Raw genomic sequence first — 55,657 nt, 5'->3', positions numbered from 1 at the left:
GGCCCGGCCCCAGCTCATGCCGCCGCCGTCAGCGGTGCGCGAGATGGCGCAGGGCACGCCGTGCGGCGTGGGCGCCGCACATGCCGTGGGCTCCGGGGCCGGGCGGGGTCGCCGCCGAGCAGATGAAGTGGCCGGGCAGTCCGACGTCGTACGGGTTCAGCGTGAGGCGGGGCCCGAAGAGAAGCTGGGAGAGGTGCTTGGAACCCGTCATGATGTTGCCGCCGACGTAGTTGGGGTTGTACGCGGCGAACGCGGGCGTGGTGCGTACGGCGGTGCCCACGACCCGGTCCCGGAAGCCGGGGGCGAATCGCTCTATCTGCGCGATGACGGCCTCGGTGGCGTCCCCGGTGTAGCCGTGGGGGACGTGCGCGTAGGTCCACACCGGGTGCACGTTTCCCACCGAACGCTGTGGGTCCGCCAGGTACTGCTGGCCGACCAGGACGAACGGCCGTTCGGGCATCCGTCCGGCATGGATCTGGCGCTCGGTCTCGGCGATCTCGGCGAGGGTGCCGCCGAGGTGCACGGTGCCGGCCCGGCGCGCCGCCTCGGCCGTCCACGGCACGCCGTCCTCCACGGCGAAGTCGACCTTGAACGCCCCGGGTCCGTACCTGAACCGCCGGTAGGCCCGAGCCACGTGGGCGGGCAGTCGGTCCCCGAGGATCTCTGCGACGGCCGTGGGCGTCAGGTCGTAGATGACGATGTCGGCCGGCGGCAGCTGACGATGACTCCGCACGCGGGCGCCCGTCTGGATCGTGCCGCCGAGATCGAGCAGCAGCGCCGCCATCGCCTGGGTGATCGACTGTGAGCCGCCGGCGGCCACGGCCCACCCGTGCCGGTGTCCGGCGGTGAGGATGCCCAGACCGATCGAGGAGCTGAACGGCCGGTGAAGCGGGTGGAAGGCGTGGGCGGCCACCCCGGCGAACAAGGCTCGTGCCTGCTCGCCGGCGAACGCCTTGGCCAGCACGGTGGCCGGCAGTACCGCGGGCAGGCCGAACCGTGCCAGCAGCAGCGGGTGTCTTGGGATCCTGAGCAGTGGTCCGAGGATGTCCTGCGCGAGTTCGTCGTAGGCCTCGACCGGGCGGGCGAACAGCCGTGTCCAGCGCCGGCTGTCGGGCCCCAGGCCCGCCGCGGTCTCGGTGACGGAGCGGCGCAGTACACCGGCGGTGCCGTCGTCGAGCGGGTGCGCGCAGTCGATCTCGGGGAGTTTCCACCGCAGTCCGTAGCGGCCGAGGTCCAGGCTCTGCAGGAACGTCGAGCCGACCGCCATCGGGTGGATGGCGGAGCAGTGGTCGTGCAGGAGGCCGGGGAGGATCGCCTCACCGGAGCGAGTGCCGCCGCCGATCTCGGCGGCGGCCTCCAGCAGCGTGACCGATACCCCCTCCCGGGCGAGGGTGATGGCGGCGGCGAGCCCGTTGGGCCCGCCGCCGACCACGACGGCGGTGGTCACGCCGGTGCCTCCTCGCCGGTCTCCGTCCGGGGGCCGAGGTGGTGCACGGGGTGGTCGGAGGGGTGCCGCCAGGTCACGGTCACCGGCACCGGTCCGTTCGGGAGCCAGGGTTGTTCCTCGGTCAGGTCCCGCACGTCCCACCGGCCGCGCTCGACCACGCCGAGGGCGGCGTCCATCACGAAGTACTCCTGTGTCCGGCGGTGGAGGGGCTGGGACTCCACCCACACCACCACGAACTCGCCCGGCTCGAACCTCAGCCGCCGCTGGACGGCCTCGATCAGCTGGTCGTCGTGAAGGTGTCCGTCACCGAAGTTCCATCCGACGATCAGGTTGGCCCCGATCTCGCCCTCGCGCACCGTATAGGTCTCGATGTCGTCACCGAGGTAGGTGTGCAACACCGACAGCAGGCCCTTGCCCTGGCTGTGCATCGACCGCCAGGCGATGAACATCTGCATGGTCAGCTCGGCGACCGGGGCCGGGTAACCCAGGGCCTGCAACTGCCGGTTGTGGGTCGGGACCGGGATCGGCAGCTCGTTGAGGCGCTCCTCCACACCCGGCGCCATCGCCCAGAGGGCCGAGGCCCAGTTGCCGGCGTACTGCCGCATCGAGGGCAGGAAGGAGACCAGGTCGGGACGGAGGTTCCCGAGGACGGGGAAGAACAGCAGGGCGCCGGCGATCACCGGGAGCATCCAGCCCTGCGAGAAGTCGAGGACGCCGTAGCCCTCGCCGTTGGGGTACCCGGCGAACAGGAAGATCGCGATGTAGCCGAACAGCACGTTCCACTCCAGCGGCACCGCGAGGGGGAACGTCGAGGTGATGAACAGGTGGAAGAGCACCATGCAGCCGACCGCGACCAGGGTCAGCTCGCGGTCGGTGCTCAGCAGCAGGATGAGAGGTACGACGAACTCGGCGGTCGTGCCCAGCACATGCGCCATGAACCGGGCGAAGCCGGAGGGACGCAGGTCCTCGGGGGCGTTTCGGTAGTGCTTCAGCCGTACGGACTTGGGCATGAACGGCGCGTTGGACACCATCGGCGGAACCACGAACGCGAAGTGGCGGGTGAACTTGGACACCGCGGCCCCCACCCACACCACGACGATGACCAGTTTCGCGGCGATGATCATGTCCGTGAAGCCGAGTCCGGCGCAGACGATCATCACGGGCACGTACTGCTCACCACGGGCGGCCAGGAAGATCACCTTGTCGCGCAGGCCCAGCAGGACGGTCAGGACGGCCGGGACGAGGAACAGCACGGGCCGGACCAGGCCGCCGGTCGCCTCCGGGCGGGCGGCGCTCAGCGCGGCACTGTCGGCACCGGGTAGCACGATCGCCACCGCGAGAGATGCCAGGATCGCCGCGTACAGCAGGGCGTCGACGACGCCGCGCTCGTCACCCCCGGTGAACGGCACCGCCCTCGGCCACGGTGGCAGCCGGATCGTGCCGGGACGCAGCCAGTAGCGCGCACCGCCGTACATCGGCTTGAAGTGCCCGGTGAGCGGGCCCCACGCGCCACCCACACCGACGATCTCCAGCAACGCCACCCACAACACGAGCTTCTGATAGACGATCGGCTCGTCCCACCAGTGCCGGACGTCGAACAGGCCGCCCACGTTCGAGGTCCAGGTGATGAGCAGCAGACCGCCAAGGGCGGAGAGCCCGAGGAGTTTCACCAGGTAGATGACGTGCAGCAGCCTGGGGCTGCCGAAGCCGTTCTCGGCCCAGAAGGTGCTGAGCACCTTGACCCGCTCGAAGAACGGGCGCTGGTTGAACTCCTCGGGTTCGACCGCGGGCAGGACGGGGCTGTTGAAGGGCACGGTTCACGCTCCCGTGGTGATGCGGTGCTGCCGTCGCAGCGCCGGCTTGTCGATCTTGCCTATGGGGTTCTTGGGCAGTGCCTCGAGCACGCGGACGCCGACGGGCACCTTGAACCGGGTCAGTTGGTCCTGGCAGCGCTTCAGGACGTCGACGACGTCGAGGTCCGCCCCCGGGTAGCGGGACAGGTAGGCGAACGGGACCTCGCCGAACTTCTCGTCCGGCGCACCGATCACAGCGGCCTCCATCACCCCAGGATGGGCGAGGAGAACCGTCTCGATCTCCTTGGGGTAGATGTTCTCGCCGCCCCGGATGATCATGTCCTTGATCCGGTCGACGATCCGCAAGTAGCCGTCCTCGTCCAGGACGCCGACGTCGCCGGTGTGCAGCCAGCCGTCCCGCAGGGTGTCGGCGGTCGCATCGGGGCGGTTGAGGTAGCCCCGCATCACGTTGGGCCCCTGGACGACGACCTCGCCGCGCTCCCCCCTGGGCAGGATCCGGCCGTCCGGAGCCATGATCTCCACGCGCTGTCCGGGGAGGGCGGGGCCGACGGTGCCGGCCTTCCGCACGCCGTCCCAGCGGTTGCTGGTCGCCGCGCACGTGCACTCGGTGAGTCCGTATCCCTCGGCGAGCACGAAGCCGAACCGCTCCTCGGCCGACCGCAGCAACTCCTTCGAGGCCGGGGCGGCACCGCACACCGCGAACCGGACCGAGGAGAAGTCCGCCTCGCGCGGCTGGGCCAGGAGCATCGCGTAGATGGTCGGCACGCCCGAGAAGTACGTCGGACGCAGGCGCTCCACGGCGTCAAGGAACCCCTCGACGGTGAACCTTTGCAGCACGCTCAACTGCCCGCCGCTGCGCATCGGGGCGAGGAAGCTCACACAGATCGCGTTCACGTGGAACAGCGGCAGGAACAGCAGACAGTGGTCTGCGGAGGTCAGCCGCATGGTGTCGGCCATCATCGAGCTCATCGCCTCGAGGTTGGCGTGATCGAGCATCACACCCTTGGGGCGGCCGGTGGTGCCGCTGGTGTAGACGAGCAGGGCGAGCTCGTCGGACCGAGTGGCCGCCGGCGGCAGGATCCCCTTCGGCTCGCGGCGCAGCGCGTCGACCGCCAGCGCCGGCCTGCCGCCGTCGGGCGCGTCGGGGCCGGCGTTGACCACGAGGGCGGCATCCGCGTCCTGGATCTGGTAGTCAGCCTCGTTCACCGTGAACATCGGGTTGACCGGGGTCGCCGCCGCTCCGATGCGCCAGGCGGCGACCATCGCGACCAGGAGCTCCACGCGGTTCGGCAGCATGATCCCGACCACGGATCCGCGACCGACACCGTGCTCGGCGAACTGCTCGGCCGCCGCTTCGACCCACGCCGCGAACTCCGCGTACGTCAGCCGATGCCGCTCGTCGCGGATGCACGGTCGTTCGTCGTGAAGGGCGCTCCCGCGCCAGGGGAGGTACTCCATGCCCGCCATGGACGTCCTTTCGTTGCGGGTGTGCTCGCCCCGGGACGGTAGAAACTGACCGTGACGCCCGTCACTGTCTCCGGGGGCCAAGAAAGTCGCGGCACTTCGTACCGCCGAGCCGCAAGGAGCGGGGATGGGACCCTTGCCAGAACGGAGAACCATCGCTGACAGTTGTCCCTCTGGCACAGGACCATGTGAGGGAGAGCCGGATGGCGCAGTGGGGCGAGGACCCGGAACTGGCCGACATGGCTGTCGTGAGCTCGTCGCTCAAGAGCCGGGTGACCGAGCTCACCGCCTCCATGACCGCACTCCTCACCGAACAGATCCCCGACCTCCCTCAGGACCCCGTCACCCGGCGAATGCTGGCCGAGAGCGTCGAGAGCAACCTCCGCCTGGCGGCCGAGGTCTACGGCGGCGAGATCGGCGTGGGCGACATCAGGGCTCCGCGGGGCGCGCGGGAGTACGCGCGCCGACTGGCGCAGTACGAGGTCGCCTCGACCGCTCTGATCCGGGCCTACCGGCTCGGCCAGCACGTCCACGTGACCTGGGCGGTCGACGAACTCGTCCGCGCCTTCCCGGATCCCGTCCGGGCGCTCGCGGCGGTGCAGACGCTGCTCAGCGTGATCTTCCGCTACATAGACTTGATCTCGGAGCAGGTCATCGAGGACTACCAGGTCGAGCGGGAGCGCTGGCTCGCGCACCGCAGCACCGTGCGCACGCAGATACTCGAACGTCTCCTCGCAGCAGAGTCCGTGGATGCGGCGGCAGCCGAGAGCACGCTGGGCCTCAGGCTGCGCCAGCACCACATCGCGGCCGTGCTGTGGACCGCGGGCGAGCACGACTCCCCGAGCGACCTGCGCATGCTGGAATCCGCGGCGGGACGCCTGGGCGAGGCGGTGGGTGCCACGGGCGCGCCGCTCGTGTGGCCCAAGGACCGGTCCACCGCCTGGACGTGGTTCCCCGTCGGTCGACGGGCCGAGCCACCGGACCCCGCCCGCGCCGAGGCTGCTCTCGACGGCACGGCGCCCAGGATCCTGGGAGGACTCGGCGCGCCGGGCTTCGGCGTGGCGGGCTTCCGCCAGTCCCACGAGGACGCGCTCCAGGCAGCCCAGGTCGCGACGATCGGTGACGGCCGCCCACGCCGTCTCACCTGCTACACGGAACCCGGCGTGCGGACCGCTGCACTCCTCGCGGCAGACCTCGCGGGGACCCGCCGACTGGTGTCCTCGTCACTGGGAGGCCTCGACGCCGGGACGGACTCGGCGGCACGGCTCCGCGAGACCCTGCTGGTCTTCCTGAACGAACGCCGCAGCCATGTCGCCGCCGCACAGCGACTGCACCTGCACAAGAACACGGTGAAGTACCGGGTGGCAAAGGCCGTGGAGCAGCGGGGCCGCCCCCTCGACGAGGACCAACTCGACCTCCAACTGGCCCTCATCGCCTGCCGCTGGCTGGGCCAAGCGGTCCTGCCCGCTTCCGAGACCGGCTGAGTCCGTTCACGGCACGGGCACCCGGGCGGCGCGATCCCTGGCACCGTCTTCGGCGACTCGCGACCACGGGATCACGCCGGTCCTCTGCACGGCGCCTGAGCGGCCTCTCCCACGCGGGTGGCGTAGTCCTGGAGTATGGGTCCAGGGGATCTGCCCATGATCACCGAACACGGGCGGCACCGCGGCAGGGGCCTGGGCATCTTCCGATGGGTGGTCGAGTGGGCCACGCCGGCGTGGCATGAGGTCGTCCCAGGCTTGGGAGTGCACTTGCTGCGGTGGGATCCCCGGCACTCCGCCGACCAGGACCTGTCCGGTCGGTCTTGCCGAGTCAGGCCGGCAAGGCTCCACCACAGTTGAACGTGTTCAAATTTCCTGTCACGATACGTCTTGCCGCCTGGAATGTGCTGGACGAGAGGATCACGGTCATGACGAGCTCGCTCCTCACGCCGCGAGGCCGTGTCCGCATGCGCAGGGCCGCCAGGGGAACAGTCGCGGGGAGCAGGGCCCCGACGCGGATTCTCGACTGGCAGCATCCGAACGTTGCCGCATTGCTCCGACGCATCGGCATCCCGGCGGACTCTACGGGGACTTCAAATCCCGACCACCGGATAGCGGCCCTGCGCCAGGCTCACCGATGGATTGCCGCAGTCGTGCAGCCGGTGTACTCGGTCCAGGACGAGCGGCCCGTGTCGGAGGTGCTTCGCCGCCGCCGCGGCTCGTGCAGTCAACGCCTGGCGGTACTGGAAGCCGTGGCGCGGGCATCCGGGGTGGCCACGCGGGTGCGTGGCCTGCTGGTGGACGGGCGGTTCTGGTATCCGCGCTTCCCTCGCTTCCATCGGATCGTCCCCCACCAAGTTGTGCTCGCATGGCCGGAGTTCCGCCTTGACGGGCTGTCACCGACCGAACACCTCACCGCGCCCTGGTTGACAGTCTCGGAACTCTTCGGTGGTCTCGACGAGCTGAGCGAAGGCAGCAGTGGCGGCTTCACCAACGCCGGCGCGGAGACGCTCTTCGAGGCGTTGTCCAGGACAGCGATCGACTGGGACGGCGCGACGGTCTGCCCGGCCGCCGGCGCCGCGTGCGATCTCTCGGCCTACGTTCTGGCGGACCTCGGCCATTTCGACTCGCGTGACGAACTTTTCGCCCGGCACGGCCAAACTCTCTGCGGGATGGCGAGACTTCTCGCCGAGCCCATCCTGGGTCGCCGTTCGGCGGGCGCCTAGGACATGGCGAATGGCCATCATGTACGTAGCCAGATGACCAGGGCTGCAACGGTGGCGGTGCGCGAAAGACACAGCCGCGTCAGTCGCAGCGGGGGCGCGAGGGCCCCCGGGACTGCTTGAGCTCATTGACCGCCCGCTCGACGGTGTTGCGCTTCCTTACCGTCCCTCGTCGAAGTCGGGTGCCCGCCTGCCGAGGGAGCCCTCGCGTGGACGGGCGGCCTGGCTGTCGGCTTTCTCCGGATTTCGGGGAGCGGCGTAGCCGCGTTCCTGGCCATGAAATAACAGCAACTGGCTCAGGTTCCTCGCCGGGCCGCTGTTCGCGCGTGCGGCGCACCCCCGCCGTACCCCCGACTTTCACACGGGCGCCATCAGGCCCTTCCCTGACGTTTGTTGCTCTTGGAACACTCGCTGCGCGCACATTCCGTCATGTGGGCGGTATCGCGAACGTCAGGACGAGAGGACCCGCAAACCCATGCCCGAAGTCAATCGGCGCCGATTCCTCCAACTCGCGGGCGCCACGACGGCGTTCACCGCGCTGTCCAGCAGCATCCAGCGCGCCGCCGCACTGCCCGCGTACCATCGCACCGGTACGGTCCGGGACGTCGAGCACATCGTCGTCCTCATGCAGGAGAACCGATCCTTCGACCACTACTTCGGCACCCTCCGAGGCGTCCGCGGCTTCGGCGACCCCCGCTCCGTGACGCAGAACGGCCGCTCGGTCTGGAAGCAGTCCGACGGCATCAAGGACATCCTGCCCTTCCACCCGGACGCCGACGACCTGGGCCTCGCGTTCCTCCAGGACCTGCCGCACGGCTGGCAGGACACGCACGCCGCGTTCAACGGCGGCAAGTACGACAAGTGGGTGCCGGCCAAGGGCACCACGACCATGGCGCACCTGACCCGCGAGGACATACCGTTCCACTACGCGCTGGCGGACGCCTTCACCATCTGCGACGCCTACCACTGCTCGTTCATGGGCTCGACCGACCCGAACCGCTACTACATGTGGAGCGGTTACGTCGGCAACGACGGCCAGGGCGGCGGCCCGGTCCTCGGCAACGACGAGAAGGGCTACGGCTGGACGACGTACCCCGAGCGGCTGGAGAAGGCCGGGGTCTCCTGGAAGATCTACCAGGACGTCGGCGACGGTCTGGACGCCGCCGGCGGCTGGGGCTGGATCGACGACGCCTACCGCGGCAACTACGGCGACAACTCCCTGCTCTACTTCAACCAGTACCGCGACGCCAAGCCCGGCGACCCGCTGTACGACAAGGCCCGCACCGGCACCGACGCACGCAAGGGCGAGGGCTTCTTCGACCAGCTGAAGGCCGACGTCAAGGCCGGCAAGCTGCCGCAGGTCTCCTGGATCGTCGCCCCCGAGGCCTTCACCGAGCACCCCAACTGGCCCGCCAACTACGGCGCCTGGTACGTCTCCCAGGTCCTGGACGCGCTCACCTCCAACCCCGAGGTCTGGGGCAAGACCGCGCTGTTCATCACCTACGACGAGAACGACGGCTTCTTCGACCACGTCATCCCGCCGTACCCGCCCGCCTCCGGCGCCCAGGGCAAGTCGACCGTGGACGTCTCCCTCGACCTGTACAAGGGCGACGCGAGCCGTGTCGCCGGCCCCTACGGGCTCGGCCAGCGCGTGCCGATGCTGGTCGTCTCCCCGTGGAGCAAGGGCGGTTACGTCTGCTCCGAGACCTTCGACCACACCTCGATCGTCCGGTTCATCGAGCGCCGCTTCGGTGTGCAGGAGCCGAACATCTCCCCCTGGCGCCGCGCCGTCGTCGGCGACCTGACGGCCGCCTTCGACTTCTCCCGCAAGGACACCAAGCCGGTCGCGCTGCCGTCCACGGCCGCGTACGAGCCGCCGGACCACAACCGGCACCCCGACTACGTGCCCAAGCCGCCCGCCCACCCCGCCCTGCCCAAGCAGGAGCGCGGCAGCCGGCCCACCCGCCCGCTGAAGTACGCCCCGGTGGTCGACGGCTCCGCGGACACCGCGGCCGGCACCCTCACGCTCACGTTCGCCTCGGGGGCGCATGCGGGCGCCGCCTTCCTGGTGACCTCCGGCAACCGCACCGACGGCTCCTGGACCTACACCACCGCGGCCGGCAAGTCCCTGACCGACACCTGGAACTCGGCCTACTCCGGCGGTGTGCACGACCTCGCCGTGCACGGCCCCAACGGCTTCCTGCGCGTCTTCAAGGGCAAGGGCAAGGCCGCGGGACCGGAGGCGACCGCGCGGCACGCGGGCGACGACCTGGAACTCACCTTCACCAACAAGGGTTCCGGCATCGTGAAGCTGAAGGTGGCCAACGGCTACGGCGGCGCTCCGGCCACCGTGACCGTACGGCCCGGCGCGACCGTCAAGCACACCGTGGACCTCAGGGCGAGCAAGCGCTGGTACGACGTGACGGTGACCAGCGAGGCCGACCCGGCCTTCCTGCGCGGCTTCGCCGGCCATGTCGAGAACGGTCACCCCGGCGTCAGCGACCCGGCGATCGCCTCGGAGTGAACGGGCGATGAACACCGCTCCGTGCGGACTGGTCAGGTACCAGTCACATCAAGGTAGTGTGCCCCGGTGACCACGCAATCGAACACTCCGGCAGGCTGGTACCCGGATCCGCACGGAGCGCCGCAGACGCTCCGCTACTGGGACGGCGCGCAGTGGACCCAGCACACCAACCCGGCGGGGCAGCCCGCCGGTCAGGTGCCGCATCAGCAGGCCGCTCCCCAGCAGCAGGCTGTCCCGCAGCAGTACGGCGCCCCGCAGGCGCCGGCCGTCGACCCCAAGGTGCAGCGCCAGGTGCAGCAGCAGGCCGGGGTCGCGGCCGGCGGCCCCGGCGGCGGCACCCTCTTCACCGAGCCCGTCCTGGTCGTGAACCAGAAGGCCAAGCTGATCGAGCTGACCAACGAGTACAAGGTCATGGATCAGCACGGCCGGGACATCGGCTCGGTCACCGAGGTCGGGCAGGGCGCGCTGAAGAAGATCCTGCGCTTCGTCTCGAGCCTCGACCAGTTCATGACCCACAAGCTGGAGATCCGCGACGCCTACGGCCAGCCGCAGTTGCTGCTGACCCGGCCCGCGAAGTTCTTCAAGTCCCGCGTCATCGTGTCGCGTCCGGACGGCTCGCAGGTCGGCGAGATCGTCCAGCAGAACATGATCGGGAAGATCAACTTCGCGATGAACGCGAACGGCCAGCAGGTCGGCGCGATCAAGGCGGAGAACTGGCGGGCGTGGAACTTCGCGATCGTCGACCACGCGGACAACGAGGTCGCCCGGATCACCAAGACCTGGGAGGGCCTCGCCAAGACGCTCTTCACGACCGCGGACAACTACGTCCTGCAGATCCACTACCAGCTGCCCGAGCCGCTGCTGAGCCTCGTGGTGGCGACGGCCCTGACCGTCGACACCGCCCTCAAGCAGGACTCGCGGGGCTGGAACTGAACAGGCCCCGACGGGGGAGAACGAGACACGAAGAGCACGGCGACGGCGGCCGGCGCGCGCGGAGTACGTGCGCACCGGCCGCCGTCGCGTGTCGTCGTCGGATGTCCGGGGCGCGGCCGCGCCGACATGTCTAGGCGGCGAACGCGTCGACGCCCGTCAGTTCCGCCGACAGCGCCCACAGCCGAGCCGCCTGCTCCGGGTCGGTCGCCCAGTCCTTGACACCGGCACGCTCCTCGCCCTCCGGCGCGGGCTCGGCGACGTCGCAGTCCTCCAGATAGACGCCACCGAGCCCGTCCAGCTGGGGCGAGGTGGCCGCCCACACCTGGGTGGCCGCACCCTGCTGCGGGGTCTTGAAGCCCTCGGGATCGAGCACGTTGCCGTCCTCGTCGATCCAGCCGCGCTCGATCATCTCCTCCTTGGGCAGATGCCGTTGGAGCGGGGTGATGATGCCGCCGGGGTGCAGGGCGAAGGCGCGGACGCCTGCGTCACGGCCGAGCTTGTCGAGCTGGACCGCGAACAGGACGTTGGCGGTCTTGGCCTGGCCGTACGCCTCCCACTTGTCGTAGCCCCGCCGCCAGTGGATGTCGTCCCAGCGGATGCCGGAGAAGTGGTGGCCGCGCGAGGAGACGGAGACCACTCGGGCACCGCCCGGCGCGATCGCGGGCCACAGCCGGTTGACCAGGGCGAAGTGACCGAGGTGGTTGGTGGCGAACTGGGCCTCCCAGCCGGGCCCCACGCGGGTCTCCGGGCACGCCATGATCCCGGCGCTGTCGATCAGCATGTCGATGGTCCGTCCGGAGGCGAGGAAGCGCTCGGCGAAGCCGCGCACGCTCTCCAGGTCGCCGAGGTCCAGCTCGTCCAGTTCGACGCCGGGGATGTCGGCCACGGCCTGCTCGGCGGTGGCCGGGCGGCGGGCGGGCACGACCACGTGGGCGCCGGCCTTCACCAGCGAGCGGGTGGTCTCCAGGCCGATGCCCGAGTAACCGCCGGTGACGAGGGCGAGCTTTCCGGTCAGGTCGATGCCCCGCAGGACGTCGTCGGCGGTGCTGGTGGCGCCGAAACCCGAGCCGATCTTGTGCTGTGCAGTACTCATGCCCGGAACGCTACGAATTGGAGTGCTCTCGAAGTCAAGCGGCCGAGCGGCATGTCCGGGCAGGCGCACTCATGCCCCGGGCCGGCCGGCGAGGCCCGTGCCCTCTCAGAGTGCCGTGAGGTGTCCGGGCTGTTCCGGCTGCCGTGGCATCAGGGCCGGTTCGGCGGTCGCCGTGTCCGGCTCCAGGGCCAGCACCGCCGCCACGGGATGGTCGTCGTCCGCGGGCACCGGCTGGACGGTCACCCGGGTGAGCAGGACCACGCCCCAGGAGGCCAGGCCCGCTCCGGCGAGGGCCAGCAGGACGCCGGCGGGGCCACCCTGGAGACCCTGGCCGAGCAGGGTGAGGCCGATGACCGCGGCGGCCACCGGATTGGCGAGGGTGACCACGGCCAGCGGCGCGCCGAGGCCGCCGCGGTAGGCGGTCTGCGAGAGCAGCAGCCCGCCGACGGCGAACGCGGCGACGAGCACGGCGACCACGATGACCTCGGTGCTCAGTACCGGGCCGGTGCGGTCCGTGGCCGCCACGGTCACCGTCTGGGTCAGCGCCGAGGCGACACCGGAGGCGAAACCGGACGCCGTCGCATGCCTCAGGCCGGGCCGGGCGCCGGGCCAGGACAGCATGCCGATCGCGGCGGCGGTCGTACCCGCGACCGCCAGTGCCTCGGTCAGCGACAGCACCCGCGCGGGCGCCGGACCGGATGCGGTGACGAGCAGCGCGGCGAGCCCGAGCAGCGTCAGCGCCGTACCGCGCCATTCCACCGCGCTGACCCGGCGCCCGGCCGCCCGCGCGCCGAGCGGTACGGCCGCGACCAGAGTGAGCGCGCCCAGCGGCTGGACCAGGGTGAGCGGTCCGTATTTGAGGGCGACGACGTGCAGCAGGGCGGCGCCCGCGTTCAGTCCGACCGCCGACCACCAGGCGCCGGTGCCGAGCAGTCGCAGCAGGCCGGTACCGGCGCTGCGGGAGGCGAGGCGTTCCTGGGCGACGGCGGCCAGCGCGTAGGCGACGGCCGAGACGAGGGAGAGGGCGATGGCGATCAGGGCGGCGGCGCTCATCGGCCCGCTCCCGCCAGGACGGGCTCGCGCGCCGCGAGCCGGCCGGCCCCGCGCCCCACCGGGCCGGCCGTCCGGTGCGGCGGGTGGATCACGGCGAGGGTGATGCCGAGCATGGCCGTCGCGACGACCGCGTCGAGCCAGTAGTGGTTCGCCGTGCCCACGATCACCAGCAGGGTGATCAGCGGGTGCAGCAGCCACAGCCAGCGCCACCGGGACCGGGTGGCCGCGATCAGGCCGATCGCCACCATCAGTGCCCAGCCGAAGTGCAGCGACGGCATCGCCGCGAACTGGTTGGACAGATGGTCGCTGGACGGCGGGCCGTACACGGACGGGCCGTAGAGGCGGGCGGTGTCCACCAGGCCGTCGCCGGTCAGCATGCGCGGTGGGGCCAGCGGGAACGTGAACGGCAGCACCAGCGCGGCCGCGGTGACGACCGCGAGGATCCGGCGGGCCCACACGTAGTGCGCGGGCCGCCTGAGATAGAGCCACACCAGGAAGGCCAGCGTCGCCGGGAAGTGGACGGTGGCGTAGTAGGTGTTCGCGAGGTGGACGAGGGTGTCGCCGTGCAGCAGTGCGGACTGCACGGCGTTCTCGTGGGGCAGACGCAGCGCCCGCTCCAGGTCCCACACGCGGTGGGCGTTGTGGAGTGCGTTCGCGGTGTGTCCGGTGGCCAGTTGCCGGCCGAGCTTGTAGACGAGGAAGAGCCCCGCGACGAGCAGGAACTCGCGCAGCAGCGGCGGCCGGGCTATCGCGTCCGGCGGCTCCGCTTCTGCCTCTGCAGGCTCGGTTCGGGCATTCATCCCCCGGCCCCTTCGCTGACGGTGGTGCGTGTGGTGGTGCGGGCGAGCCCCCGCCTGCGGGGCCGGAGCTCATCGATACGTGATCGTACCGATACGTCAGTGTACCGATACGGCCGAGTACCGGTACACTTGCGTCTCGGTTGATGTGCGCCACACTGGAGACACCGCCCGGAGCGCGGGTTCAAGCCGTGCTTCGGCGGGCCGTGCAGGAATGACCTCAGGTCACGAGTGAGGGGAAACACCGCATGACGTCGCAGGCCGCGGACGGACCGGAGACGGTCGTCGCCTCGCGCCGCTCCAAGATCACGCCCGAGCGTGAGCGGGAGTTCTTCGACGCCGTGCTGGAGCAGATCCGCGAATGCGGTTACGAGTCCGTCACCATGGAGGGCGTCGCCGCCAGCACCCGGTGCAGCAAGTCCACGCTCTACCGGCAGTGGAAGACCAAGCCGCAGTTCGTCGCGGCCGCGCTGCGCGCCAGCCGCCGGGTGCGGTTCGCCGGCATCGACACCGGATCGCTCGCCGAGGACCTGCGCCAGGCGGCGCGGGCCGCGGGGGACTGGTCCGCCAAGGACACCAGGCTGCTGCAGGCGCTCGGGCCCGCGGTGACGGCCGACCACGAGCTGGCCCAGGCGCTGCGCGAGGCGCTGGTGTACCCGGAGATCGCCGCGCTGCAGGAGATGCTCGCGCGCGGCGTGGCCCGGGGTGAGGTCCGGGCGGGCCATCCGGCGCTGGAGTACATCCCCGCCATGATGTTCGGCGTGCTGCGCATCCGGCCGGTGCTCTGCGGCCAGTACGCCGACGGCAACTATCTCACCGGGTTCGTGGAAGCCACCGTGCTGCCTGCGCTCGGGCTGACCTGAGACCCAGGCCGCCGTTCACGGGATGACTGAACGGCGACCTGACCGCGCCGCACCGTGGGGACGGGGGCGGCGCGCACCCCCCGGCGGGTGGGGCTCCTCTTGAGCGGAGGGGAGCCCCGCCCGGCCGCAATCATCTCCCGTCGGCCGTGGACCGCATCACGGTCCGGCGGCCGCGGATCAGACGTCCTGGCCGTTCCCACCGCCCGACGAGACCTTGATCCCCTTGAGGATCTCGTCGATCACCGAGGTCTTCTCTCCGACGTCGATGCCGAAGCGCACCACCACGATCTGCTTGGCGTCGTCGGGCGAGGGGAAGGCGACCGACTCGACGAGGCCGTCGGCGCCCTTGCTGGTGACCGCCTTCCAGCGCACCATGTACCCCTTCTGCCCGGCCACCGTCACCGCGCCGGAGCCCAGCACCTGGTGCGAGGTGATGCTGCCGTAGGTGGTGCCGCCGTAGGACTGCTTGGCGTTGGCCGCGATGTCGGCCTTCGCGACCTTCTCGGCCGTGTCGCCCTTGATGCCCAGCGCCTGGGCCGGAGCCGAGTAGGCGCCGCCCGGGGTGCAGGTCTGGGTGGAGTTGCCGGGGCACTTGTAGGAGTCGTCGGAGGTCACCTCCGCGCCGACGCTGATCGTCTGCCCGGTCCAGCCGTCGGGCACCGGCAGGCTGATGCCGTTGACCGGGTCCGGCACCGTGCCGCCGCCCTTGACCTTGGGTGCCTCGGACTGGTTCGGCGAGGGTGAGGCGCCGCCGGACCCGCCCGGACCGCCGGACCCGCCCGAGCCCCCGGAGCCGTCCGAGCCCCCGGATCCGCCCTGGCCGCCGAAGCCGCCGCCCGGCCCGCCCTGACCGCCGTCCTGTCCGCCCGCCGCACTCTGGCCGGACCCGGCCCGGTCGGCGCTGCCGCCGTCGGGGTCCTTGGCGAGGGCCCAGACACCGACCGCGATGCTCGCCAGAACCGCGGCCGCCGCCACGACGGCTATCCCCGTGCGCACACCGCGCCGGGGCTGCCCGGCCGGCGGCGGGGCGGGGTAACCCGGATACGCCGGATACCCCGGCTGCGCGCCATAGGCGGGGGGAGCGGCCGGAGCGGCCGGGTGCGGACCGCCGGCCGGCGGCGGCTGCGTCGGGGGACCCCACGTGGCGGCCGTCCCGGCGGGGCGGGTCTGGTCCGTCCAGGCCTTGCCGTCCCACCAGCGTTCGGTGGGCGGACCGTCGTTCGTCTGCCCGGGGTCGGGGTACCACCCGGGGGGAGTCACCTGCGTCATGACCCCACCGTATGAGGCGACAGTGAAAGTGTGATGAGAGGATCCGCCGCCAATCGACCGGACCGGACATTTCACCGCCGAGAATTTTCCCGTGCCCTGTTCCGACTCCCGGTCGCAGCCGTCCTGCGGCCCCGGTTCCGCCGCCTCCACCACCAACGGCACCGGCCCGCGCAGCAACCGCCGCTCCGATCGCCCGTGGCCTGCCGGCGCGCCGTCCGCGTCGTCCGCCGTACGTCCGCCGCCGAACGCCCGGACCGCCGCGTCCAGCCGAACGGTTGACGCTCCGTCCGCCGCCTGACCGGCTGTTCGGGCGGGGTGCGCGTCGCCTGTGCATACCCGCTTTCACCCGCCGGGGCAACAGCTGCCCCGAGCGGCCACCACGCACCCCACCGGACGGCTACGCTCAGGGTCTGTACGTCATTCGGGCGACCTGGGGAGGGAACGGGATGACGGAGGGACGGCCGCCGACGGCCGCCTCGGCTTCCCTGTGGGAGCGGGACGCCGAGATCGCCACCGTCGCACAGGCACTCGACCTCCTGTGCGCCGACCAGTCCTCCGCAGGGAGTCTGCTGGTCTTCCGAGGCGAGGCGGGATTCGGCAAGACCGCGCTGCTGGCCGAGACACGGCGCATCGCCGAACGCCGAGGCTGCGCCGTGTGGTCCGCGCGCGGCGCGGAGACCCTGAAGTCCGTCCCGTTCAACGTGGTACGGCAGCTGCTCCAGCCCGCCCTGCTGTCGTTGCTGCCCGAGGAGGCCCGCGAGTACCTCGGCGACTGGTACGACATCGCCGGACCCGCCCTCGGCATAGCCGATCCGCAGGAGGGCACCGCCGACCCGCAGTACGTGTGCGACGGTCTGGTCGCCGCGGTGCGCCGGCTCGCCCGCCGCGAATGGCCGCTCGTGCTGCTGATCGACGACGCGCACTGGGCCGACCAGGAGACGCTGCGCTGGCTCGCCGCGTTCGCCGAGCGCCTGGACGACCTCTCCGTGCTCGTCGTGGTCGCCCGCCGCCCCGGCGAGGTGAGTGGCGACAGCGCCCGCCACCTCGACGCGGTGGCCGCCGCCGCGGCCCGCCCCGTCAACAACCTCAGCGCCCTCACGCCCGACGCGGCGGCGGGGCTCACCCGTGCCACCCTCGGCCGTCACGCGGACGACGCGTTCTGCCGCGAGGTCTGGGCCGTCACCGCGGGCAACCCCTACGAGACCACCGAACTCCTCGCCAAGGTGCAGGACAGCGAACTGCAGCCGGTCGAGGCCTGGGCCGGCGAACTGCGCGCCCTCAACCGCGCCGCCCGCGGCGGCGGACTGGTCGACCGGCTCAAGGGGCTCGGCCTGGAGGCGACCCAGTTCGCCTGGGCGGCCGCCATCCTCGGCACCGGCATCACCGTCGGCATGGTCGCCCGCCTCGCCACCATGGACGAGTCCGTCGCCCGGCACTGCGCCGAACTGCTCTGCTCCGCCCGCATCCTCACCGAACCCGAGCCCGTCGGGACACAGGGCGCCGGCACCGAACGCGAGGAGGGCGAGCTGGAGTTCGTCCACCCGCTCATCGCCAGCGCCGTCTACAACTCCATCCCGTCCGGGGTGTGCACCGCCATGCACGGCGTCGCCGCCCAGCTCATCACCGAGCTGGGCCGCGGCGCCGCCCAGACCGCCCGGCACCTGCTGAAGGTGCACCCGGACGGCGACGAGGAACTCGTCGAGCAGCTGCGCGAGGCCGCCCGCGAACACCTCGCCGTCGGAGCGCCGGACGCGGCCCACACCTGTCTGGAACGCGCCCTGCAGGAGCCGCCGCTCCCCGAGGTCCACGCCCACGTCCTGTACGAACTGGGCTGCGCCACCCTGCTCACCGCGCCCGCCGTCACCATCGAGCACCTCCAGCACGCGCTCGGCATGCCCGGCCTCGACGGCGAACGGCGGGTGGACGCCGTGGTCCGGCTCTCCCAGGCCCTGCTCCACAACGACCAGCTGGAGGAGGCCGTCCGCACGGTCGAGGCCGAGGCCGCCCGCCACGAACCCGGCCCCGTGCAGCTGCGGCTGCAGGCCGTGCAGTTCATGTGGGAGGGCATCCACGGCGAGACCGTCTCCCCGGCCCGCTCCCGGCGCCTCGCCGAACTCGCGAACACCTGCACCGGCCGCGACAACGCCGAACGCGCCCTGCTCATCCTGCGCGGCTTCGACGCCATGACCCACGGCGAGAGCGCCGAGGAGGTGCTCGAACTGTGCGACCGCGCCCTCGTCAACGGCCGTCTCGCCCCCGGCCTCGGCTGGACCGACCCCGAGTGGGGCATCGAGCTGCTGATGATGCTGGGCAGCGCCTACGCCTACACCGACCGGCTCGACCGCGCCGAGAGCCTCTTCGCCGAGGCCCTGCGCGTCTACACCGGCGCCGGCTGGCGCGGCGGCCACCTCTCCCTCGCCAACGCCTTCCTCGGCCTCGCCTACCGCAGGCAGGGCCGGCTGCGCGACGCCGAGTCCACCCTGCGCGAGGCCCTGGTCCTCGCCGAACGCGTCGGCCGCCGGCTGCCGCTGTACTGGTCGGCGACCTGCGGCCTGGTCGACACGCTGCTCGCCCGCGGCCGGGTCGGCGAGGCCTGGTCGATCGCCAAGCAGTACGGCTTCGCGCCGCCCTACCCCTCCACGATCGTGTTGCCCGACATCCGCTGCGTACGGGGCCGGCTGCTGCTCGCCGTCGGCCGCACCGAGGAGGGCGTCCACGAGCTGGAGGCCGCCGAGAAGACCGCCGCCTCGCGCGGCGGCCACAACCCGGTCCTCTCGCCCTGGTCCATCGACCTCGCCAAGGCCCTCGCCGAACAGCACCCGGACCGTGCCGCGCAGCTCGCCGCCGACGCCCGCCGGCAGGCCGAGCGCTTCGGCACGGACACCGCCATCGGCGAGGCCCTGCGCTGCGCCGCCGCCCTGGAGACCGGCGGGCGCGCGGTCCAGCTCGCCGCCCAGGCCGTCACCTACCTGGAGGCCTCACCCTGCCAGTACGAACACGCGGCGGCCCGCGTCGAGTACGGCATCGCCGCCCGGTCCGTCGCGGAACTGAACCGGGGCTTGGACCTCGCCCGGGCCTGCGGCGCGGAAGGACTCGTGGCCCAGGCGAGGGAGGTGCTGGAGACGGGACGGGGATTGCGCTAGCGCCCCGCCGCGGACCTCACACCGTGAGCAGCTGCTCCGTGACCGCCGCCAGCCGCTTGCGTACCTCCGGGTCGTAGGTCTCCTCGTGCGCCCGGGCCCGCCGCGTGCCGTCGAAGTAGCCACCGCTGCCCGACTCCTCGGTGGCCAGGGCCAGGACGCCCGGTGCGCCGTCGGCGACCGAGTTCCACGGGGCGATCTCGCTCTCGCGGACCATCGCCGTGTCCATGAAGGTGGCCGGGTGCAGGACGTTCACCGACACCCCGCTGTCCGCGAGTTCCTCGGCGAGCGTGAAGGTGTGCGCGGCGAGCGCGAACTTGCTGCGGCAGTACGCCGACATGCCGGTGTAGCCGCGGGTGAGTTCCGGGTCGGAGAAGGCGAGGGGTTCCTGGCCGGCCGAGCCGACGTTCACGATCCGGGCCGGCGCGTTGGCCCGCAGGACCGGCAGCAGCGACCGGGTGAGGACGACGGGCGCGAGGTAGTTCACGGCGAGCCGCAGCTCGTGGCCGTCGGCGCTCAGCTCCCGCCCGGAGCCGGGCGCGCCGCCGCCCACCCCCGCGTTGTTGATCAGCACGTCGAGGCCGGGGTGCGCCTCGGCGACCCGGGCGCCGAGCTCACGCACCTCGGCGAGGCGGGCGAGGTCGGCGACGAACCCCTCGGCCTCGCCCTCGGTGCGCAGTTCCGCGACCAGCCGCTCGGTGCGGTCCCGGTCCCGGCCGTGGGCGAGGACGACATGGCCGGAGCGGACCAGTTCGAAGGCCACGTACCGGCCGAGTCCGGAGGTGGCGCCGGTGATCAGAATGGTGGACATGCTGCCACCCTAGGCACGGCCCGGCGCCGCGAGGGAGGTGCTGCTGAAGCTACGACCGGCAGGGTCACCCTCGGCCCTCGGCCCGCCCCTCCTCCTCGTCCACCTCGGCGAGGACCCGCTGGGCCGTCGCGAAGGCGGAGTTGGCGGCCGGCACCCCGCAGTAGACGGCGGTCTGCAGCAGCACCGCGCCGATCTCCTCGGACGTCAGCCCGTTGCGGCGCGCCGCCCGGACGTGCATGGCCAGTTCGTCGTAGTGGCCGTGCGCGACCAGCGCAGTCAGCGTGATCATGCTGCGCTCGCGCCGGGACAGCGTCGGATCGGTCCAGATCTCGCCCCAGGCGTAGCGGGAGATGAAGTCCTGGAACCGGGCGGTGAACGGGGTCTGCCGGGCCTGCGCCCGGTCCACGTGCGCGTCGCCCAGCACCTCCCGGCGCACCGCCATGCCGCTCGCCGGAGGCCCGTCGAGCTGGGTGCGCAGCGCCGTCAGCACGGCCCGCGGGCACTCGGCGGGCGCCAGATGGGAGGCGCCGGGCAGCTCGACCAGCGTCGAGCCGGGCACCGCGTCGGCGATCTCCCGCAGATGCGCGGGCGGTGTCGCGGGATCCTGCCTGCCCGCCACGAGGAGTGTCGGTACGGCGATGTCGCCGAGCCGGTCGCGCAGGTCGAACGCGGCGAGCGCGTCGCAGCAGGCGGCGTACGCCTCCGGATCGGCCTCCCGGTGGTCCCGGACCAGCCCCGGCACGCTGAAGCCGGGGGTGAACCAGCGCGCGTCGGCGCTCTCCACCAGCCATTCCATGCCCTCGCCGCGCACCCGCTGAGCCCGCTCGCGCCAGGCCGTGGCGCCGCCGAAGTGGGCGGAGGAGCACAGCACGGCCAGCGAGGTCAGCCGGTCGGGGTGGTGCACGGCCAGGTGGAGGCCGACGGCGCCGCCGAGGGAGACGCCGGCATAGGCGAACCGGTCGATGCCGAGCGCGTCGGCGAGGGCCAGCACCAGCGCGGCCAGGTCGCCGACGGTCGCGCCCGGCCCGATCAACTCGGGCGCCGATCCGCCGTGGCCGGGCAGGTCCCAGCGCACCACGCGATGGGCGGCCGACAGCTCCGGCGCGACCGCGTCCCACAGGGCGTACGAGGTGCCGAGCGACGGCCCCAGCAGCAGCGGGGGCGCCGAGGCGGAGCCTTCCGCCAGGTGGTTGAGGAGTTTCTCGGTCAACGTCGCTCCAGTGCACGGTCGGTGAGGGCACCGGCGAAACCGGTGTAGTCGGCGGGGGCGCACAGGTCGTCCAGGTCGAGGTCCTTCAACTCGACCTGCTCGCTCAGGAGTTCGCGCAGCGAACGGTCCTCGGCGTGGGCACGGCGCGCCAGTTCGGTCAGCAGCTCCTTGGCCCGCGCACGACCGAGAACGGGGCCGAGAGCGGCGGACAGCCGCTCGGACACGATCAGACCCCGGGTGAGACCGAGGTTCCGGCGCATCGCGGCGGGGTGCACACGCAGGCCCTCGGCCAGCTCGGCCGCGTGGGATGCCGAGCCGCCCGCCAGCCGGAGCAGGTCGCGCAGCGGCTCCCACTCGGCATGCCAGGCGCCGGCCGGCCGCTCGTCCTCGGCGGCGACGGAGCCGTACAGCGTGGCCGCGAGCTGGGGGGCACGGCGGGCGGCGGCCAGGAGGAGCGTCGAGTGCACCGGGTTCGCCTTGTGCGGCATGGCCGACGAACCGCCGCCGCTGCCCTCGCTCACCTCGCCGATCTCGGTGCGCGTCAGCGTCAGTACATCCACGGCGAGCTTGCCCAGGGCGCCCGTGGTGAAGGCCAGGCACCCCGCCAGGTCGGCGATCGGCGTGCGCAGCGTGTGCCAGGGCAGCGCCGGTGCCGCAAGCCCCGCTTCGCGGGCGTACGCCGCCGTCAGCGCGGCGGCGTCCTGGGCGCCGTACGCCTGGAAGGCCGCCAGCGTACCGGCCGCGCCGCCGAGTTGGGCGGGGAGCGAGTCCCGTACCCGGGTGACGCGGTCCGTTGCGTCCAGGACCAGCGAGCGCCAGCCGGCCGCCTTCAGCCCGAACGTGGTCGGTACGGCGTGCTGGGTCAGCGTCCGTCCCGGCATCGCCGTGTCCCGGTGCTCGGCGGCGAGCCGGGCCAGCGCCCGCTCGGTGCGGCCCAGGTCGGCCAGGACCGGGCCGAGGGCGCGCACGGCGACCAGCATCGTCGCCGTGTCCATGATGTCCTGGCTGGTGGCGCCCCTGTGGACGTAGGGGCCGTACTGCTCGCCGACCTCTCTGGTCAGGTCGGCGACCAGCGGGATGACCGGGTTGCCGCCGGCTGGGGTCCGAGCCGCCAGGGAGCGGATGTCGAACCGGTCCGGGACGGCAGCCTCGGTCACCGCCGCCGCGGCCTCGGCCGGGGCGAGGCCCAGGGCGGCCTGCGCGCGGGTCAGCGCCGCCTCGGCGTCGAGCAGCGCCCGCAGATACGCGTGGTCACCGGTCGCGGACGCGGCGCCCGACTGCCCCCACTCGGGTGCGAGCAGGCCGGTGTCGGCGTACGGAGGGGACGCAGGTGTCACTGGAACTCCAGGAAGACCGTCTCGCCTTCGCCCTGAAGGCGGATGTCGAAACGGTAGGTGCCCGGGCTCTCCTCGGCGGCGATCAGTGTGTCGCGCCGGTCGCCCACCCGGGTGAGCAGCGGGTCGGCGGCGAGTGCCGCGGCGTCGTCGGGCAGGTAGATACGGGTGAACAGGTGGACCAGCAGGCCGCGCGCGAAGACGCAGACGCTGAGGTACGGGGCGCTCTGCCCGCGGGCGCCGGGGCGGAGCGTACGGGCGTACCAGTGGCCGTCGGCGTCGGTCTGGATGCGGCCCCAGCCGGTGAACTCCACGCCGTTGCGGCCGAGGTATCCGCCGGTGGCCGGGTCGCGCCGGATGGAACCGTCCACCCGCGGCACCGTGCCGTCGGGGCGCGGCCCCCACAGTTCGACCAGGGCGTCCGGCAGCGGCTTGCCCTCGCCGTCGAGGACGTAGCCGTGCACGGTGATCGTGTCCGGGTGGCCGAGCGGGGCGATCTCCTCGCCGCCGCGGAAGGGCAGGGCGTAGCCGTAGAACGGGCCGACCGTGTGGGACGGCGTGGGCAGCACCTGCTCCGGGCTGCTCGTGTCGATCTTCGTCATGGCGGTCAGCGTCCTTCCTCGATCCAGGTGGCGGCCGGGCCGTCCAGCACGATGTCCCAGTGGTAGCCGAGCGAGAACTCCGGCACCGACAGGCCGTGGTCGTAGGTGGCGACCAGCCGCTGCCGGGCCGCGTCGTCCGTCACCGACTGCAGGATCGGGTCGTACGGGAACAGCGGGTCGTTCGGGAAGTACATCTGCGTCACCAGCCGCTGGGTGAACGCCGTGCCGAACACCGAGAAGTGGATGTGGGCCGGACGCCAGGCGTTCACATGGTTGCGCCACGGATAGGGGCCGGGCTGGATGGTGGTGAAGTGGTAGCGGCCCTCGGCGTCGGTGAGGGTGCGGCCGAAACCGGTGAAGTTCGGGTCGAGCGGTGCGTCGTGCTGTTCGCGCTGGTGGGCGTAGCGGCCCGCCGAGTTGGCCTGCCAGATCTCGACGAGCTGGCCGCGCACCGGGCGCCCGGCGCTGTCCAGCAGCCGCCCGGAGACGGTGATCCGCTCGCCTATGGGCTCGCCCCGGTGGTGCCGGGTGAGGTCGTTGTCGATCCCGGTGATGTCGCGCTCGCCGAAGGCGGGGGAGTGCAGCTCCACCAGTTCCGGGTCCTGGGCGGTGTCGATGGCGACCAGGGGCTGCTTGGGGTGGCGGAGCACCGAGGAGCGGTAGGGCGCGTAGTCGCGGCGCGGGTGGTGCTCGACGGGGGCGCCGTCGGCGACGCGCTTCTCGTACGCGGCGTGCTCGGTGGCGATTTCGAGGTCGATGTCGGCCTGGGTGAGAGTCATGGGACGTCCTAGGGGGTCAGCGTTCGAGGACGAGGGCGAGGCCCTGGCCCACGCCGATGCAGAGGGTGGCCACGCCGGTGCCGGTGCCGCGGCGGGCGAGTTGGTGGGCGACGGTGCCGGCGAGCCGGGCGCCGGAGGCGCCGAGCGGGTGGCCGAGCGCGATGGCGCCGCCCTGGGGGTTGAGGATCGCCGGGTCGAGGCCGGGCCATTCGGCGAGGCAGCCGAGGACCTGGGCGGCGAAGGCCTCGTTCAGCTCCAGCACCGACAGGTCGGCGAATGCCTTGCCGGCCTTGGCGAGCGCCCGGTTGACGGCCTCGACGGGGGCGAGGCCGAAGTAGTGCGGGTCGGTGGCGGAGACTCCGGTGGTGGAGATCCGGGCGAGCGGTTCGCGGCCGGTCGCCTTCAGGCCCGCCTCGTCGGTGAGGAGCAGGGCGGCGGCGCCGTCGTTGAGCGGGGAGGCGTTGCCGGCGGTCACTGTGCCGTTCTCGGTGCGGAAGGACGGTTTCAGCTTCGTCATCGCGGCGAGGGAGGCGTCGGGGCGTACGCACTCGTCGGCGGCGAAGGGGACCGGCTCGCCCCTGCGCTGCGGGACGGGCACGGGCGCCGACTCGGCGTCGAACAGGCCCTGTTCCTGGGCGGCGGCGGCCTTGTGGTGGCTGTGCAGGGCGAACTCGTCCTGCTGCTCGCGGCTGATCTTGTGTTTGTCGGCGATCAGTTCTGCGCTCTCGCCGAGCGGGACGGTCCACTGCGGATCCATCGCCGGGTTGACCATGCGCCAGCCCAGGGTGGTGGAGTACAGCTCGGCGTGTCCGGCCGGGAAGGGGCGGTCGGACTTGGGCAGGACGTAGGGGGCGCGGGTCATGGACTCCACGCCGCCCGCGAGGGCGATGTGGGCGTCGCCGACGGCGATGGCGCGGGCCGCCTGGATCACGGCCTCCAGGCCGGAGGCGCACAGCCGGTTGACGGTCACGCCCGGCACGCTGGTGGGCAGCCCGGCCAGCAGCGCGGCCATGCGGGCCACGTTGCGGTTCTCCTCGCCGGCGCCGTTGGCGTTGCCGAAGTAGACGTCCTCGATCCGGGCCGGGTCCAGCTCCGGTGTGCGGGCGAGGAGGGCGCGGATCGCGTGGGCGGCGAGGTCGTCGGGGCGTACGGAGGCCAGGCCGCCGTTGTAACGCCCGATGGGGGTGCGGACGGCGTCGACGAGGTACACCGTATTGAGCCTGTTGACGGCGTTCACAGCAGATTCTCCGGGATGGTGAGTTCGGCGTCGGTCCGGGCGACGACGTCGTCGACGGTGACGCCGGGGGCGGCCTCCACGAGGGCCAGGCCCCCCTCGGTGACGTCCAGCACCGCAAGGTCGGTGATGACTCGGTTCACACAGGACGTGCCGGTGAGCGGCAGCGTGCACTCCTTGAGGATCTTCGGGGATCCGTCCTTCGCGGTGTGGGTCATCACCACGATCACCTGACGGGCGCCGTGCACCAGGTCCATCGCGCCGCCGATCCCGGTGACCAGCTTGCCCGGCACCGCCCAGTTGGCCAGGTCACCGCCGGCGGAGACCTGCATCGCGCCCAGCACGGCCACGTCGATGTGCCCGCCGCGGATCATCGCGAAGGACAGCGCCGAGTCGAAGAAGGACGCGCCCGGCAGGACCGTCACGGTCTCCTTGCCCGCGTTGATCAGGTCCGGGTCGACCTGGTCCTCGGTCGGGTAGGGGCCGGTGCCCAGGATGCCGTTCTCCGACTCCAGGACGACCTCGACGCCCGCAGGGAGGTGGTTCGGGATCAGCGTCGGCAGGCCGATGCCCAGGTTGACGTACTGGCCGTCGCGCAGCTCCCGCGCCGCCCGCGCGGCGATCTCCTCGCGTGTCCAGGCCATCAGCTGCTCACCGTCCGCTGCTCGATCCGCTTGTCCGCCGCCTGCTGCGGGGTGAGGGCCAGCACCCGCTGCACGAAGACGCCGGGCAGGTGGACGGCGTCCGGTTCGATCTCGCCGGGTTCGACCAGCTCCTCCACCTCGGCGATCGTGACCTTCCCCGCCATGGCCGCGAGGGGGTTGAAGTTCCGGGAGGACTTGTTGAAGACCAGGTTTCCGTGCCGGTCGCCCTTCGCGGCCCTAACCAGCGCGAAGTCGGTGCGGATGGCGCGCTCCAGGACGTACTCGGTGCCGTCGAAGGCCCGCACCTCCTTCGGCGGCGAGGCCAGCGCGACGCCGCCGGAGCCGTCGTAGCGCCAGGGCAGCCCGCCCTCGGCGACCTGGGTGCCGACCCCGGCCGGGGTGTAGAAGGCGGGGATGCCCGCGCCGCCCGCGCGCAGCCGCTCGGCCAGCGTGCCCTGCGGAATCAGCTCCAGCTCCAGCTCACCGCCGAGGTACTGGCGGGCGAACTCCTTGTTGCCGCCGATGTAGGAGCCGGTCACCCGGCTGATCCGCCCGGCGGCCAGCAGCACCGCGAGTCCGGACTCCATGGCCCCGCAGTTGTTGGAGACGACCGAGAGGGCGCCGACCCCGCGCTCGTACAGCGCCTGGATCAGCACGTTCGGCACACCGCTCAGCCCGAATCCGCCGACCGCGAGGGACGCGCCGTCCGGCACATCGGCCACCGCCTCCAGGGCCGTGGCGACCACCTTGTCCATCCGTGAAGCCTCATCTCTTCGCCATTAATCAGCGCACTGAGTATTTCAGCGAGGTGTTCTCACACGCTGCCACCGGAGACGATGTCCGTCAAGGCGTGGAGTATTTGCACTTCGCGCAGGAGACAGGAGGTCCGGTCGCCGAGTATTGTTCAGTGCACCAACGAAGTGATCAGGGAGCGCACATGGGCGCGGTGGACCTCACCACCCATCCCGGGCATCTGGCCCGGCGGCTGCAGCAGGCGCATTACCTGCTGTGGAACACGATGGTCTCCGAGGAGATCACCTCGCCGCAGTTCGCGGTCATGAACGCGCTCGTCGCCGAGCCGGGCCTCGACCAGCGGACCGTGGGCGAGCGGGTGGGCCTGGACCGCTCGACCATCGCAGAGGTCATCAGCCGGCTCGGCCGCCGAGAGCTGCTGACCAAGGTGCGCGACCCCGAGGACGGCCGGCGTTTCCTGCTCCGGCTGACCGACGACGGCCTGCGCGTCCACCGCAAGCTGACCGTGCGCACCGCCCGGATGAACCAGGTCTTCCTGGCGCCGCTGTCCGCGGAGGAACAGACCGTGTTCTTCGACCTGATCCGCCGGGTCGCGGACGCGGCCGAGGGCCTGCGCAACCCGGGCGAGCCGCTGGCCACGCGGGGCTGACCGGTCGGGTACGGCGGTTCGCCGACCGGTCCGCCGCGGCGGTTCAGGGCGCCGGCGCGAACACCACCCACACCTGGCCGTCGGCGAAGTCCATCCGGCTGCCGTCCGCCGCCGTGAACGTGGTGCCGTCCGTCGCCGCCGGCCGTGACCAGGAGGCGTCGAAGGACCGGCCGTCGCGCAGCACCTGCGCCTTCCCCGAGCCGACCGTCTCGGTGTACGGCGTGTGGTTGCCGAGCACGTCGTGGTAGCGGGAGCTCCGGATCCTCACGTACTGCACGACGACCGTCGCCGGCGCCACCCGCGCGCCGTCCGTCGTCACCGTGGGCGTGCCGTCCATCGCGACCAGCCAGCGGTGCCGCTCGGCGGACCAGGTGAAGGTGAAGCGGGCGGCCGGGTAGCGGACCGTGCGCGAAGTGGTCGGGGTGCCGCCGGACGGAGCCGGGCCGTAGCGGAAACCGGTCGTCAGCGCCGCCTTGCCCGGGGCGGACCGCAGCAGCTCGGCGGGGTGCAGATAAAGGTTGTGCGGGGCGGCCTTGGCAGTGCCCCGGAAGTAGGCGGCGGGAGCCTCGTCGGGGGACTCCGCCCGCAGCGGCGCCTTGCCGATCAGCGGCAGCAGCTTGTGCTGGGCGCCGGAGAAGGCGAGCGTCGGCCGGTGGAACTGGCGCAGCAGCTCCAGATCGGACTCACGGGCGCTGCGCACCGGTCCGACGGTCCGCGGGAACCGGGTCGCGTACACCGCCATCAACCGGCTCAGACCGCCCTCCACCTGCTCGGCGTACACCACGTCCGCCGCGTCGAGCCCGGTCTGCGGGCGGGCCGCGGACACGTTGTCGATCTTCACGGCGAGTGGGGAACCGGCCGCGGTGACCGAGGGCGTCGGAGTCGGAGCCTGCGACGTGGGTGTCGGCGTGTGCCGCCGCGCGCGGTCGTCCTCCCGGCCGTGGTGCGTGCAGCCGGCCGTGAGCGAGACGGTCACCGAGACCGCCAGCGCGGCCACCGTCAGCGTCGCGCGTCGTCTGCGCGCTCTGTGTCCTGTGCCCACCCTGACCACCCCTGTTTGTTTTTCCGATTGTGCGCTCATCGGGTCATCGCTGGCCATATCCGAACGCTTGCGGTTATGCGAGGTCCGTGGGCGGCTCCGGCTCCGTCGCGAGGGGTTCGGCGCTGGTGGGCGCGGGTACCCGGGCGCCACCGCCAAACGCCCACGCGATCGAGGGAGCGGGATCCCATGAAGGCAGTCACCTGGCAGGGGCGGCGGGACGTCCGGGTCGAGGACGTTCCCGACCCGCGGATCGAAGAGCCCACCGACGCCGTCATCCGCATCACGTCCACCGGGCTGTGCGGCTCGGACCTGCACCTGTACGAAGTGCTCACACCGTTCATGACACCGGGCGACATCCTCGGGCACGAGCCGATGGGCATCGTCGAGGAGGTCGGCGCCGGAGTGCCCGATCTGAAGGCGGGGGACCGGGTCGTGGTGCCGTTCCAGATCGCCTGCGGCACCTGCTGGATGTGCCTGACCGGGCTGCCGACCCAGTGCGAGACCACCCAGGTCACCGGCGAGGGAATGGGCGCCGCCCTGTTCGGCTACACCCGCCTGTACGGTGCCGTGCCCGGCGCGCAGGCCGAGTACCTGCGCGTGCCGCAGGCGCAGTTCGGGCCGATGAAGGTGCCCGAGGGCCCGCCGGACGACCGCTTCGTCTATCTCTCCGACGTACTGCCCACCGCCTGGCAGGCTGTCGAGTACGCCGCCGTCCCGCCCGGCGGCACCCTCGCCGTCCTCGGCCTCGGCCCGATCGGCGACATGGCCTGCCGGATCGCCAAGGCACGCGGCGCGGAGCGGGTGTTCGGCGTCGACCTGGTGCCGGAACGGCTCGCGCGCGCCGGCCGGGACGGCGTGGAGACCTACGACCTGCGGGCCTTCGACGACGAGAAGGCGCTGGTCCACGCGATCCACGACGCGACCGGCGGCCGGGGCCCGGACGCCGTGATCGACGCCGTCGGCACCGAGGCCCACGGCAGTGCCGCCGCCAAGCTCGCCCAGACGGCCACCGGGCTGCTGCCCCGCAAGATCAGCGCGCCCCTCGCGGAACGCTTCAGCGTCGACCGGCTCGGCGCCCTTCGCATGGCGATCGACCTGGTACGGCGCGGCGGCACCATCTCGCTGAGCGGCGTGTACGGCGGCATGGCCGATCCGATGCCGATGCTCACCCTGTTCGACAAGCAGATCCAGCTGCGCATGGGCCAGGCCAACGTCCGCCGCTGGGCCGAGGAGATCATGCCGTATCTGACCGACGAGGACCCGCTCGGCGTCGACGACTTCGCCACCCACCGGCTGCCGCTCGCCGAGGCACCGCACGCCTACGACATGTTCCAGCACAAGCAGGACGGCGCCATCAAGATCCTCATGCAGCCGTAGGACTCCGATCCGGGGCCCCTGCCCGGCTCAGCCCCGGTCCTTCTCGCCTAGGATCTCCGCGAGGTCGTAGCGCACCGGCTCCTCCAGCTGGGTGTAGGTGCAGCTCTGCGGCGTGCGGTCCGGACGCCAGCGGCGGAAGCGGGCGGTGTGCCGGAAGCGCTGCCCGTTCTCCATGTGATCGTAGGCCACCTCGGCGACCCGCTCCGGCCGCAGCGGCACCCAGGACAGGTCCTTCTTGCCCGACCAGCGGCTCGGCGCGCCCGGCAGCCGGGACGTCTCATGGGCGGCCTCGTCCGACCAGGCCGCCCACGGGTGCCCGGCCACGTCCTCCATCCGCAGCGGCTCCAGCTCCTCGACCAGTTCGGCCCGCTTCTTCATGGGGAAGGCCGCCGACACGCCCACGTGCTGGAGCTGCCCCCGGTCGTCGTACAGGCCGAGCAGCAGCGAGCCCACCACCGGGCCGGTCTTGTGGAACCGGTACCCGGCCACGACGACATCCGCCGTCCGCTCGTGCTTGACCTTGAACATGACCCGCTCGTCCTGCCGGTAGCGCAGATCGAGCGGTTTGGCGACCACTCCGTCGAGGCCGGCGCCCTCGTAGTGCTCGAACCACCGCTGCGCCACCTCGACGTCGGTCGTCGCGGGCGCCACGTGCACCGGCGGTGTCGCCTCGGCGAGCGCCTGTTCCAGCAGGGCCCTGCGGTCGGTCAGCGGGACGTCGAGCAGGGAGTGGTCGTCCAGGGCGAGCAGGTCGAAGGCGACGAAGGACGCCGGTGTCCTCTCCGCCAGCATCCGCACCCGTGAGTCGGCCGGATGGATCCGCTCGGTCAGCGCGTCGAAGTCCAGATGGCCCTCCCGCGCGATCACGATCTCCCCGTCCAGCACGCACCGCCCCGGCACCCGCTCCTTCAGCGCCGCCACCAGCTCGGGAAAATACCTGGTCAACGGCTTCCCGGTACGGCTGCCCAACTCGACCTCGGCCCCGTCCCGGAACACGATCGAACGGAACCCGTCCCACTTCGCCTCGTAGTGCATCCCCGGCGGAATCTTCGCCACCGACTTGGCGAGCATGGGCTTCACAGGCGGCATGACGGGAAGATCCATGGATCCGATTCTGCTCGCACACGCCGCGTGCCGCCCGGTATGCGAGCCGTGCGGGGTGCGCCTACCGTGGCCGCATGGGTGATGCGGTGGAACTGGAGGTGGACGGCCGGACCGTACGGCTGTCCAGCCCGGGCAAGGTCTTCTTCCCCGAGCGGGGTTTCACCAAGCTGGACCTCGCGCGGTACTACGTCGCCGTCGGCCCCGGCATCCTGCGCGCGCTGCGCAACCGTCCCACCACCCTGGAGCGCTACCCGGACGGCGTGGGCGGCGAGTGGTTCTTCCAGAAACGGGCCCCGAAGGGCATGCCCGACTGGATCCCGACCGCCCACATCACCTTCCCCAGCGGCCGCAGCGCCGACGAGATGTGCCCCACGGAGCAGGCCGCCGTCGTGTGGGCCGCCCAGTACGGCACGCTCACCTTCCACCCGTGGCCGGTGCGCGCCACGGACGTCGACCACCCCGACGAGCTCCGCATCGACCTCGACCCGCAGCCCGGCACCGACTACGACGATGCGGCCCGCGCCGCCCAGGAACTGCGCGCCGTCCTCGACGAGTTCGGCGGCCTGCGCGGCTGGCCGAAGACCTCCGGCGGCCGCGGCCTGCATGTCTTCGTCCCGATCGAGCCACGCTGGACCTTCACGCAGGTGCGCCGCGCCGCGATCGCCGTCGGCCGGGAGATGGAACGCCGGATGCCCGACCAGGTGACGATCAAGTGGTGGAAGGAGGAACGGGGCCGCCGTATTTTCCTGGACTACAACCAGACGGCCAGGGACCGCACCATCGCCTCCGCCTACTCCGTACGCCCCCACCCGAAGGCCACCGTCTCGGCACCCCTGCTCTGGGAGGAGGTCGGCGTGGCCCACCCCGCCGACTTCGACCTCGCCACCATGCCGGCCCGGTTCGCCGAAGTCGGCGACGTGCACGCCGACATGGACGACCACGCTTATTCCCTGGACGCCCTGCTGGAGCTGGCCCGCCGCGACGAGCACGACCACGGTCTGGGCGATCTGCCGTATCCGCCGGAGTACCCGAAGATGCCCGGCGAACCCAAACGCGTCCAGCCGAGCCGGGCCCGGCGGGAGCAGACGTCCTGAGGTGTGGGAAGCAACGCCGCAGCGGATGCTCCCCCGGCGGGGGCGGTGTTGGAGTGGCCCCGGCGCGAGGACGACTGGCGCGCGTATCAGGGGGAGGGCAGGCGCCGCCGACGGGCCGTCTCGGCCGGACGGGCGGCCGTGCCGGGACGCCGGGCCGGGGGCGACCCGTCCCGGGCCCTGCTGCTCGCCCACGCGGACGGCCGTGCCGGACGGCACTTCACGAGCCTCGGCGCCGACGCCCGGCACACCGCGCGAGCGAGCACGGCCGCGCCTGAATCGCGGCGCCGACGGGGTCTGCACCGCGCGGTTATCCTGACCGGCAGCCGCCGATGAGGAGTCCCGAAGTGACCGAGGCAGTGTCGCGTCCCACGCTGGAGGCCGTGGCCGCGCGGGCCGGGGTGTCCCGGGCCACCGTGTCGCGGGTGGTCAACGGCGGCGACGGGGTGCGCGAACCTCTGGCCGAGCGCGTCCGGCAGGCCGTGGCGGAACTGGGTTACGTCCCCAACCAAGCGGCGCGCAGCCTCGTCACCAGGCGGCACGACGCCGTCGCGGTCGTCATCGCCGAGCCCGAGACCCGGGTCTTCGCCGACCCCTTCTTCGCGCTGCAGCTGCGCGGCATCAGCAAGGAACTCACCGCGCACGACAACCAGTTGGTGCTGCTGCTCACCGAGGGCCGTGACGATCACGCGCGCGTGGCCCGGTATCTCTCCGGAGGCCATGTCGACGGCGCGCTCGTCTTCTCCCTGCACCTCGACGACCCGCTGCCGGGCCTCATCCACGACGCCGGCGTGCCCACCGTGTTCGGCGGACGGCCCGGCTGGGGCGACAACGGCCGGGCGGCCGGCCCCGCTCGCTCCCCGGCGAAGGACCCGGGTGTGGTGTACGTCGACTGCGACAACCGGGGCGGGGCACGCGCGGCCGTACGGCATCTCGTGGACCTCGGCCGCGGCCGCATCGCGCATCTCACCGGCCCGCTGGACCAGACGTCGGCGGTGGACCGGCTCGACGGCTACCGGGACGTCATGGGCGAGGCGCCGGGCGGCAACGACCCCCGGCTGGTGGTGGAGAGCGACTTCACCCCGGCCGGCGGCGAACGCGCCATGCGCGAACTCCTCGACCGCTGCCCGGAGGTGGACGCCGTGTTCGCCGCCAACGACCTGACCGCGCTCGGCGCCCTGCGCGTGCTGCGCGCGAGTGGCCGCCGGGTGCCCGAGGACGTGGCCGTGATCGGCTTCGACGACATGCTGCCCGTCGCCGAGGAGGCCGACCCGCCGCTGACGACGGTCCGTCAGGACATCGAGGAAATGGGCCGCCTGATGGCCCGCCTGCTGCTGCGCGGACTGTCCGACGGCCGCGACCGGACGGACGGCCGCGACCGGACCGGAACCACTGCGGACGCAGCGACGCCCGCCGGCGGCGTGGTCCTCCCGACCACGCTGATACGGCGGGCGTCCGCCTAACCGCCCCGCACGCGCAAGGCGGCCCCGGTCCGGTCGGCCGACCGGATTCAGCCCTGTGGCGCCTCGCTCTTGATCACCGCGAAGCGGGCGCCGTACGGGTCGGTGAGCCTGGCCATGCGGCCGACGCCCTCCATGGTCGTCGCCGGCACACGCACCGTTCCGCCGAGCTGCTGCACCTTCTCCACGACCGCGTCGGTGTCCTCGACCTCGAAGTACGGCAGCCAGTACGGGCCGCCCTGGGCCTCGGTCGGGTCGTCGGCCAGCGGCACGATCCCGCCGAACATCGCATCTTCGCCGCCTTCGGCGGGATTGACGCACGTGTACGTCCCGCCCGGGAAGGGTGCGGCGGAGGTCTCGAGATCCAGCACCTGGTGGTAGAAGGCGGCGGCCGCCGCGATGTCCGGGGTGTACAGCTCGACCCAGCACAGCGAGCCCGGCTCGCTCGCCATGTCGACGCCCTTGGTCCGGCCAGGCTGCCAGATCCCGAACGGCACGCCCGCCTGGTCGGCGAGGACGGCCATGTGTCCCTCGCCCATGACGTCCATCGGCTGGAACAGCACGGTGCCGTGGGCCTGTTCGGCGGCCTTGGCGGTGGCCTGTGCGTCCGCGCTCTGGAAGTACACCGTCCAGGACGGCGGGCCCTGTTCGGGGCCGGACTGCATGCCGCCCGCGACGGTCCTGCCGCCGAGCTGGAAGAAGCCGTAGCCTCCGGCGTCCGGTCCCGCCGACTGGAACTGCCAGCCGAAGAGACCGCCGTAGAAGGAGGTGGCGCCGTCGATGTCGGGGGTGCTGATGTCGAGCCAGTTCGGGGCGCCGTTGACGAAACGGGTGGTGAGCATCTTCGCCCTCCTCGAAAGGGGTCCCGTCCTCTGCACTGCCGAGTCTGGCACCCCCCACTGACAATCGCCGCCGTAGCGCCGCGACGCGCCGGACGGATCCCGTTCCCACGCCGGGCGGCCAGGCGCGTTCTCCGGGTTTTCGCCGCGCCCCGCGCGCCGCCGTGCACCGGTGCGGTCCCGGGGAGCATCATCGGAGGCGGCCGGAGGCCCTGCCGGCGGCGTTGATCCGGCGTTGATCGAACGTTTTTCGCCACGCGGCACGATCCAGGGCATGCACTTCGAGACGATCACCCCTGCCGACGACGCCTGGCAGGCGCAGGCCCTGTGCGCGCAGACCGGGCCGGACTTCTTCTTCCCCGAGCCCGGCAGCTCGGTGCGCGAGGCGAAGCGCATCTGCGCCATGTGCGAGCTGCGCCCGGCCTGCCTGGACTACGCGCTGGCCAACGACGAGCGCTTCGGCGTCTGGGGCGGGCTGTCCGAGAAGGAGCGCCTCGCCCTGCGCCGCACGTCCCACTGACGTCGTGTGCCGACGCCCCCGTCACCGGTCCTTCTGGAAGGGCCGGCCGGGCGAGCGTCGGGCACCGGCGTGCGTCAGGCCCCGGCCCGCGCCGCCATCCGGGCCTTGCGGGCGGCCAGCTTCTCGTCGAACTTGAGGGCCTCCGCGTCCAGGCCCCCCATGAACAGGCCGAGTTCCTCCTGCGCCTGACGTCCCTCGGGGCCGAGGCCGTCGATCTCCATGACCCTCAGGAAGCGCAGGACGGGCTGCAGCACGTCGTCGTGGTGGATGCGCAGGTTGTAGACCTCGCCGATGGCCATCTGCGCGGCGGCCCGCTCGAAGCCGGGGATGCCGTGGCCGGGCATGCGGAAGTTCACCACGACGTCGCGGACCGCCTGCATGGTCGGATCGGGGGCCAGTTCGAAGGCGGCCTTCAGCAGGTTGCGGTAGAAGACCATGTGCAGGTTCTCGTCGGTCGCGATACGGGCCAGCATGCGGTCGCAGACCGGATCGCCGGACTGGTGGCCGGTGTTGCGGTGCGAGATCCGGGTGGCCAGCTCCTGGAAGGCGACGTAGGCGACCGAGTGCAGCATCGAGTGCCGGTTGTCGGACTCGAAGCCCTCGCTCATATGGGCCATACGGAAACGTTCCAGCTTGTCCGGGTCCACCGCGCGCGAGGCGAGGAGGTAGTCGCGCATCACGATGCCGTGCCGGCCCTCCTCGGCCGTCCAGCGGTGCACCCAGGTGCCCCAGGCGCCGTCGCGGCCGAAGAGCGTGGCGATCTCGTGGTGGTAGCTCGGCAGGTTGTCCTCGGTGAGCAGGTTGACCACGAGGGCGATGCGGCCGATCTCGGTCACCTTGGACTGGTCCTTGTCCCAGGCCTCCCCGTCCTCGAACAGGCCGGGGAAGTTGCGGCCGTCGCTCCAGGGCACGTACTCGTGCGGCATCCAGTCCTTGGCGACCTTCAGATGCCGGTTCAGTTCCGTCTCGACCACTTCCTCCAGCGCGAAGAGCAGCCGCGCGTCGGTCCATGCGGACGGGCTGCCGAGGTGAGGGGAAGTGATCGTCACGGGAACTCCAGGGGGACGCCGAACAACGGGGGAGGGAAAGGGGACGGTCCGGCGAGCGGTGCCGGAAACCTACGTGATCGTAGGCTACGAATCCGTAGGTTACGAAGCCGTAGGTTAAGGCCGTTGTAAAGATCGCCGATCAGTACGGCCGGACGGATGACTTCCCCGCGTGTCCCCGCGCCTTCCCCGGCCGCTCCCCAACATGCCGACGGCCCCGGGAGCTGCGGATCCCGGAGCCGTCGCGCTGTGGAGACCGCCCGTCAGGCGTACAGCTCCCGCAGCCGCACCGAGAGGCACGTCACACAACCCTCGAGCTTCTCGAACTCGCTGATGTCCACCGTGACCACCTCGTGGCCGAGCTCGGTCAGCAGTTCCGCGGTCTTCGGTGCGCTCGCCGCCATCAGCAGCTTGTGGCCGCCGAGCAGCACCACGTGCGAGCCGGACTCCTCCGGCACCGACAGGAAGCCGGGGAAGAGCGACGGCCGGTCGACCTTCGGTATGTGCCCGATCACCGTGCCGTCGGGCAGCGCGGTCACCGCGGACTTCAGGTGCAGCACCTTGCTCACGGGAACGGCCACCACGCGCGCGCCCAGCGGCTCGAACGCGGCCCGCACCTGCTGCACACCGGCCGTGTTGGTACGTCCGCCGCGGCCGACGTACACCGTGTCGCCGACCTTCAGGACGTCACCGCCGTCCAGCGTGCCCGGCTCCCAGATCCAGTTGACCGAGCAGCCGAGGCGGGCCACCGCCTCCTCCACACCGGCGGTCTCGGCGCGCCGGGACTCCGCGCCGGGCCGGGTGATCAACGCCACGTTCTTGTACATGACGACGGTGTCCTCGACGAACACCGAGTCGGGGCAGTCGTCCGCCGGGTCGACCTCGATCGTCTCCCAGCCGTGCGTGCGCAGGGCCTCGACGTAGGCCTCCCACTGCTCGACGGCGAGCCCGACATCGACCTTCTCCCGCTCGATGTGCGTCACCAGGCCTTCGGCGAGGCGGGGGCTTGGGCGGCGGACGAGGGCCTTCTTGCTGGGCACGAGGGGCCTTTCGAATCGATGGTGCGGTTCTCCGGTGCCGGTGAGACGGCACCGGTCCGCCATCATGCAATCCGTCCCGGCCACGACAAAACCCTCGTTGTCAGGCTGTGGCCCTCCTGAGACGTCAGGTCCTACGCCGAGACCCCGATGTCGTCCGGCGAGATCTCCTTGAGCACCCCCTCCTCCATCAGCAGCCAGCGGGTGATGCCGATCGACTCGAGGAACGGCAGGTCGTGGCTCGCCACGAGCAGCGCGCCCTGGTACGAGTCCAGAGCCGAGGTCAGCTGCCGCACGCTCGCGATGTCCAGGTTGTTGGTCGGCTCGTCGAGCAGCAGCAGCTGGGGTGCGGGCTCGGCCAGCATCAGCGCGGCCAGGGCCGCCCGGAACCGCTCGCCGCCCGACAGGGTGCCCGCCTTCTGGTCGGCCCGCCCGCCCCGGAACAGGAAGCGGGCGAGCCGCGCCCGGATCCGGTTGTTCGTGGCGTCAGGCGCGAAGCGGGCCACGTTCTCGGCGACCGTCAGCGCGTCGTCCAGCACGTCCAGCCGCTGGGGCAGGAAACGCAGCGGGACGTGCGCCAACGCCTCGCCGGTCACCGGCGCCAGCTCCCCGGCGACGGTGCGCAGCAGCGTCGTCTTGCCGGCGCCGTTGCGGCCGACCAGCGCGATGCGCTCCGGGCCGCGCAGATCCAGAATGCCCTCCACGCGCGCGTGGTAGGCCGTTTCCAGGTTCCGCAGGGTGAGCACCTGCCGGCCGGGCGGAACGGCCGTGTACGGCAGGTCGACGCGGATCTCGTCGTCGTCCCGTACCGCCTCCACCGCCTCGTCCAGGCGCTCCCTGGCCTCGGCGAGCCGCTCCTCGTGCATGATGCGGTGCTTGCCCGCCGACTCCTGGGCGGCGCGTCTGCGGGCGCCCATGACGATCTTCGGCTCGCGCTTGGAGTCCCACATCTTCTGCCCGTACCGCTTGCGGCGGGCCAGCTTGACCTGGGCGTCGGCCAGTTCGCGCTTCTGCTTGCGCACATCGGCCTCGGCGACGCGCACCATCCGCTCGGCCGCCTCCTGCTCGACGGCCAGGGCCTCCTCGTACGCCGAGAAGTTGCCGCCGTACCAGGTGACCTCCCCGGAGCGCAGTTCCGCGATCCGGTCGACCAGGTCGAGCAGTTCCCGGTCGTGGCTCACCACGACCAGGACGCCCGGCCACGCGGAGACGGCCTGGTACAGCCGTCGGCGCGCGTACAGGTCGAGGTTGTTGGTGGGTTCGTCCAGCAGCAGCGCGTCCGGGCGGCGCAGCAGCAGCGCGGCCAGCCGCAGCAGCACCGACTCGCCGCCGGAGACCTCGCCGACCGTGCGGTCCAGGCCGATGTGGCCGAGACCGAGTTCGCCGAGCGTGACGAGGGCGCGCTCCTCGACGTCCCAGTCGTCGCCGAGCGTCTCGAAGTGCTCCTCGGCGGCGTCGCCCGCCTCGATGGCGTGCAGCGCGGCCCGCCGTTCGGCGATGCCGAGGGCCTGGTCGACGCGGAGCGCGGTGTCGAGGGTGACGTTCTGCGGGAGGTAGCCGACCTCGCCGGACACCTTGACGGTGCCGTCGGCCGGGGTGAGTTCACCGGCCAGCAGCTTCAACAGGGTGGTCTTCCCCGATCCATTGACGCCGACGAGACCGGTCCGGCCGGGCCCGAAGGCGATGTCGAGGCCGTCGAAGACGGCGGTGCCGTCGGCCCAGGTGAAGGAGAGGGACGTACAGGTGAGGGAAGATGACATGAGGGCCTCGCGAGGGGTTTCGTGCGGTCGGTGGGCGCATGTCGAGACACCGCGAGGCGGAAACCGAAAGGTCGTGAGGCACGAGGAGGCCACGAAAAAGGCCTGTGCCGGGGGACGGCTCGGACGCCGAGGTCGTACGCCGCGCACACCTCAACCGGTGCGACGCGATGCCTCAGGACCTCAGACGAGCAACGTCCTTCTCCAATCGACGACAACAGGACCGATGTCCACCGTAGGAGGGGGCCTGATGGCTGTCAACGCGATTAATGGCGGCCCCGTCGGTTGATGGCCGCCCCATCCGTGCGGCGGCCGCCGACGGGGCGTGCCCACGCTCATGTCGGATTCCTGCCAGCCCACGGCCCGCGCCGAATGCTTGGCTGGGCCCATGACGCATCAGCACCCGCTTCGCGAGACCGCCCTCGCCTTCCACGCCCTGCACGTGCCCGGCCGGCCGCTCGTGCTGCCCAACGCCTGGGACGCGGTCAGCGCCGCCGTCGTGGCCCGGGCCGGCGCCGCGGCCGTCGCGACCACCAGCGCCGGGCTGGCCTGGTCGCTCGGCGCCGCCGACGGCGACCGGCTCGACCGCGACCACGCCATCGAGGCCGTGGCCCGCATCGCCGCCGTCGTACGAGTCCCGGTCAGCGCGGACATCGAGTCCGGTTACGCCACGGACCCGGCCGGGGTCGCCGACACCGTACGGGCGGTGCTCGCCGCGGGCGCGGTCGGCATCAACATCGAGGACGCCTCGCACGAGGAGGGCGGCGAGCCACTGCGGCCCATTGCCCAGCAGGCGCAGCGGATCGCCGCGGCGCGTGCGGCCGCCGATGAGGCGGGCGTGCCGCTGTTCGTCAACGCGCGCATCGACACGTTCCTGCGCGGCGCCGGGGGAGTGGAGGCGACCCTGGAGCGGGCCGCGGCCTTCCGCGCCGCGGGCGCCGACGGGATCTTCGTCCCCGGCGCCGTCGACCCGGGGACGGTGAAGGCGCTGGTCGCGGGCATCGACGGCCCGGTCAACGTGATGGTCTTCCCCGGCGCGCCCTCCGTCGCCGAGCTGGCCGACCTCGGCGTCGCCCGGATCAGCGCGGGCTCCGGACTCGCCCAGACCGCCCACGCCCTGGTCCGCCGCGCCGCGCGGGAGCTGCTGGAGGCGGGGACGTACGGGGCGCTGGCCGACGGTTACGACTACGGGGAGCTCAACACCCTGCTCATGCGCCCGGCGGGCTGACCGCGCGCGGAACGGCACTCTCGGCTGCACGCGTGCGTGGCGCTCGGCCTCGCGCGCCAACCGCTCAGCAGGCGTCCCGCATCAGTTCGGCCAGGTCGTGGTCCAGGTCGAGCTGGAGGTGTTCGAGGCCGACGGGGACGAGCTCGCCGGTCGACTCCAGGAAGCGCCGGATCTCCCCCGAGCGCACGTGCACGATCGCGGTGCCCTCGGGGGCGTGGAACTCCAGCACCGTGCGGTCGTAGCCGTACGGCCGCACCCGGACGTCCCCGTGCCCCTCCGGCCCCAGAAGCCCGGCCGTGAGCAGCTCGCGGGAGAACGTCCAGCACACCTCGACCCCTTCGAGGGTGGCCGGGGCCGGGAAGGTCATGACGACGGCGAACGGATCGCGCCGGTCGTAGCGCAGCGTCGCGGGAATGCTCGGCATGCGCGGTGCGGCGGCGACGAGACGGGCCTCTACGGGCTGCTCGATGACGGTGGACAACGCCTTGCTCCCTCGTGACGGCTGGACTACGTCCGGGTGCGCGACACCCGGCACCGGAAGAGACGACGGATCCGGCCGATCCGTGCACAGGAAGCACGAGTGACCTCGGTCACCGCGTTCATGCACGGCGCGGGTCCGCTCGTTTCCGCTTGCTGCGGACGGCAGTTGGCCTCTGGACGGCGTCGGCCGGGTGGGCTAGCTTCGCCCGCCATGAGGCGCTTGGGGAGCACGCGACGCAGAGGACGCAGGAGCAGGCTGGTGGCGGCGGGAGTGGCGTGCGGGGCGGCGCTGGCCGCGCTGACCGTGCCCGCCGCCGAGGCGAAGCCCCTCGGGCAGGGCAGTCCGCACTGGGCGCCGAAGGACCCGGGCACCCCGCAGGTCCGCTTCCGGGGCCTCGCGGCCGTCGACCGGCACACCGCCTGGCTGGCCGGCACCGGCGGCACGGTGCTGCGCACCACCGACGGCGGAGCGAGCTGGCGCAACGTCTCTCCGCCGGGCGCGGCCGATCTGCAGTTCCGAGACGTCGAGGCGTTCGACGCGCGGCGCGCCGTGGTGCTGGCCATCGGCGAGAGCGAGGCCTCCCGCGTGTACCGCACCGACGACGGCGGGGCGACCTGGACGGAGTCCTTCCGCAACACCGACCCGAAGGCGTTCTACGACTGCCTGGCGTTCTTCGACCGCCGGCACGGCCTCGCGATGAGCGACCCCGTGGACGGCAGGTTCCGCATCCTGTCCACGAGCGACGGCGGGCGCTCCTGGCGGGTGCTGCCCTCAACGGGCATGCCGCCCGCACTGGACGGCGAGGCGGGCTTCGCCGCGAGCGGCCAGTGCCTGGTCACCTCGGGCCCGAAGGACGTCTGGCTGGCCACCGGCGGCGGCGCCCACGCGCGCGTGCTGCACTCCGCCGACCGCGGACTGACCTGGACGGCCGCCGACACGCCGGTCCCGGCCGGCGATCCGGCCAAGGGGGTCTTCGCACTCGCTTTCCGCGACCGCGACCACGGCCTCGCCGTCGGCGGCGACTACCGCCCCGACCAGGCCTCGCCGCACGCCGCCGCGGTCACCGGCGACGGCGGCCGCACCTGGGCACCGGCCGTCACGCCCCCGCCCGCCTACCGCTCCGGGGCCGCCTGGCTGCCGCACAGCCGCACCGCCGCGCTCGCCGTCGGCCCCACCGGCACCGACCTCACCACCGACGCCGGGCGCAGCTGGCGCACGATCGACACCGGCTCGTACGACACCGTGGACTGCACGCCCGACCTCAGTTGCTGGGCAGCCGGCGAGCAGGGGAGGGTCGCGCGGCTGGAACGATGAGGTGAGCGGCCGGAACCGGGTACTCGGATCGCACGGGAACCGTGACGAAGGGAGCCATCATGCCCGCGGGTTCCAGCTCCAAGCGCGAGCGTCAGTACGAGCACATCAAGAAGAGCGCGCAGGACCGGGGCGAGAGCACCGGGCGCGCCAAGGAGATCGCCGCGCGGACCGTGAACAAGGAACGCGCCCGCTCCGGCGAGTCCAGCACCGCGAGCCGCAGCTCGAAGCAGGACATGTCGTCCAGCAAGCGCGGCGGTCAGCGGTCGGGCAACCGGGTCGGCTCCCAGGGCCCGACCCGCGACCAGCTGTACAACGAGGCGAAGCAGCGCGGCATCGAGGGCCGTTCGCACATGAACAAGGACGAGCTGCAGCGCGCGCTGAACGCCAAGAAGGGATGAGCGGCGGTCAGTCGAGTGTCTGCCGGTGGCGGGCCAGCTCCGGAGCCGTCTTCGTGGCGGTGAACTCCGTGATGCGGTACGTGCACACGCCGCCGACGGCGAACGGGTCGCCCGCCACGATCTCCTCGATCCGGGCGCGGTCCCCGGCGACGGCGAGGATCACCCCGCCGTCCCGGGGGTTCTTGCGCCCGGAGGCCAGGAAGAAGCCCTTCTCGTACTGCTCCTCGAGCCACGCCACATGGTCCGGCAGCAGCGCGTCGACGGCGTCGAGAGGTGCGGTGTAGGTCAGGTCCAGCACGAACATGATCGCGAGCGTACCCCTTGGCTCCGACAACGGCCTCCGGGATCGTACAGTCGACGTCACCATGACGACCGTTGGCGTACCCGCGGGCTGGCCCGCGACCGAGGAAGAGGCCCGCGCGGTGCAGGACGAGCTGCGCGGGCGGGTGGTGCTCGACGAGCGCGGACCCGAGCCGGGCACGGGCCGGGTGACCGGGGTCGACGTCGCCTACGACGACGAGCTCGACCTCGTCACGGCCGCGGCCGTCGTGCTGGACGCCGCCACCCTGGACGTGGTGGCCGAGGCGACGGCCGTCGGCCGGGTCTCCTTCCCGTATGTGCCCGGCCTGCTCGCCTTCCGCGAGATCCCCACCGTCCGGGCCGCCCTGGACCGGCTGCCGTGCCCGCCCGAATTGGTCGTGTGCGACGGCTACGGCCTGGCCCATCCGCGCCGCTTCGGCCTCGCGAGCCACCTCGGCGTGCTCACCGGCCTGCCGGTCATCGGCGTCGCCAAGAACCCGTTCACCTTCACGTACGACGATCCGGACCCGGCGCGGGGTGCCTGTGCCCCGCTGCTCGCGGGGCACGAGGAGGTCGGGCGGGCGCTGCGCACCCGGGACGGCGTCAAACCGGTCTTCGTCTCCGTCGGCCACCGGGTGAGCCTGGACAATGCCGTGGCCCACACGCTGGCCCTGACCCCGCGCTACCGGCTGCCGGAGACCACACGCCGGGCGGACGCCCTGTGCCGCCGGGCCCTTCGGGAGGCGGCACGGAGCGCGGGAGAAGGCGCTCAGGAGTCGACCACCCGCCAGGCGCCGACCTCCTGATACGCCGAGTCTTGAAGTTCTCCCCTCCCTTCGCAAGCTCGGGAAGGGGATTCCCGTCTACCTTTCGGCGACAGGTTTGACGGTTTTACCCGCCCTGCGACCGCGCCTTCCGGCGGCCGGGATCTCCGTGATGACGTGGCCGATCCGATACAGGTGCAGGATGTTCCGGGCCGCGTTCCAGTCGGCGTTTGCGGTCCATCCACACTCGGTGTTCTTGCACGCGAACAGCTCTTGGGTCTCTCGGCTGCCTGGCGTGATGAAGCCGCACGCCGAGCATCGCTGAGAGGTGTACGGGGCCGGTACCCTGACCAGCTCGCCGCCGCACCGGGCGAGCTTGTACGTCAGCATCATGACCGTCCGCCCCCACGCCTCTTGGGTGAGGGAGCGGTTCGTACCGGCCTTGGCCTTGGCCCCGTTGCGCAGGTAATTGCCTTCGTTGTCGGGGTCGGGCTTCGGCTTGGGCGCTTTGGTCATGCCGAGGATGTTGAGCTGTTCGACCACGACCGTGCCGTAGGTGCGGGCGAGGTAGGTGGTCGTCTGGTGCTGCCAGTCCAAGGCTCGTCGCGTGGCTTTTGCTCGGAGCTGCTTGATCTGGTCGTAGGTGTGCTGCAAGCGGCGGGAGGTCTTCTCCCCCTTCTTGCGGAAAGACCTCTGGTGTGCGGCCTGCCGCTCCAGCGTGAGGAGCTTGGCCTTCTCCTTCTCGGTGAGCCACTTGTCCCGGTCGGCGGTTTGGTCCGGCAGGCGCGGGGGACGTCCGTGGTCCTGGTGGTCCTTGTTGGACAGGGCGAGGGGGATGTTCACTCCGGCGTCGATGCCGACTTCCGGGCCCTGGTGGGGTTGCGGCTTGGCTTCGAGGGTCTGGACGCGGAAGGCGATGTGCCAGCCCAAAGCGTCCTTGACCAGCCGGGCGCCGGTGATCCGGTTATCGGTGTTGGCTCGCCTGCCCACGGGGAGGTCTTTGGTCCAGCGGAAGCGAACCCGGCCCACCTTGGGGATGTTGACCATGCCCCAGCGGCGGTGGACACGGACGATGTTCAGGAGCGTATGGTCCGCGGCCTGCCGGGGCGCCTGGGGTGGGAGGCCGCAGCGTGGCGGCGTGCGATGAGTTCGCGGTGCCGGCGCAGCACCGTCTCGGGGCGCACCAGTAGCCGTATGCTGCGGAGAGCGTCGAGCGGCAGCCGACAAAGGAGAGCTGCCAGGAACGCCCGGTCGCCGGGGGTGAACCGGACTCTGTTCTCGCCGAGTTGGCGTTCCAGCACCGTGATCTGGTGACGCAAGGCGAGTATCTCGGTGTCCTTCTCGCGGTCGCTCATCGGGAGCAATCGCAGGAGGGCGAGGGCATTCATGACGCCGAGGTAGGCCAGTTTCAGCAGCACGGTCGATCATCATGCCGCCTTGATCCATAGGGCGGCTAGGCTGCTGACTTTGACACTTCCGGCGACGCGGTCGGGGCCCGGTGACCGAGGCACACTGCCTCCCACCAGAGCGGATGAGTATTCGGCAGGCGCAGGGTCGTGCGGCTGCGTCGGGGCGGGGCACCCCAGTACGCCCAGCTTCGTCAATCCCGGGCTGGGGACACACCACATCAGAGCGGCGATCCCATCGGCCAGTAGGTGTTGCCGGTAGGCGTCTTCTCGTGATCACTTCGCGCTCGTGGCGGCGTCTGGCCACCACCGCCCTGCTGTCCTTGTCCCTTTTCGCGCCTCTCGCGAGCGTCGACGCCGTCGCCGCGCGCGTCGCCGCGTCTGACCCCGCCGTCCGCCGTCGGGGTTGATCACAGCGGCCTACGGCACGGTTCGGAGTATTCCCGATGGCCTCGCGATAAGCCTCAAATCATGCGGTTCGGTGACATCATGAGTAATGAATTCCGCGTCATGACGGTCGTCCGACCAGGCGACACCTGAGCCTCTTCCTGCCTGTCAGTACGGAAAGGCGGTGAGCACGTGAGCGACACCGAGCAGGAGCCCACTGCGGCCGAAGGAACAGAGGCGGAGACCACCCCCGAGGAGTCACCGGCCACGACTGAGGCCGGCCCTGCGGAGGGCGAAGAGCCGACCCCCGAGGCGGCGGAGACGGAAGCAGAAGAAGAAGAAGAAGAACCCACCCCTGCCGCGGCCGAGGAAACCGGGGCCGAAGAACCCACCCCCACCACAGCCGAGGAAACCGGGGCCGAAGAACCCACCCCCACCACAGCCGAGGAAACCGGGGCCGAAGAACCCGCTACAGAGGAGTAGGAGAACGGCTGTGCGCGACGACCGTCGCGCACAGCCACGACGGCAGTCTCGAAAGCCGGCTCGGGACACCCCTCAAGCGGACTCGCCGACAGCCAGCTCGCTGCCCGTACCCACCGGTCACGCATCCCGCCGTGTGAGGAGAGGACGTCCGGATGCCTGCAGCACCGCTGGTGCCACCACGGACGGGTCTCCGCTGGCCACCCACCGGAAGCGGGCCACCATCATCATGTCGTCAACGCTCTCCCGCACGAACCCGTCCACGACGCCAAGACCGCCCGGGCGTTCACGCAGCACCACATCGCCCGGCTCCTGATCATCCGCGATCTGCTGGTAGTCCCCCGAGTCGGGGCAACCCGAGAACTCGTACACCCAGTGGCCCATGCCTGCCATCCTGCTGGGAACAACGAGCACGCCACTGATCAGGCACGAAGGCGCTGGAGCGGATTCACCCGAAGGGATGACAGGCACTGCTGATCAGACAAGTCCACGCCCCCGAGGCCCTGGAGCCGGTCGTCGGCCGGCCCGATTCGCGGGCCGTGGCGGATACCCCCAGCACGGAGATGACCCGAATGCCGTCGTTTCGCGGGGTGAACCGCGATGACTCTGCCCGTACACCACCGGCCCGGCCATCTCATGGAACGAGCTTTGCCCTCCCTGGGCTGGGACGAGCACCCGGTGCACCGGGCGTTCCGAGTACCAGGCGCTGCTGCCGGCAGTGCGGGTGCCGATAAAGCATCGGTGCTGGTCATGCGGCATGTCGGTACTCTTGGAGGACTCCGCCGACTCGATCGTGTCGACGGACGTCGAGACGAGTGATCCGGTCCTGATCTTTGATCTGTGCGGGAAGTGCGCGCAGCGGCGCGGCGTGGCCGAGCGTCCGGTGGGGTCGATGCCCGTTGTAGAAGTCCTCGAACTCGCGCAGTACACGCAAGAGCTGCCGCTGGTTCCAGGCCAAGGTGCGGTCCAGCAGCTCGCTACTGCCGGGCTCACCCCTTCCCTGGAGTTCCGGTGTCGTCGCAGGACACGTGAAGGGGGCGAAAACGCTCAAGCGAGCCATGCATGGCCGAGCCCCGTGGGCGTCCGGGTCGCGGGCCTGGGCCCCGTCAACGTCAGCCGTACGGTGCCCGGCGCGGGTGTTGGCTTCGTTGATCTCTAGGGCCAGCGTTTGGCGACCGGCTTCCGGAGGCGGTTGGTGATCACCTGGCTCACGGATCTCGATGAGAAACGACGGCACTGTCGTGTCCACGAACGTGGGACGGCCAGCCTCTCGTCACAGTGGCTGGCCGTCGAAGGGGTCGTCGGAGCCGGGCTTGAACGTCGTGCCGAGGTCGTACTGCGCGATCCCGAACGGCTGGAAATCGGCATCGGCAAGGACGCGGTAGAGGAACTCCGAGGTGGACATGTCGTATCGGTGCCATGCGCCGACGTCATTGGACCGCGCGAGGACGGGGTACTCGCCCGGCCGCTCGGCATCGATCAGCCAGAAGTACTCGTCGGCCCATTCGGTGGAGCCCCACTCAACCAGCCCCTTGCTGCCCGGCGCGTAGATCGCATAGGGCTCGACGGCGGAGACGTTTCCGAGCTTGCTGTCCTGGTCGACCGACAGGTCGACTCGCCACTGTGTCAGGAAGTCGAACGCGGGGCCTTCGTCGCGCCCCAGAAAGTAGAGGGAATCACTGAAGACGCCGCCGCCGAACACCTCGTAGAGCTCCTTGTAGTCCGCCGGCAGCGCAACCCCCAGCTCTCCCTCGATCGCCGCCCAGTCGACATAGATCCCGAGTGGCTCCCACCCGGTCAGTTCGATCACTCGCTGAACCCACATACAACACTCTTTTAGCACCGGCCTTCGTTCCGATGTCCGGTAGGAAAGGCCGACATTGCTCCGACGGCCTGCTCGGCCCAGTTCAGTCGTTCAGCGGACCGTTGCGATGAGGCGTCGCAGTGCGGCGTGGCCGGGTGGGCCCCAGGTGGGCTTGCCGCCGTGGCGGCCGTGGACACCGGCCTCTCCGATGACTCAGCCGACCTTGGCTGGTTCCTCAGCCCGGGCTCGTGTGCTGGCGAGGCGATAGGGGTCAGTGCCGGTCTCGATGATGGTGCCGTTGAAGGTGAGGCGGTCGACGATGGCCGCGCAGAGCCGGCGTCCTGGGTTTGGAGCAGGTCGGCGGCGTCCCGCAGCAGTTGCCGGCCGATCTCGGCCGACCGGCGCAGCTCGTAGCAGACTGGTTCGCTCATGGCGAGCGGGCTCCCGGTCGTCCGGGATGCGGGGCTTCACCGAGATCGCTCCAGGCTCCTGCACGGTGGTCGCGGACCACCCGGCGCTGCTGTCAGGGCCGGGTGGCCGCCGCTGCGGCCTACGCGGTCGCGTAGTCGTGGAAGCCTCGGCCGCTCTTCTTGCCGAGCAGACCGGCCTCGACCATGCGCAGCAGCAGCGGAGGCGGCGAGTACAGCGGTTCCTTGAACTCGGTGTACATCGATTCGGCGATCGCGTGCGTCGTGTCCAGTCCGATCAGGTCGGCGAGTGCCAGCGGGCCCATCGGGTGCGCGCAGCCGAGCACCATGGCCTGGTCGATGTCCGCGGCGGAGGCGAAGCCGGACTCCAGCATCCGGACTGCGGAGAGCAGGTACGGGATGAGCAGCGCGTTCACCACCAAGCCGGCGCAGTCGGTGGAACGGATGATGTGTTTGCCCAGCACGGCGGTGACGAAGTGCTCCGCACGCCGCTGCGTGTCCTCGCCGGTGAGCAGGGACGGCACGAGTTCCACCAGGGGGAGCACCGGCACCGGGTTGAAGAAGTGGATGCCGACGACCTGCTCGGGCCGTGCCGTGGCCATGGCGAGCTTCGTGATCGGTATCGAGGAGGTGTTGGAGGCGAGGACGGCGTCCTCGCGCTGCACGACCTTGTCGAGGGTGGCGAATACGTCGATTTTGATCCGTTCGGTCTCGGCTGCGGCCTCGACGACCAGATCCCGGTCGGTGAACTCGCCGAGGTCGGTGGTGAAGCGCAGGTGGGTGAGCGCCCGTTCGCGGTCCGCGTGCGACAGTTTTTTGCTGCTGACGCCGCGTGCGAGGGACCGTTCGACGCGCCGTCGGCCGGCGGCCAGTGCGGTGGGGCCCCTCTCGGCGACGAGAACGTCCAGCCCGGTCCTGGCGCAGATCTCGGCGATGCCGGAGCCCATCAGTCCGGCGCCCACGACGCCGATACGGCGGATGGTGTCCATAGGGTCGTTCGTTCCTTCAGGAGTACGTAGGCCTGGGGAGCACGGTGAGCTCCAGGTGGGCGCCGTCGTGCCCGCCGGTCAGCAGCCATTGGGTGCTGCCGGTGGGGCGGTGCGCCCGCCATGGGTGCGCGGTGCCTTCGCTGTGCGGGAGGTAGAGGGGGAAGCAGCTGGAGGCCAGCTGGACGCGGAGCCGGTGGCCCGGTGGCACACGATGTCCCGCGTCGCCGAGGTGGATGGGGATCCGGTGCCACTCGTGGGCGCCGGACAGCCGGTACGGCGCCTCGAGGATGCGTCGGCTGGTGCCGTCGGGCGCCACCTCGCAGAGCTTGACGACGAGGTGGCCGACGGCCGCGGTGGAAGTGACCGGCAGCACCAGCCGGACCGGGCCGGCCCGTTGCAGCGCCTCGCCAAAGGCGGGGCCGGTGAACGTCAGGACGTCCGGCCTGCGCTCGACCGTCCGCTCGTTAGGCAGTGCGAGCAGGGGGCGCCACCAGTTGAGGTCGGTGGTCGGTACGGGGTTCGCGGGGTCGTGGTCCCACCTCGCCGTGTGCGGCGTGGTGTCGGGCCGTGCGGAGGAGCGCTCCGCCCTGCGGGCCTGGTGGCCGCGGCAGATGCGTCGACGAGGTGGAGCCGGACGCTGACCGCTCCGGGCGGGGGCCGGCACCGGCCGTATGCCACCTGCCGCTCGTGCTCTGCCAGCGGACGGGCGGCAGCGACGCCCCTGCTGCGCCCCTTGCGAGGTGCCGCAGCAGGAAGTCGGTCGCCGGGCTGAGTGAGCGGTCCAGCATGGCCTTGCGCGCGGCCGGATCGGTGAGGTGGTCGGGGCTGCGCCCGTTCGGGGTGAACAGGTCGTCCTGGTGGTCGGTGGCGCCGGCGAGCAGGTGTTGCGGTGCGCTCGCGGAGCTTCGGGCCCGCTGCCAGTCGCGCAGCTGGCCGCCCTGGAACAGGTCGTACCAGCCCGTGCAGTGCAGGGTGGGTATCCGCCCGTGCCCCGGGTCGCGGCCGCCGAACGCCAGCTGCCGCCGGCGCGCGTCGCCGGGGGTTGCGGTGGCCCACTGGGCCGGCGGCAGCGGGGAGCCGGTGTCGGGCAGGGCGTCGAGCAGTTCGGCGAGCGGCCGCCGGGACCAGTCGGGGGCGGGCAGGACATTGGCGCGGCCGGCCCAGGTGGACGTCAGCCACTCCACCATGGGCCCGAGCCTGAACACCCCGCCCCGGTGGACGAGTTCTTTGCCGATGTCGGTGGTGGTCAGGCGGGACACGAGTGCGCGTAGGGCCGGGTGGCCGGACGCGGCCGCGGCCCAGGCGGTGAAGCCGTAGGAGGAGTTGCCCCAGCAGCCCACCGTGCTGTTGGACCAGGGCTGGGCGGTGATCCAGTCCAGGGTGTCCCAGGCGTCGGCGACTTCCGCGGTGAAGGGGACCGGCCGTCCCTCGGAGCGGATCTTGCCGCGGACGTCCTGCGTCAGCACGGCGAGTCCGGCCTCGGTCAGCCGGGCCGCGATGTCCGGCAGCAGGGTGTCCGGGTGCGTCTTGTCGTAGGGGGTGCGGATCAGCACCGCCGCCAGCCGCGGGCGCCGCGTGGGCGACGGGGGCAGGTGGACCTCGGTGTGCAGCCGTACGCCGTCTGGCAGGCGCACCCGGTGGGGCTCCGCCTGCGGGATGGGCGTACCGAACGGCACGGGGACGGCCGTACTCACCCGGCGCTCACGGACAACGCCCGGCGACCCGGACCGGACGGACGCGCGCCGTACCGAGTTCCGCGAGGCCGCCTGGCGGCTGATCTCGCAACACGGCTACCACGCCGTACGGATCGCCGACATCGCCCGCGCCTGCGGCACCAGCAGCGGCGCCGTGCACTACTACTTCCCCACCAAGCAGGACGTCCTCAACGCCGCTCTGCTGCACTGCGTCGAGAGCGCCTTCGAGCGGCAGAGCGACGAGCTGAGAAGCGTGGACAGCGCACACGCACGGCTGCTGCGGCTGATCGACATGCAGCTTCCGGCCGGCGGCCGGGTCCGGAACGAATGGCTGGTCTGGCTGCAGTTCTGGGCCGAGACCGCCCTGCGCCCCGAACTGCGCTCCATCCACAACGACTTCTACGCCCGCTGGCGCGAGGCCGTGGTCCGCATCGTGCGCCGGGGCCAGCACCAGGGGCAGTTCCGGGCCGACACCGACGCCGAACAGCTCGCGCTCGGCCTCACCGCGCTCACCGACGGCCTGGCCATCCAGGTACTGACCGGGGCGCCTGGAGTGACGCCCGAGCGGATGCGGAGCGTCCTGCTGGACTTCATCGACCGCGAGCTCCTCGCGCCTAAGAACGCGCCCACGAACCAGGTGGAACATGCCGGCGCCTGATCCATACGAGCCGGAGGTAAGCGGGATGGACCGGCTGGAGGAGCAGGTCCGCGCCCACCTCGCCGCCTTCCACCGGCGTACCGCGGCGCCACCGCCCAACGCCCGTCGCGCGGGCGTATGCCTCACCCTCCACCCGCACCGCGGCGAACCCCACGTGCTGCTGATCAAACGGGTCGCCCGCGGCCGCAACGCGGGCCAGTGGGCGCTGCCCGGCGGCCGGCTCGACGGCACCGAGACCCCGCAGCAAGCGGCGCTGCGCGAACTCGCCGAAGAGACCGGCATCTACGCCGACCCGGCCGAAGTGGCAGGACAGCTGGACGACTTCGTCACCGACTCGGGATTCGTCATCACACCCGTAGTGGTACTGCCGCGGCTCCCGCTACGACTGGAACGCAACCCTGACGAGGTCCACTCCCTGCACCCGATCCCGCTGCGCTGGCTCACGGATCCGGACGTTCCGCGCTGGCGGACGGATCCGCAGGGCCGACCGCTGCTGCAGATGCCGCTGCGACGGGGCATGGTGATCCACGCCCCGACCGGCGCCCTGCTATGGCAGTTCCGCGAGGTCGCCCTGCTCGGACGCGCCACCCGCATCGCCGACCTGACCCAGCCGGACTTCACCCGCACCTGAGCACGACGACACGACCCGGGAAGGGTCGCACCACCAGCACGACAGGGCCGCAGCCTTGTCGGCGCAGCAGGTGGAACAACTGTCCGCGATCGGGATGCGGTGAGGGGAGAAGGCTCAGACAGAGAGCCGCAGCAGGACCGTCGACCGCGAGGCGCGTACCACCCCACGCGGACGACACCTCAGGTGTCCGCCGTCCTCGATCCCTGTGCTCACGAGAGCAGCATCATGACCTGGGACAACATGCCCACTGAAAACGTCAGCTGCTGGACAGTGGCGCGGGCCGCTCGGAGCAGTTGGTCGAGCAGATGTACGCGAACGGCGTCGACCCCTCACGGGTGCCGTACTTCCATGTCGTACGCCTGGCCGAACCCGAGGCAACCCCGCTGGAGAAGCACCTCACCACAACGCTGAACATCCCTGAGAACAAGCCACTCGCGGATATCCTCGGCGCTCACATCGCGCAGACGCTGGCCGAGCGGGGGCGCGGCGATCTGGAGCAGCGGCTGCCCGCCGCGTTCGGGCAGGCTTTCCTCAGCGACCGCACCATGTTCTCCCTGCTCAATGTGCACCGGCTGTTGGGGGGCCGACGCCTTCACGGACGGCCGCCTCGCCCTCGACGCCTGTGTCCTGCCGGCACGGCTCCTGCCCAGCCGGTAACCGGTCCGGAGCAGGGCAGGGCCGGCCGAGCGAGGCCGCGGCGCGCCGCATCCCCCGTCAAAGCAGCCGAGCACCGTACCCGGTCCCGGCCCGCCAAGCGCTCCACAGCCGGGACCGGTCGCAGGCCGTTGTGCTGTCGATGTCCGCACCACGCACAGGCGGCCGACAAGCTCGCGTCCCCGCACTTACTCGGCCACGGGAAGTTCGTTCCGTGGCCGGGCCCGGAGCCGGTCGGCTATCGCCGCCCGCAGAGCCTGCGTCCGGATCTGTGGGATGCATGTCCGTTTGGACACTTCCGGCTACCGGACCGGATGGGGACCGTGGAGATGAATCGGATGCGACCCATTCCTCGACCTTCCCCTTCAGGAGTCCCCATGCCCGAAACGATTGCCGGGATCACGGTCCCGGACACCGCCCTGGTCCACGAGGCGACCGCTCTGGTACGCCAGTCGGCCGACGACACGCTGTTCCACCACTCCCGCAGGGTGTTCCTGTGGGGAATGCTCAAGACCGCTGTCCGGGGACTCGAGGTCGACCCCGAACTCGCCTACGTCGGCGGCCTCTTCCACGATCTCGGGCTGACGGCCGACCACCGCACGAAGGACCGCCGCTTCGAGCTCGACGGCGCCGAGGCGGCGTACGGCTTCCTGCGTGACCACGGGCGCAGCGAGGAGGAGGCACGAAACGTCTGGCTTGCCATCGCGCTGCACACCACACCGGAGGTTCCCCTCCACCTCGCGCCCGAAGTCGCCGTGGTGACGCTCGGCGTCGAGACCGACGTCCTGGGCCTGAACCTCGAGCAGATCACCCCGGTACAACGCGCCGAGGTCGTCGCCGCCCATCCAAGACCGGATTTCAAGAACCGCATTCTCCAAGCCTTCTACGACGGCATGGCCGACCGGCCGGACACCACGTTCGGCACCATGAACGACGACGTCCTGGCACACTTCGACCCCACCTTCCAGCGCAAGGACTTCGTCGATGTCATACGGTCCAACGCCTGGCCCGAGTGACCTGATTCGCGATCATGGCAACGTCGCGGGTCGGCCAGCAGTCGGCGAGGGGCCGGCCGGCGCTCTTGGCCCAGGCCGGCCCACCGAGCGGCCCGTTGCGCCGCGAGTTGGACCGGTCCGGACGGCGAGGGACTCCCCCGCTCTCGGACGCCGTGATTTGATCAAGGAATGTGATCGAGGAAAGGAACCGACAACCGCATGACCGTCCATCGTGTCGCCTTCCTCGTGTTCGACGGAGTGAAGATGCTCGACGTCTCCGGCCCCGCGGAGGTGTTTGCGGAAGCCAACACTCTCGGCGCCTGTTACTCGCTGCGCTACACCTCGTCGTCCGGCGAGCCGGTACGCACCTCAATCGGTACGCGCCTGCCCGTCGACGCGGCCGCGGCAGAGGTCGACGCCGACACACTTGTCGTCCCGGGTGCGGATCCACTCGTCACCGAGCCGATCCCGTCGGATCTGACGGAGGCCGTCCGGCTGCTGCGCGCCCGCACACGCAGGCTCGTCTCCATTTGCACCGGCTCGTTCGTTCTCGCTGCCGCAGGCCTGCTCTCGGGGCACCGCGCGACCACTCACTGGCGTCACGCCCAGCTGCTCGCGCGCGCCTACCCCGACATTCGCGTCGAGCCCGATTCCCTCTTCGTCGAGGACCGTGGCATCTTCACCTCGGCGGGCGTCACGGCCGGCATCGACCTTGCGCTTTCCCTGGTCGAACGCGACCAGGGTGCGGATCTGGCACGTGACGTCGCCCGGAACCTGGTCATGTTCATGCAGCGCCCCGGAGGGCAGTCCCAGTTCTCTGCGCCGCTGAAGGTGAGCGTGCCACGCACGCCCGCACTGCGGGCAGTCGTCGACCTCGTCTCGGCGCATCCCGCGCTCGAGCACAGTACGGATTCGCTGGCGGCCCTCGTCGGTGTCAGCCCCCGGCATCTCACCCGTCTGTTCAACGCCGAGCTCGGCAGGACCCCGGCCAGGTTCGTCGAACACGTGCGGCTGGATCACGCAAAGGCCCTGCTCGACGCCGGTCACAGCGTGTCCGAGAGCGCCCGCGCCGCCGGGTTCGGCAGTCCCGAGACGCTGCGACGGGCGTTCATGGCCCGGCTCGGTGTCTCACCCAGCCACTACCGCGCCCGGTTCGCGACAACGCACGACTTCGACGTCCCCGAACAAACGGGCCGCCGCGCACAAGGCTGATCGTCACGCCCCCGCCTGCGCGCGGCGAGCCGTGCCGAAGCGGCGTTGATAGGCAGTGGGACTCATGGACAACTCCCGTGCGAAGACCCGGCGCAGACTCTCGTAGCTGGGGAATCCCGCCAAGGCGGCTGCCTGGGTCGCGGAATGCCCCTGATCGAGGAATGCCTTGGCGAGGTCGAACCGGATCGACTCGACGTACCGGGCCGGCGTGGTGGACAGCTCCTCACGGAACAGCCGCGTGAGATGGCGGGGGCTGACATTGAGATGCTTGGCGAGTTCGCCGAGGGAGTGATTACCCGCAGGATCCGCCTGGACCAGGTCGACGACTCTGCGCAGCGCGGGAGACCTGGGTGGCGGGGCCTGCAGCGGAGCGGAGAACTGCGACTGACCGCCCGCGCGTTGCAGGTAGACCACCAGGGCACGGGCGACGTCCCGGCTGAGTTCGGGGCCGTGGTCCTCCTCCACGAGAGCCAGCGCCAGGTCGATGCCGGCGGAGACGCCCGCCGACATGTAGGTGGTGCCGTCGCGTACGTAGATGGCGTCGGGCTCGACACGGGTCTTCGGACACCGGGCGGCGAGTTCGCCGGTGACCTTCCAGTGAGTGGTGGCACGCTTTCCGTCCAGCAGGCCGGTGGCAGCCAGGACGAACGCCCCGGAGCAGACGGAGGCGACACGGCCGGAGCGGGCCGCCAGGTCCCTCGCTGCCTCGACCAGATCGCGCGTGACGGGAGTCCTGGGATAGATGTCGCCGCCCGGCACCACGAGCGTGTCCGGAGCCGGCTCGGAGTCGGGGCTGCCGTCGACGGTGATCCGTATGCCGACCGACGACGTGACGTCGGCACCGGTCGTCGACAGCAGGGTGATCCGATAGTCGGCTCCAAGTCGATTCGCCTCAGCAAACACCTCGGCGGGGCCTGAGACGTCCAGAAGTTTCACCCCGTCGTAGACGAGCATGGCGATCCGGTGGTGCGTGTCGGAGCTCACGGTTCTCTTCCTCCGGCATCTGGATCCGGTGACTGGCGGCCGGACCGAGGCCGCGCGTGCTCCGCGGTCCGGACCACGGAGCACGGCCACTGCCCACTCGTCCTCCACCGCATCGGAAGCGCGGACGTCATGACCGTCATCATCGCAGGGACGGCCCGGTCGTGACGGCCGGACTCTGGCCGGAAACGCATGTCGTGTGCCGCTCGAAAAGTCGTCGCCGCAGGTCACGCGGCGTATCTGTACTCGTTGATGAGGCCACCGAGGATCCGGGTGTGCAGCAGCTTGTGGGCGCCGCTGTCTATCGCGGTGGGCTGTTTCTGGGCATCGGGTGGTAGCTGGTTGCGCGCCTGCTGGGGCCGATGCTCGTTGTGGTGCCTCTGGTAGGCCGCGAGCACCTGCCGGGCATGCGCCTCTCCCATGACGAGTATGTGGTCGAGTACCTCGCGGCGGAGGCTGCCGA

Annotated in this window: 51 protein-coding genes and 5 pseudogenes; 22 read left to right on the top strand and 34 right to left on the bottom strand. The window is 71.4% G+C overall.

Annotation, left to right across the window (positions count from 1 at the left end):
* Positions 1-28: 28 nt before the first annotated feature.
* The 3 genes from ACIBJF_RS18240 to ACIBJF_RS18230 are packed head-to-tail and all read right to left on the bottom strand — an operon-like array spanning position 29 to position 4,728.
* The gene (locus tag ACIBJF_RS18240) at positions 29-1,447 is read right to left on the bottom strand and encodes a phytoene desaturase family protein (RefSeq protein WP_399174738.1); all 1,419 of its coding nucleotides are present in this window, start codon (positions 1,445-1,447) and stop codon (positions 29-31) included.
* Positions 1,444-3,261 (bottom strand): DUF3556 domain-containing protein, encoded by a 1,818-nt coding sequence (locus tag ACIBJF_RS18235; RefSeq protein ID WP_399174737.1) that lies wholly within the window; start codon positions 3,259-3,261, stop codon positions 1,444-1,446. The genes ACIBJF_RS18240 and ACIBJF_RS18235 overlap by 4 nt, the downstream gene beginning before the upstream one ends.
* Positions 3,262-3,264: 3 nt before the next feature.
* Complete coding sequence (locus tag ACIBJF_RS18230) at positions 3,265-4,728, bottom strand: class I adenylate-forming enzyme family protein (RefSeq protein ID WP_399174735.1); 1,464 nt, start codon at positions 4,726-4,728, stop codon at positions 3,265-3,267.
* 200 nt (positions 4,729-4,928) lie between these two features.
* Between ACIBJF_RS18230 and ACIBJF_RS18225 the strand changes: the two genes are divergently transcribed.
* The 4 genes from ACIBJF_RS18225 (at position 4,929) to ACIBJF_RS18210 (ending at position 10,886) form a co-directional block, all read left to right on the top strand.
* The gene (locus ACIBJF_RS18225; protein ID WP_399174733.1) at positions 4,929-6,209 is read left to right on the top strand and encodes a PucR family transcriptional regulator; all 1,281 of its coding nucleotides are present in this window, start codon (positions 4,929-4,931) and stop codon (positions 6,207-6,209) included.
* Positions 6,210-6,634: 425 nt separating this feature from the next.
* Positions 6,635-7,432, top strand: coding sequence for a transglutaminase domain-containing protein (locus tag ACIBJF_RS18220; RefSeq protein WP_399174844.1), 798 nt, complete (start codon positions 6,635-6,637; stop codon positions 7,430-7,432).
* Between the two features lie 472 nt (positions 7,433-7,904).
* Complete coding sequence (locus tag ACIBJF_RS18215; RefSeq protein ID WP_399174731.1) at positions 7,905-9,953, top strand: phosphocholine-specific phospholipase C; 2,049 nt, start codon at positions 7,905-7,907, stop codon at positions 9,951-9,953.
* Between the two features lie 66 nt (positions 9,954-10,019).
* Positions 10,020-10,886: a phospholipid scramblase-related protein gene (locus ACIBJF_RS18210; protein WP_356317392.1), complete on the top strand. Its 867-nt coding sequence runs from the start codon at positions 10,020-10,022 to the stop codon at positions 10,884-10,886.
* 130 nt (positions 10,887-11,016) lie between these two features.
* Here the strand turns inward: ACIBJF_RS18210 and ACIBJF_RS18205 are convergent, their stop codons facing one another.
* The 3 genes from ACIBJF_RS18205 to ACIBJF_RS18195 all read right to left on the bottom strand — a co-directional run bounded on the left by ACIBJF_RS18205 (position 11,017) and on the right by ACIBJF_RS18195 (position 13,832).
* Entirely contained in the window at positions 11,017-11,979 is a 963-nt protein-coding gene (locus ACIBJF_RS18205; RefSeq protein WP_399174729.1) for an SDR family NAD(P)-dependent oxidoreductase, read from the bottom strand.
* A gap of 105 nt (positions 11,980-12,084) precedes the next feature.
* Positions 12,085-13,032, bottom strand: a complete 948-nt coding sequence (locus ACIBJF_RS18200; RefSeq protein ID WP_399174728.1) for a hypothetical protein — start codon at positions 13,030-13,032, stop codon at positions 12,085-12,087.
* Positions 13,029-13,832 (bottom strand): phosphatase PAP2 family protein, encoded by an 804-nt coding sequence (locus ACIBJF_RS18195; protein WP_399174726.1) that lies wholly within the window; start codon positions 13,830-13,832, stop codon positions 13,029-13,031. Before ACIBJF_RS18195 ends, ACIBJF_RS18200 begins: the two co-directional genes overlap by 4 nt.
* Before the next feature lie 245 nt (positions 13,833-14,077).
* On the opposite strand from ACIBJF_RS18195, the gene ACIBJF_RS18190 reads away from it, so the two are divergent.
* On the top strand, positions 14,078-14,692 hold the full coding sequence (locus ACIBJF_RS18190) for a TetR/AcrR family transcriptional regulator C-terminal ligand-binding domain-containing protein (RefSeq protein WP_399174724.1): 615 nt from the start codon (positions 14,078-14,080) through the stop codon (positions 14,690-14,692).
* A gap of 177 nt (positions 14,693-14,869) precedes the next feature.
* Here the strand turns inward: ACIBJF_RS18190 and ACIBJF_RS18185 are convergent, their stop codons facing one another.
* Positions 14,870-15,961, bottom strand: coding sequence for a DUF2510 domain-containing protein (locus ACIBJF_RS18185; RefSeq protein ID WP_399174722.1), 1,092 nt, complete (start codon positions 15,959-15,961; stop codon positions 14,870-14,872).
* A 446-nt stretch (positions 15,962-16,407) separates the two neighbouring features.
* Between ACIBJF_RS18185 and ACIBJF_RS18180 the strand changes: the two genes are divergently transcribed.
* A complete protein-coding gene (locus ACIBJF_RS18180; protein WP_399174721.1) occupies positions 16,408-19,104 on the top strand; it encodes an ATP-binding protein in 2,697 nt (898 codons plus the stop codon).
* A 16-nt stretch (positions 19,105-19,120) separates the two neighbouring features.
* On the opposite strand, the gene ACIBJF_RS18175 is transcribed toward ACIBJF_RS18180, so the two are convergent.
* The 8 genes from ACIBJF_RS18175 to ACIBJF_RS18140 all read right to left on the bottom strand — a co-directional run bounded on the left by ACIBJF_RS18175 (position 19,121) and on the right by ACIBJF_RS18140 (position 26,470).
* Positions 19,121-19,912, bottom strand: coding sequence for an SDR family NAD(P)-dependent oxidoreductase (locus tag ACIBJF_RS18175; RefSeq protein ID WP_399174720.1), 792 nt, complete (start codon positions 19,910-19,912; stop codon positions 19,121-19,123).
* 64 nt (positions 19,913-19,976) lie between these two features.
* The gene (gene pcaD / locus ACIBJF_RS18170) at positions 19,977-21,122 is read right to left on the bottom strand and encodes a 3-oxoadipate enol-lactonase (protein WP_399174718.1); all 1,146 of its coding nucleotides are present in this window, start codon (positions 21,120-21,122) and stop codon (positions 19,977-19,979) included.
* On the bottom strand, positions 21,119-22,459 hold the full coding sequence (gene pcaB / locus ACIBJF_RS18165; protein WP_399174717.1) for a 3-carboxy-cis,cis-muconate cycloisomerase: 1,341 nt from the start codon (positions 22,457-22,459) through the stop codon (positions 21,119-21,121). Before pcaB ends, pcaD begins: the two co-directional genes overlap by 4 nt.
* Positions 22,456-23,058, bottom strand: a complete 603-nt coding sequence (pcaG, locus tag ACIBJF_RS18160) for a protocatechuate 3,4-dioxygenase subunit alpha (RefSeq protein ID WP_399174716.1) — start codon at positions 23,056-23,058, stop codon at positions 22,456-22,458. Before pcaG ends, pcaB begins: the two co-directional genes overlap by 4 nt.
* 5 nt (positions 23,059-23,063) lie before the next feature.
* Positions 23,064-23,837, bottom strand: coding sequence for a protocatechuate 3,4-dioxygenase subunit beta (pcaH, locus tag ACIBJF_RS18155; protein ID WP_399174714.1), 774 nt, complete (start codon positions 23,835-23,837; stop codon positions 23,064-23,066).
* A 16-nt stretch (positions 23,838-23,853) separates the two neighbouring features.
* The gene (locus ACIBJF_RS18150; protein ID WP_399174713.1) at positions 23,854-25,074 is read right to left on the bottom strand and encodes a thiolase family protein; all 1,221 of its coding nucleotides are present in this window, start codon (positions 25,072-25,074) and stop codon (positions 23,854-23,856) included.
* Positions 25,071-25,715, bottom strand: a complete 645-nt coding sequence (locus ACIBJF_RS18145) for a CoA transferase subunit B (protein WP_399174711.1) — start codon at positions 25,713-25,715, stop codon at positions 25,071-25,073. The genes ACIBJF_RS18150 and ACIBJF_RS18145 overlap by 4 nt, the downstream gene beginning before the upstream one ends.
* A complete protein-coding gene (locus ACIBJF_RS18140) occupies positions 25,715-26,470 on the bottom strand; it encodes a CoA transferase subunit A (RefSeq protein WP_399174709.1) in 756 nt (251 codons plus the stop codon). The genes ACIBJF_RS18145 and ACIBJF_RS18140 overlap by 1 nt, the downstream gene beginning before the upstream one ends.
* Positions 26,471-26,652: 182 nt before the next feature.
* On the opposite strand from ACIBJF_RS18140, the gene ACIBJF_RS18135 reads away from it, so the two are divergent.
* Entirely contained in the window at positions 26,653-27,117 is a 465-nt protein-coding gene (locus tag ACIBJF_RS18135; protein ID WP_399174707.1) for a MarR family winged helix-turn-helix transcriptional regulator, read from the top strand.
* Between the two features lie 43 nt (positions 27,118-27,160).
* On the opposite strand, the gene ACIBJF_RS18130 is transcribed toward ACIBJF_RS18135, so the two are convergent.
* A complete protein-coding gene (locus ACIBJF_RS18130; RefSeq protein ID WP_399174706.1) occupies positions 27,161-28,198 on the bottom strand; it encodes a DUF3048 domain-containing protein in 1,038 nt (345 codons plus the stop codon).
* A 147-nt stretch (positions 28,199-28,345) separates the two neighbouring features.
* Between ACIBJF_RS18130 and ACIBJF_RS18125 the strand changes: the two genes are divergently transcribed.
* Positions 28,346-29,536, top strand: a complete 1,191-nt coding sequence (locus ACIBJF_RS18125; RefSeq protein ID WP_399174703.1) for a zinc-dependent alcohol dehydrogenase — start codon at positions 28,346-28,348, stop codon at positions 29,534-29,536.
* A gap of 27 nt (positions 29,537-29,563) precedes the next feature.
* Here ACIBJF_RS18125 and ACIBJF_RS18120 read toward each other — a convergent pair whose 3' ends face one another.
* The gene (locus ACIBJF_RS18120; RefSeq protein WP_399174701.1) at positions 29,564-30,640 is read right to left on the bottom strand and encodes an ATP-dependent DNA ligase; all 1,077 of its coding nucleotides are present in this window, start codon (positions 30,638-30,640) and stop codon (positions 29,564-29,566) included.
* A 74-nt stretch (positions 30,641-30,714) separates the two neighbouring features.
* Here ACIBJF_RS18120 and ligD point away from each other — a divergent pair, with 74 nt between their 5' ends.
* Complete coding sequence (gene ligD, locus ACIBJF_RS18115; protein WP_399174698.1) at positions 30,715-31,734, top strand: non-homologous end-joining DNA ligase; 1,020 nt, start codon at positions 30,715-30,717, stop codon at positions 31,732-31,734.
* Between the two features lie 344 nt (positions 31,735-32,078).
* The gene (locus ACIBJF_RS18110) at positions 32,079-33,194 is read left to right on the top strand and encodes a LacI family DNA-binding transcriptional regulator (protein WP_399174697.1); all 1,116 of its coding nucleotides are present in this window, start codon (positions 32,079-32,081) and stop codon (positions 33,192-33,194) included.
* Between the two features lie 47 nt (positions 33,195-33,241).
* On the opposite strand, the gene ACIBJF_RS18105 is transcribed toward ACIBJF_RS18110, so the two are convergent.
* Positions 33,242-34,033: a VOC family protein gene (locus ACIBJF_RS18105; protein ID WP_399174695.1), complete on the bottom strand. Its 792-nt coding sequence runs from the start codon at positions 34,031-34,033 to the stop codon at positions 33,242-33,244.
* A gap of 271 nt (positions 34,034-34,304) precedes the next feature.
* On the opposite strand from ACIBJF_RS18105, the gene ACIBJF_RS18100 reads away from it, so the two are divergent.
* The gene (locus ACIBJF_RS18100) at positions 34,305-34,550 is read left to right on the top strand and encodes a WhiB family transcriptional regulator (RefSeq protein ID WP_351806980.1); all 246 of its coding nucleotides are present in this window, start codon (positions 34,305-34,307) and stop codon (positions 34,548-34,550) included.
* 74 nt (positions 34,551-34,624) lie between these two features.
* Here ACIBJF_RS18100 and ACIBJF_RS18095 read toward each other — a convergent pair whose 3' ends face one another.
* The 3 genes from ACIBJF_RS18095 to ACIBJF_RS18085 form a co-directional block, all read right to left on the bottom strand.
* Positions 34,625-35,599 (bottom strand): acyl-ACP desaturase, encoded by a 975-nt coding sequence (locus ACIBJF_RS18095; RefSeq protein ID WP_399174694.1) that lies wholly within the window; start codon positions 35,597-35,599, stop codon positions 34,625-34,627.
* Positions 35,600-35,859: 260 nt separating this feature from the next.
* Positions 35,860-36,636, bottom strand: a complete 777-nt coding sequence (gene ddaH, locus ACIBJF_RS18090) for a dimethylargininase (RefSeq protein ID WP_399174692.1) — start codon at positions 36,634-36,636, stop codon at positions 35,860-35,862.
* 131 nt (positions 36,637-36,767) lie between these two features.
* On the bottom strand, positions 36,768-38,393 hold the full coding sequence (locus ACIBJF_RS18085; protein WP_399174691.1) for an ABC-F family ATP-binding cassette domain-containing protein: 1,626 nt from the start codon (positions 38,391-38,393) through the stop codon (positions 36,768-36,770).
* Positions 38,394-38,778: 385 nt separating this feature from the next.
* Here ACIBJF_RS18085 and ACIBJF_RS18080 point away from each other — a divergent pair, with 385 nt between their 5' ends.
* Complete coding sequence (locus ACIBJF_RS18080; protein ID WP_399174689.1) at positions 38,779-39,618, top strand: isocitrate lyase/phosphoenolpyruvate mutase family protein; 840 nt, start codon at positions 38,779-38,781, stop codon at positions 39,616-39,618.
* A gap of 64 nt (positions 39,619-39,682) precedes the next feature.
* On the opposite strand, the gene ACIBJF_RS18075 is transcribed toward ACIBJF_RS18080, so the two are convergent.
* Entirely contained in the window at positions 39,683-40,099 is a 417-nt protein-coding gene (locus tag ACIBJF_RS18075) for an SsgA family sporulation/cell division regulator (protein WP_399174687.1), read from the bottom strand.
* Between the two features lie 210 nt (positions 40,100-40,309).
* Here ACIBJF_RS18075 and ACIBJF_RS18070 point away from each other — a divergent pair, with 210 nt between their 5' ends.
* Both ACIBJF_RS18070 and ACIBJF_RS18065 read left to right on the top strand, forming a co-directional pair.
* Positions 40,310-41,413, top strand: coding sequence for a WD40/YVTN/BNR-like repeat-containing protein (locus ACIBJF_RS18070; protein WP_399174685.1), 1,104 nt, complete (start codon positions 40,310-40,312; stop codon positions 41,411-41,413).
* A 59-nt stretch (positions 41,414-41,472) separates the two neighbouring features.
* Positions 41,473-41,811 (top strand): plasmid stabilization protein, encoded by a 339-nt coding sequence (locus ACIBJF_RS18065; RefSeq protein WP_399174683.1) that lies wholly within the window; start codon positions 41,473-41,475, stop codon positions 41,809-41,811.
* A 7-nt stretch (positions 41,812-41,818) separates the two neighbouring features.
* Here ACIBJF_RS18065 and ACIBJF_RS18060 read toward each other — a convergent pair whose 3' ends face one another.
* Positions 41,819-42,115: a YciI family protein gene (locus ACIBJF_RS18060; RefSeq protein WP_399174681.1), complete on the bottom strand. Its 297-nt coding sequence runs from the start codon at positions 42,113-42,115 to the stop codon at positions 41,819-41,821.
* A gap of 61 nt (positions 42,116-42,176) precedes the next feature.
* On the opposite strand from ACIBJF_RS18060, the gene ACIBJF_RS18055 reads away from it, so the two are divergent.
* Positions 42,177-42,917, top strand: a complete 741-nt coding sequence (locus ACIBJF_RS18055) for an endonuclease V (protein ID WP_399174679.1) — start codon at positions 42,177-42,179, stop codon at positions 42,915-42,917.
* Positions 42,918-42,974: 57 nt separating this feature from the next.
* Here ACIBJF_RS18055 and ACIBJF_RS18050 read toward each other — a convergent pair whose 3' ends face one another.
* Complete coding sequence (locus ACIBJF_RS18050; protein ID WP_399174677.1) at positions 42,975-44,102, bottom strand: RNA-guided endonuclease InsQ/TnpB family protein; 1,128 nt, start codon at positions 44,100-44,102, stop codon at positions 42,975-42,977.
* Between the two features lie 758 nt (positions 44,103-44,860).
* On the opposite strand from ACIBJF_RS18050, the gene ACIBJF_RS18045 reads away from it, so the two are divergent.
* Positions 44,861-45,151 carry a hypothetical protein gene (locus ACIBJF_RS18045; protein ID WP_399174675.1) on the top strand — a complete coding sequence of 97 codons (291 nt, stop codon included), beginning with the start codon at positions 44,861-44,863 and terminating at the stop codon, positions 45,149-45,151.
* Positions 45,152-45,268: 117 nt separating this feature from the next.
* Here the strand turns inward: ACIBJF_RS18045 and ACIBJF_RS18040 are convergent, their stop codons facing one another.
* Complete coding sequence (locus tag ACIBJF_RS18040; RefSeq protein ID WP_365334828.1) at positions 45,269-45,532, bottom strand: hypothetical protein; 264 nt, start codon at positions 45,530-45,532, stop codon at positions 45,269-45,271.
* 373 nt (positions 45,533-45,905) lie between these two features.
* Between ACIBJF_RS18040 and ACIBJF_RS18035 the strand changes: the two genes are divergently transcribed.
* Positions 45,906-46,307 carry a hypothetical protein gene (locus tag ACIBJF_RS18035; RefSeq protein ID WP_399174673.1) on the top strand — a complete coding sequence of 134 codons (402 nt, stop codon included), beginning with the start codon at positions 45,906-45,908 and terminating at the stop codon, positions 46,305-46,307.
* 114 nt (positions 46,308-46,421) lie between these two features.
* On the opposite strand, the gene ACIBJF_RS18030 is transcribed toward ACIBJF_RS18035, so the two are convergent.
* The 3 genes and pseudogenes from ACIBJF_RS18030 to ACIBJF_RS18020 form a co-directional block, all read right to left on the bottom strand.
* Entirely contained in the window at positions 46,422-46,958 is a 537-nt protein-coding gene (locus tag ACIBJF_RS18030; RefSeq protein WP_399174671.1) for an SMI1/KNR4 family protein, read from the bottom strand.
* Between the two features lie 105 nt (positions 46,959-47,063).
* Positions 47,064-47,162: pseudogene (locus ACIBJF_RS18025) on the bottom strand (aminoglycoside phosphotransferase); the annotation flags it as partial.
* A gap of 3 nt (positions 47,163-47,165) precedes the next feature.
* Positions 47,166-47,288: pseudogene (locus ACIBJF_RS18020) on the bottom strand (AAA family ATPase); the annotation flags it as partial.
* A gap of 90 nt (positions 47,289-47,378) precedes the next feature.
* On the opposite strand from ACIBJF_RS18020, the pseudogene ACIBJF_RS18015 reads away from it, so the two are divergent.
* A pseudogene (locus ACIBJF_RS18015) lies at positions 47,379-47,481 on the top strand (peptidyl-tRNA hydrolase); the annotation flags it as partial.
* 21 nt (positions 47,482-47,502) lie between these two features.
* On the opposite strand, the gene ACIBJF_RS18010 reads toward ACIBJF_RS18015, so the two are convergent.
* The 3 genes and pseudogenes from ACIBJF_RS18010 to ACIBJF_RS18000 all read right to left on the bottom strand — a co-directional run.
* A complete protein-coding gene (locus ACIBJF_RS18010; protein WP_399174669.1) occupies positions 47,503-48,369 on the bottom strand; it encodes a 3-hydroxybutyryl-CoA dehydrogenase in 867 nt (288 codons plus the stop codon).
* A 16-nt stretch (positions 48,370-48,385) separates the two neighbouring features.
* Positions 48,386-49,033, bottom strand: a complete 648-nt coding sequence (locus ACIBJF_RS18005) for a CocE/NonD family hydrolase (protein ID WP_399174667.1) — start codon at positions 49,031-49,033, stop codon at positions 48,386-48,388.
* A pseudogene (locus tag ACIBJF_RS18000) lies at positions 49,029-50,003 on the bottom strand (CocE/NonD family hydrolase); the annotation flags it as partial. The pseudogene ACIBJF_RS18000 and the gene ACIBJF_RS18005, both read right to left, overlap by 5 nt.
* A gap of 22 nt (positions 50,004-50,025) precedes the next feature.
* On the opposite strand from ACIBJF_RS18000, the gene ACIBJF_RS17995 reads away from it, so the two are divergent.
* Both ACIBJF_RS17995 and ACIBJF_RS17990 read left to right on the top strand, forming a co-directional pair.
* A complete protein-coding gene (locus ACIBJF_RS17995) occupies positions 50,026-50,721 on the top strand; it encodes a TetR/AcrR family transcriptional regulator (RefSeq protein WP_399174666.1) in 696 nt (231 codons plus the stop codon).
* 25 nt (positions 50,722-50,746) lie between these two features.
* Positions 50,747-51,352, top strand: coding sequence for an NUDIX hydrolase (locus ACIBJF_RS17990; protein ID WP_399174664.1), 606 nt, complete (start codon positions 50,747-50,749; stop codon positions 51,350-51,352).
* 329 nt (positions 51,353-51,681) lie between these two features.
* On the opposite strand, the gene ACIBJF_RS17985 is transcribed toward ACIBJF_RS17990, so the two are convergent.
* A complete protein-coding gene (locus tag ACIBJF_RS17985; RefSeq protein ID WP_399174663.1) occupies positions 51,682-51,948 on the bottom strand; it encodes a hypothetical protein in 267 nt (88 codons plus the stop codon).
* A 435-nt stretch (positions 51,949-52,383) separates the two neighbouring features.
* Between ACIBJF_RS17985 and ACIBJF_RS17980 the strand changes: the two genes are divergently transcribed.
* Both ACIBJF_RS17980 and ACIBJF_RS17975 read left to right on the top strand, forming a co-directional pair.
* Positions 52,384-53,022, top strand: a complete 639-nt coding sequence (locus ACIBJF_RS17980; RefSeq protein WP_399174661.1) for an HD domain-containing protein — start codon at positions 52,384-52,386, stop codon at positions 53,020-53,022.
* Between the two features lie 198 nt (positions 53,023-53,220).
* Positions 53,221-54,213 carry a GlxA family transcriptional regulator gene (locus ACIBJF_RS17975; protein ID WP_399174659.1) on the top strand — a complete coding sequence of 331 codons (993 nt, stop codon included), beginning with the start codon at positions 53,221-53,223 and terminating at the stop codon, positions 54,211-54,213.
* 3 nt (positions 54,214-54,216) lie between these two features.
* Here ACIBJF_RS17975 and ACIBJF_RS17970 read toward each other — a convergent pair whose 3' ends face one another.
* The gene (locus ACIBJF_RS17970; protein ID WP_399174657.1) at positions 54,217-55,197 is read right to left on the bottom strand and encodes a GlxA family transcriptional regulator; all 981 of its coding nucleotides are present in this window, start codon (positions 55,195-55,197) and stop codon (positions 54,217-54,219) included.
* A 224-nt stretch (positions 55,198-55,421) separates the two neighbouring features.
* Positions 55,422-55,657: pseudogene (locus ACIBJF_RS17965) on the bottom strand (integrase); the annotation flags it as partial.

Source organism: Streptomyces sp. NPDC050743 (genome assembly GCF_044456925.1).
In the GTDB taxonomy this organism is placed as follows: Bacteria; Actinomycetota; Actinomycetes; order Streptomycetales; family Streptomycetaceae; genus Streptomyces.
Note: the sequence above shows the minus strand (reverse complement) of the source record. Positions and strands in the feature narration are given on the sequence as shown.

Coding starts and splice junctions, on each gene's coding strand:
- pcaG (WP_399174716.1), bottom strand. CDS start 23,058: ATGACGAAGATCGACACGAGCAGCCCGGAGCAGGTGCTGCCCACGCCG.
- pcaH (WP_399174714.1), bottom strand. CDS start 23,837: ATGACTCTCACCCAGGCCGACATCGACCTCGAAATCGCCACCGAGCAC.
- ACIBJF_RS18010 (WP_399174669.1), bottom strand. CDS start 48,369: ATGGACACCATCCGCCGTATCGGCGTCGTGGGCGCCGGACTGATGGGC.
- ACIBJF_RS18040 (WP_365334828.1), bottom strand. CDS start 45,532: ATGGGCCACTGGGTGTACGAGTTCTCGGGTTGCCCCGACTCGGGGGAC.
- ACIBJF_RS18055 (WP_399174679.1), top strand. CDS start 42,177: ATGACGACCGTTGGCGTACCCGCGGGCTGGCCCGCGACCGAGGAAGAG.
- ACIBJF_RS18130 (WP_399174706.1), bottom strand. CDS start 28,198: ATGAGCGCACAATCGGAAAAACAAACAGGGGTGGTCAGGGTGGGCACA.
- ACIBJF_RS18175 (WP_399174720.1), bottom strand. CDS start 19,912: ATGTCCACCATTCTGATCACCGGCGCCACCTCCGGACTCGGCCGGTAC.
- ACIBJF_RS18200 (WP_399174728.1), bottom strand. CDS start 13,032: ATGAGCGCCGCCGCCCTGATCGCCATCGCCCTCTCCCTCGTCTCGGCC.
- ACIBJF_RS18205 (WP_399174729.1), bottom strand. CDS start 11,979: ATGAGTACTGCACAGCACAAGATCGGCTCGGGTTTCGGCGCCACCAGC.
- ACIBJF_RS18125 (WP_399174703.1), top strand. CDS start 28,346: ATGAAGGCAGTCACCTGGCAGGGGCGGCGGGACGTCCGGGTCGAGGAC.
- ACIBJF_RS18140 (WP_399174709.1), bottom strand. CDS start 26,470: ATGGACAAGGTGGTCGCCACGGCCCTGGAGGCGGTGGCCGATGTGCCG.
- ACIBJF_RS18065 (WP_399174683.1), top strand. CDS start 41,473: ATGCCCGCGGGTTCCAGCTCCAAGCGCGAGCGTCAGTACGAGCACATC.
- ACIBJF_RS18220 (WP_399174844.1), top strand. CDS start 6,635: ATGACGAGCTCGCTCCTCACGCCGCGAGGCCGTGTCCGCATGCGCAGG.
- ACIBJF_RS18060 (WP_399174681.1), bottom strand. CDS start 42,115: ATGTTCGTGCTGGACCTGACCTACACCGCACCTCTCGACGCCGTCGAC.
- ligD (WP_399174698.1), top strand. CDS start 30,715: ATGGGTGATGCGGTGGAACTGGAGGTGGACGGCCGGACCGTACGGCTG.
- ACIBJF_RS18180 (WP_399174721.1), top strand. CDS start 16,408: ATGACGGAGGGACGGCCGCCGACGGCCGCCTCGGCTTCCCTGTGGGAG.
- ACIBJF_RS18225 (WP_399174733.1), top strand. CDS start 4,929: ATGGCGCAGTGGGGCGAGGACCCGGAACTGGCCGACATGGCTGTCGTG.
- ACIBJF_RS18190 (WP_399174724.1), top strand. CDS start 14,078: ATGACGTCGCAGGCCGCGGACGGACCGGAGACGGTCGTCGCCTCGCGC.
- ACIBJF_RS17995 (WP_399174666.1), top strand. CDS start 50,026: ATGGGCGTACCGAACGGCACGGGGACGGCCGTACTCACCCGGCGCTCA.
- ACIBJF_RS18070 (WP_399174685.1), top strand. CDS start 40,310: ATGAGGCGCTTGGGGAGCACGCGACGCAGAGGACGCAGGAGCAGGCTG.
- ACIBJF_RS18145 (WP_399174711.1), bottom strand. CDS start 25,715: ATGGCCTGGACACGCGAGGAGATCGCCGCGCGGGCGGCGCGGGAGCTG.
- ACIBJF_RS17980 (WP_399174661.1), top strand. CDS start 52,384: ATGCCCGAAACGATTGCCGGGATCACGGTCCCGGACACCGCCCTGGTC.
- ACIBJF_RS18185 (WP_399174722.1), bottom strand. CDS start 15,961: ATGACGCAGGTGACTCCCCCCGGGTGGTACCCCGACCCCGGGCAGACG.
- ACIBJF_RS18100 (WP_351806980.1), top strand. CDS start 34,305: ATGCACTTCGAGACGATCACCCCTGCCGACGACGCCTGGCAGGCGCAG.
- ACIBJF_RS18085 (WP_399174691.1), bottom strand. CDS start 38,393: ATGTCATCTTCCCTCACCTGTACGTCCCTCTCCTTCACCTGGGCCGAC.
- ACIBJF_RS18035 (WP_399174673.1), top strand. CDS start 45,906: ATGTCGGTACTCTTGGAGGACTCCGCCGACTCGATCGTGTCGACGGAC.
- ACIBJF_RS18120 (WP_399174701.1), bottom strand. CDS start 30,640: ATGGATCTTCCCGTCATGCCGCCTGTGAAGCCCATGCTCGCCAAGTCG.
- ACIBJF_RS17990 (WP_399174664.1), top strand. CDS start 50,747: ATGGACCGGCTGGAGGAGCAGGTCCGCGCCCACCTCGCCGCCTTCCAC.
- ACIBJF_RS18135 (WP_399174707.1), top strand. CDS start 26,653: ATGGGCGCGGTGGACCTCACCACCCATCCCGGGCATCTGGCCCGGCGG.
- ACIBJF_RS17975 (WP_399174659.1), top strand. CDS start 53,221: ATGACCGTCCATCGTGTCGCCTTCCTCGTGTTCGACGGAGTGAAGATG.
- ACIBJF_RS18080 (WP_399174689.1), top strand. CDS start 38,779: ATGACGCATCAGCACCCGCTTCGCGAGACCGCCCTCGCCTTCCACGCC.
- ACIBJF_RS18230 (WP_399174735.1), bottom strand. CDS start 4,728: ATGGCGGGCATGGAGTACCTCCCCTGGCGCGGGAGCGCCCTTCACGAC.
- ACIBJF_RS18195 (WP_399174726.1), bottom strand. CDS start 13,832: ATGAATGCCCGAACCGAGCCTGCAGAGGCAGAAGCGGAGCCGCCGGAC.
- ACIBJF_RS18105 (WP_399174695.1), bottom strand. CDS start 34,033: ATGCTCACCACCCGTTTCGTCAACGGCGCCCCGAACTGGCTCGACATC.
- ACIBJF_RS18215 (WP_399174731.1), top strand. CDS start 7,905: ATGCCCGAAGTCAATCGGCGCCGATTCCTCCAACTCGCGGGCGCCACG.